This is a genomic window from Flavobacterium sp. DSR3-2, from assembly GCF_049896525.1.
Classification (GTDB): domain Bacteria; phylum Bacteroidota; class Bacteroidia; order Flavobacteriales; family Flavobacteriaceae; genus Flavobacterium.
In genome coordinates this window covers 1-57,671 of sequence record NZ_JAFCUM010000016.1, presented here as the reverse complement: position 1 = coordinate 57,671, position 57,671 = coordinate 1, and the positions used below count along the sequence as shown (strand labels likewise).

At 34.2% G+C, this 57,671-nt stretch carries 43 protein-coding genes and 1 tRNA gene (1 of these 44 running past the window's edge); 18 read left to right on the top strand and 26 right to left on the bottom strand.

Annotated features, from left to right (window positions below; translation table 11 throughout):
• Positions 1-587, top strand: partial view of a S8 family peptidase gene (locus tag ACP7AV_RS15730; RefSeq protein ID WP_426092755.1) — the end only. The gene continues 1,897 nt to the left of window position 1, outside the view; only the last 587 of its 2,484 coding nucleotides appear in the window; its start codon lies beyond the left edge, outside the window; its stop codon occupies positions 585-587.
• On the opposite strand, the gene ACP7AV_RS15725 is transcribed toward ACP7AV_RS15730, so the two are convergent.
• The 3 genes from ACP7AV_RS15725 to ACP7AV_RS15715 all read right to left on the bottom strand — a co-directional run bounded on the left by ACP7AV_RS15725 (position 584) and on the right by ACP7AV_RS15715 (position 4,796).
• Positions 584-1,609 carry an AAA family ATPase gene (locus tag ACP7AV_RS15725; protein WP_426092754.1) on the bottom strand — a complete coding sequence of 342 codons (1,026 nt, stop codon included), beginning with the start codon at positions 1,607-1,609 and terminating at the stop codon, positions 584-586. The genes ACP7AV_RS15730 and ACP7AV_RS15725 overlap by 4 nt on opposite strands.
• A gap of 338 nt (positions 1,610-1,947) precedes the next feature.
• Positions 1,948-3,000, bottom strand: a complete 1,053-nt coding sequence (locus tag ACP7AV_RS15720; protein ID WP_426092753.1) for a proline iminopeptidase-family hydrolase — start codon at positions 2,998-3,000, stop codon at positions 1,948-1,950.
• A 20-nt stretch (positions 3,001-3,020) separates the two neighbouring features.
• A complete protein-coding gene (locus tag ACP7AV_RS15715; protein ID WP_426092752.1) occupies positions 3,021-4,796 on the bottom strand; it encodes an AMP-dependent synthetase/ligase in 1,776 nt (591 codons plus the stop codon).
• 464 nt (positions 4,797-5,260) lie between these two features.
• On the opposite strand from ACP7AV_RS15715, the gene ACP7AV_RS15710 reads away from it, so the two are divergent.
• Positions 5,261-5,440 (top strand): hypothetical protein, encoded by a 180-nt coding sequence (locus ACP7AV_RS15710; protein ID WP_426092751.1) that lies wholly within the window; start codon positions 5,261-5,263, stop codon positions 5,438-5,440.
• A 242-nt stretch (positions 5,441-5,682) separates the two neighbouring features.
• Here ACP7AV_RS15710 and ACP7AV_RS15705 read toward each other — a convergent pair whose 3' ends face one another.
• The 3 genes from ACP7AV_RS15705 to ACP7AV_RS15695 form a co-directional block, all read right to left on the bottom strand.
• Positions 5,683-6,162, bottom strand: a complete 480-nt coding sequence (locus ACP7AV_RS15705) for a GNAT family N-acetyltransferase (protein WP_426092750.1) — start codon at positions 6,160-6,162, stop codon at positions 5,683-5,685.
• A 24-nt stretch (positions 6,163-6,186) separates the two neighbouring features.
• Positions 6,187-6,795, bottom strand: a complete 609-nt coding sequence (locus ACP7AV_RS15700; RefSeq protein WP_426092749.1) for an HD domain-containing protein — start codon at positions 6,793-6,795, stop codon at positions 6,187-6,189.
• A gap of 85 nt (positions 6,796-6,880) precedes the next feature.
• Positions 6,881-7,768: a YitT family protein gene (locus ACP7AV_RS15695; protein WP_426065280.1), complete on the bottom strand. Its 888-nt coding sequence runs from the start codon at positions 7,766-7,768 to the stop codon at positions 6,881-6,883.
• A 175-nt stretch (positions 7,769-7,943) separates the two neighbouring features.
• Between ACP7AV_RS15695 and ACP7AV_RS15690 the strand changes: the two genes are divergently transcribed.
• Positions 7,944-8,387 (top strand): hypothetical protein, encoded by a 444-nt coding sequence (locus ACP7AV_RS15690; RefSeq protein ID WP_426065281.1) that lies wholly within the window; start codon positions 7,944-7,946, stop codon positions 8,385-8,387.
• Positions 8,387-10,216: an adenylate/guanylate cyclase domain-containing protein gene (locus ACP7AV_RS15685; RefSeq protein ID WP_426092748.1), complete on the top strand. Its 1,830-nt coding sequence runs from the start codon at positions 8,387-8,389 to the stop codon at positions 10,214-10,216. The genes ACP7AV_RS15690 and ACP7AV_RS15685 overlap by 1 nt, the downstream gene beginning before the upstream one ends.
• Before the next feature lie 1,090 nt (positions 10,217-11,306).
• Here the strand turns inward: ACP7AV_RS15685 and purL are convergent.
• The 5 genes from purL to ACP7AV_RS15660 form a co-directional block, all read right to left on the bottom strand.
• A complete protein-coding gene (purL, locus tag ACP7AV_RS15680; RefSeq protein WP_426092747.1) occupies positions 11,307-14,960 on the bottom strand; it encodes a phosphoribosylformylglycinamidine synthase in 3,654 nt (1,217 codons plus the stop codon).
• A 233-nt stretch (positions 14,961-15,193) separates the two neighbouring features.
• Positions 15,194-15,805 carry a hypothetical protein gene (locus ACP7AV_RS15675; protein ID WP_426092746.1) on the bottom strand — a complete coding sequence of 204 codons (612 nt, stop codon included), beginning with the start codon at positions 15,803-15,805 and terminating at the stop codon, positions 15,194-15,196.
• A 439-nt stretch (positions 15,806-16,244) separates the two neighbouring features.
• Positions 16,245-17,846 (bottom strand): FAD-dependent oxidoreductase, encoded by a 1,602-nt coding sequence (locus ACP7AV_RS15670; RefSeq protein WP_426092745.1) that lies wholly within the window; start codon positions 17,844-17,846, stop codon positions 16,245-16,247.
• Between the two features lie 1,231 nt (positions 17,847-19,077).
• Positions 19,078-20,913 (bottom strand): endonuclease, encoded by a 1,836-nt coding sequence (locus ACP7AV_RS15665; RefSeq protein WP_426092744.1) that lies wholly within the window; start codon positions 20,911-20,913, stop codon positions 19,078-19,080.
• Between the two features lie 236 nt (positions 20,914-21,149).
• The gene (locus ACP7AV_RS15660) at positions 21,150-22,676 is read right to left on the bottom strand and encodes a hypothetical protein (protein WP_426092743.1); all 1,527 of its coding nucleotides are present in this window, start codon (positions 22,674-22,676) and stop codon (positions 21,150-21,152) included.
• Between the two features lie 115 nt (positions 22,677-22,791).
• Between ACP7AV_RS15660 and ACP7AV_RS15655 the strand changes: the two genes are divergently transcribed.
• The 5 genes from ACP7AV_RS15655 to ACP7AV_RS15635 all read left to right on the top strand — a co-directional run bounded on the left by ACP7AV_RS15655 (position 22,792) and on the right by ACP7AV_RS15635 (position 26,891).
• Entirely contained in the window at positions 22,792-23,229 is a 438-nt protein-coding gene (locus ACP7AV_RS15655) for a PaaI family thioesterase (protein ID WP_426065291.1), read from the top strand.
• 126 nt (positions 23,230-23,355) lie between these two features.
• Positions 23,356-24,426, top strand: a complete 1,071-nt coding sequence (locus ACP7AV_RS15650; RefSeq protein ID WP_426092742.1) for an isochorismate synthase — start codon at positions 23,356-23,358, stop codon at positions 24,424-24,426.
• Positions 24,427-24,523: 97 nt separating this feature from the next.
• On the top strand, positions 24,524-25,240 hold the full coding sequence (gene bshB1, locus ACP7AV_RS15645; protein ID WP_426092741.1) for a bacillithiol biosynthesis deacetylase BshB1: 717 nt from the start codon (positions 24,524-24,526) through the stop codon (positions 25,238-25,240).
• 74 nt (positions 25,241-25,314) lie between these two features.
• Positions 25,315-25,390, top strand: a tRNA-His gene (locus tag ACP7AV_RS15640).
• Positions 25,391-25,700: 310 nt separating this feature from the next.
• Complete coding sequence (locus tag ACP7AV_RS15635; RefSeq protein ID WP_426065295.1) at positions 25,701-26,891, top strand: PAS domain-containing sensor histidine kinase; 1,191 nt, start codon at positions 25,701-25,703, stop codon at positions 26,889-26,891.
• Positions 26,892-27,082: 191 nt separating this feature from the next.
• Here the strand turns inward: ACP7AV_RS15635 and ACP7AV_RS15630 are convergent, their stop codons facing one another.
• The 6 genes from ACP7AV_RS15630 to ACP7AV_RS15605 all read right to left on the bottom strand — a co-directional run bounded on the left by ACP7AV_RS15630 (position 27,083) and on the right by ACP7AV_RS15605 (position 33,674).
• Positions 27,083-28,114 (bottom strand): M28 family metallopeptidase, encoded by a 1,032-nt coding sequence (locus tag ACP7AV_RS15630; RefSeq protein ID WP_426092740.1) that lies wholly within the window; start codon positions 28,112-28,114, stop codon positions 27,083-27,085.
• A gap of 3 nt (positions 28,115-28,117) precedes the next feature.
• Complete coding sequence (locus ACP7AV_RS15625; RefSeq protein ID WP_426092739.1) at positions 28,118-29,131, bottom strand: DUF3667 domain-containing protein; 1,014 nt, start codon at positions 29,129-29,131, stop codon at positions 28,118-28,120.
• Positions 29,132-29,232: 101 nt separating this feature from the next.
• Positions 29,233-30,003, bottom strand: a complete 771-nt coding sequence (locus ACP7AV_RS15620) for a dienelactone hydrolase family protein (protein ID WP_426092738.1) — start codon at positions 30,001-30,003, stop codon at positions 29,233-29,235.
• 111 nt (positions 30,004-30,114) lie between these two features.
• Positions 30,115-32,316, bottom strand: coding sequence for a penicillin acylase family protein (locus ACP7AV_RS15615; protein WP_426092737.1), 2,202 nt, complete (start codon positions 32,314-32,316; stop codon positions 30,115-30,117).
• 1 nt (position 32,317) lies between these two features.
• Positions 32,318-33,181, bottom strand: coding sequence for a cyanophycinase (locus ACP7AV_RS15610; RefSeq protein ID WP_426092736.1), 864 nt, complete (start codon positions 33,179-33,181; stop codon positions 32,318-32,320).
• 40 nt (positions 33,182-33,221) lie between these two features.
• Positions 33,222-33,674 carry an Lrp/AsnC family transcriptional regulator gene (locus ACP7AV_RS15605; protein ID WP_426065303.1) on the bottom strand — a complete coding sequence of 151 codons (453 nt, stop codon included), beginning with the start codon at positions 33,672-33,674 and terminating at the stop codon, positions 33,222-33,224.
• A 228-nt stretch (positions 33,675-33,902) separates the two neighbouring features.
• Here ACP7AV_RS15605 and rocD point away from each other — a divergent pair, with 228 nt between their 5' ends.
• Both rocD and ACP7AV_RS15595 read left to right on the top strand, forming a co-directional pair.
• Positions 33,903-35,186, top strand: coding sequence for an ornithine--oxo-acid transaminase (gene rocD, locus ACP7AV_RS15600; RefSeq protein WP_426092735.1), 1,284 nt, complete (start codon positions 33,903-33,905; stop codon positions 35,184-35,186).
• On the top strand, positions 35,186-36,148 hold the full coding sequence (locus ACP7AV_RS15595; RefSeq protein WP_426092734.1) for an arginase: 963 nt from the start codon (positions 35,186-35,188) through the stop codon (positions 36,146-36,148). The genes rocD and ACP7AV_RS15595 overlap by 1 nt, the downstream gene beginning before the upstream one ends.
• Positions 36,149-36,501: 353 nt before the next feature.
• Here the strand turns inward: ACP7AV_RS15595 and ACP7AV_RS15590 are convergent, their stop codons facing one another.
• The 8 genes from ACP7AV_RS15590 to ACP7AV_RS15555 all read right to left on the bottom strand — a co-directional run bounded on the left by ACP7AV_RS15590 (position 36,502) and on the right by ACP7AV_RS15555 (position 44,324).
• Entirely contained in the window at positions 36,502-37,560 is a 1,059-nt protein-coding gene (locus tag ACP7AV_RS15590; protein ID WP_426092733.1) for an ArsO family NAD(P)H-dependent flavin-containing monooxygenase, read from the bottom strand.
• Between the two features lie 7 nt (positions 37,561-37,567).
• Entirely contained in the window at positions 37,568-38,623 is a 1,056-nt protein-coding gene (gene arsB, locus ACP7AV_RS15585; RefSeq protein ID WP_426092732.1) for an ACR3 family arsenite efflux transporter, read from the bottom strand.
• Complete coding sequence (locus tag ACP7AV_RS15580; protein ID WP_426092731.1) at positions 38,623-39,258, bottom strand: low molecular weight phosphatase family protein; 636 nt, start codon at positions 39,256-39,258, stop codon at positions 38,623-38,625. The genes arsB and ACP7AV_RS15580 overlap by 1 nt, the downstream gene beginning before the upstream one ends.
• Positions 39,259-39,273: 15 nt before the next feature.
• Complete coding sequence (locus tag ACP7AV_RS15575) at positions 39,274-39,744, bottom strand: DUF6428 family protein (RefSeq protein ID WP_426092730.1); 471 nt, start codon at positions 39,742-39,744, stop codon at positions 39,274-39,276.
• 19 nt (positions 39,745-39,763) lie between these two features.
• Positions 39,764-40,096, bottom strand: coding sequence for an ArsR/SmtB family transcription factor (locus ACP7AV_RS15570; RefSeq protein ID WP_104000459.1), 333 nt, complete (start codon positions 40,094-40,096; stop codon positions 39,764-39,766).
• 429 nt (positions 40,097-40,525) lie between these two features.
• On the bottom strand, positions 40,526-41,560 hold the full coding sequence (locus ACP7AV_RS15565) for a zinc-dependent alcohol dehydrogenase family protein (protein ID WP_426092729.1): 1,035 nt from the start codon (positions 41,558-41,560) through the stop codon (positions 40,526-40,528).
• A gap of 356 nt (positions 41,561-41,916) precedes the next feature.
• Entirely contained in the window at positions 41,917-42,300 is a 384-nt protein-coding gene (locus ACP7AV_RS15560) for a hypothetical protein (RefSeq protein ID WP_426092728.1), read from the bottom strand.
• 509 nt (positions 42,301-42,809) lie between these two features.
• Entirely contained in the window at positions 42,810-44,324 is a 1,515-nt protein-coding gene (locus ACP7AV_RS15555; protein ID WP_426092727.1) for a succinate CoA transferase, read from the bottom strand.
• 157 nt (positions 44,325-44,481) lie between these two features.
• Here ACP7AV_RS15555 and ACP7AV_RS15550 point away from each other — a divergent pair, with 157 nt between their 5' ends.
• The 6 genes from ACP7AV_RS15550 (at position 44,482) to ACP7AV_RS15525 (ending at position 50,741) form a co-directional block, all read left to right on the top strand.
• Positions 44,482-45,300, top strand: a complete 819-nt coding sequence (locus tag ACP7AV_RS15550; protein WP_426092726.1) for a helix-turn-helix domain-containing protein — start codon at positions 44,482-44,484, stop codon at positions 45,298-45,300.
• Positions 45,301-45,375: 75 nt separating this feature from the next.
• On the top strand, positions 45,376-46,812 hold the full coding sequence (locus ACP7AV_RS15545; protein ID WP_426092725.1) for a TolC family protein: 1,437 nt from the start codon (positions 45,376-45,378) through the stop codon (positions 46,810-46,812).
• A 36-nt stretch (positions 46,813-46,848) separates the two neighbouring features.
• A complete protein-coding gene (locus ACP7AV_RS15540) occupies positions 46,849-47,901 on the top strand; it encodes an HlyD family secretion protein (RefSeq protein ID WP_426092724.1) in 1,053 nt (350 codons plus the stop codon).
• 4 nt (positions 47,902-47,905) lie between these two features.
• Complete coding sequence (locus ACP7AV_RS15535; RefSeq protein ID WP_426092722.1) at positions 47,906-49,489, top strand: MFS transporter; 1,584 nt, start codon at positions 47,906-47,908, stop codon at positions 49,487-49,489.
• A 219-nt stretch (positions 49,490-49,708) separates the two neighbouring features.
• Entirely contained in the window at positions 49,709-50,074 is a 366-nt protein-coding gene (locus ACP7AV_RS15530) for a hypothetical protein (protein WP_426092720.1), read from the top strand.
• A 94-nt stretch (positions 50,075-50,168) separates the two neighbouring features.
• On the top strand, positions 50,169-50,741 hold the full coding sequence (locus ACP7AV_RS15525; RefSeq protein ID WP_426092719.1) for a DNA polymerase ligase N-terminal domain-containing protein: 573 nt from the start codon (positions 50,169-50,171) through the stop codon (positions 50,739-50,741).
• Positions 50,742-51,102: 361 nt separating this feature from the next.
• Here the strand turns inward: ACP7AV_RS15525 and ACP7AV_RS15520 are convergent, their stop codons facing one another.
• The gene (locus ACP7AV_RS15520) at positions 51,103-51,363 is read right to left on the bottom strand and encodes an RMD1 family protein (protein WP_426092766.1); all 261 of its coding nucleotides are present in this window, start codon (positions 51,361-51,363) and stop codon (positions 51,103-51,105) included.
• A gap of 805 nt (positions 51,364-52,168) precedes the next feature.
• On the opposite strand from ACP7AV_RS15520, the gene ACP7AV_RS15515 reads away from it, so the two are divergent.
• Positions 52,169-57,145 carry a LamG-like jellyroll fold domain-containing protein gene (locus tag ACP7AV_RS15515; protein ID WP_426092718.1) on the top strand — a complete coding sequence of 1,659 codons (4,977 nt, stop codon included), beginning with the start codon at positions 52,169-52,171 and terminating at the stop codon, positions 57,143-57,145.
• Positions 57,146-57,671: the final 526 nt, after the last annotated feature.

The window sequence follows — 57,671 nt, the reverse complement described above, 5'->3', positions numbered from 1 at the left end:
TAACATTTATTATTGAAGATAATATTAATGTGGGAGAGATTATGAAAATCCCGATTGAACTACCTAAATATCTTAAAAAAAGTGGTAATAAGTTACAGTTTGATATTTCTCTTTGTTTTAGTTTCATGCCAATTAAGGACAACCAGTTGGATTATCTTCCATTACACATTTCCTTTAATATAGTTCAAAATAAAGATATTGAGGATATTGCTTTCGGAGTCGCTAAAAAAAATGCTGATACACCACAAGAAAAGGTAGCTTATGGAATAAAGAATTTTCCTTGGAGCGAAGATCATTTTGGAATTGACACACGGCTTATTTCTAATGCTCAATTTATGACATATAAATTACAACCAAACGATTATGATAAAATTGATGACTCTTTAGCCATAGCAGTAAGATGTTTAGCAAAAAAAGAACATTTTGAAAAATTTAAAAATTCTAGTCATCCTTTTTCTATAGTGATTAAGATAACAGAAATTTTAAGTAATGAAAACGGGAGTAATTTATATTCAGAAATGCTTGAAATAAATAACTTCCTTGAAATAGATAGTAATTTAAATACAGAACTTGAAGCAGAAAATTAAATGCTCATTGATTTTTTCTCGATTTCAATTAAATTTTGCCAAACAGAAGTATTAATTTTTGCATTTAAAGTTAATTCAGGATTTTCTATTGCAAAAAGACTTCTTTTGATTGCAGTAACTAAAGTTTTTTGAATACTGTAATAAGAAAGCCCAAGTGATTTTTTTATTATAGTATTTGCTTTAGTCTTATTGTCAAAAGTAAAATTACCATTCTTTAATGTTAAAGAAATTAACTCCTTTATTTCTTTTTCTTTAGGTAAATTAAATCCAATTGAAAAGTCAAATCTTCTTAATAAAGCATCATCTAGCATTTCTTTTTGATTAGTCGCAGCAATTACAATACTGCTTTGAGGTAAATAATCAAACAATTGTAAAATTGTGTTTACAACTCTTTTCATTTCACCGTGATCCTGACTGTAGTCTCTAATTTTTCCTAAAGAGTCAAATTCATCAATAAAAATGATACAATCTTCAGATGCAGCTTTGCGGAATATTTTAGATAAATTTTTACTTGTTTCTCCTAGTTTAGATGAAACAATTGCACCGAGATTGACTACAACCATCATCTTATCAAGTTCTCCTGCAACTACGTATGAAGCTAATGTTTTTCCACAACCTGAAGGACCATGTAATAATAGTTTATTAGCTACAGGTAAACCAAATTTTCGTAAAACTTCTGATTTATGGTGTTCTTCAATGAAGTGGTTTAAGTTCTCAATGACATCTTTATCTGCTATAATATTATTTAGTCTATAATCGGATGTTAGTTTTTCTAAAATTAGATCTCCGACCTCTTTATCCTCTATTCTATTAAAATAAGAATCTGAACCAACTTTTGTTAAGTTATCATTCTTTTGTAATCGAATTGAATCTTTTAATATAGATTGAAGTTGAATAGCAAAGTTTAATTTTTTAGTATTTTTTGAATGTTCAATTAATTCATTAAGTACAGTCAATAATTTATCTTGGTCATTTTCAAGACCATACTTTGCAATATCTTTTATGTAATCAAATTGGCTCATATACTTGACAAATATAGTAATAATTATATGCTTTTGTAACTGATGATATGCTTAATTATTTGTTATTCAAACTAAAAATGAAAATTTATATATTTCTAAATTATTCTTTTTTTAACTGCTTTAAGGTGTTATTATAATTACTTAAATCCCAAAAAAAGATCAAGTTGGCAATCCTTAACCATTTTGCACAACTATTAAGTTGGACAAATAATTTCTAAACTGAATTAAATGCGGGTTTAAGATAGCAGGCAGATTAGCTACTGTTTTGACGTTTTCCTTTAAAAACCAAAAAAACCACGAAAATTAATTCGTGGTTTTTTTTATACTAAATATTTTTTCTAACCCTTCCTAAACTCCCCATTATCCACATCTTTCAAGAACTTAATCACGCCCGGAAAATAGGTTTTGGGGTCATCGTATTGTGATAGATGGCTTCCGTTAGGGCAAAATAAGAAACTTCCGTTTTGTACTTCTTTAGACATCCATTCCATGTGTTTGGGATCCATAGTGTCATATTTGGCGCCAATAACCAGAGTGGGAACGCTAATTGTTTTGAGTCTGGCGGTGACATCCCAATTCTTTAAAGAAGCATTTCCTGTAATTCCAAATTCACTTGGCCCTTGCATATAAACATACACATTTGGGTTGATGTGTTTGAAAGTTCTGTTTATGGATTCTGGCCATTGATCAACAGGCATTCTTAAAATGTGTTCCGTGTAATAATATTTAAAAAGCAGTTCGGTGTATTTTGGATTGGTGTAATCTTTGTTTTTTTCAAATGTTTTTATTTGATCAAAAACTGCTTTTGGAAGTTTTGGACCCAGTACTTCTTCTGCATATTTGTTGTAAGCAGGTGCGCTGGCCATCATATTCGAGATAATCAAGCCTTTCAGGTTTTTTTGATATTTCAAAGCGTATTCCATTGCTAGTATTCCACCCCAGGATTGTCCCATCAGATAAAAATTGGAACTGTCCAATCCTAACGCGATGCGTACTTGCTCGACTTCCTCAACAAAACGATCGTTAGTCCACAGACTGTTGTCATTGGGTTGGTCGCTGTAATAGGATCCTAACTGGTCGTAATAAATGTATTCGATACTTTCGTTGGGGAAATAACCGTCAAATGCCTCGTATAATTCATGTGTCAAACCGGGACCGCCGTGCAGCAACAACACTTTAATTTTAGGATTGTTGCCCACTCGTTTGGTCCAAACTTTAAACGTGCCTTTTGGCGTTTTTATCGGAATCATTTTGATGCCGCCAGTGAGTTGGTCGTCCCGTTTAGAAAAGTCTAAATAATTTGCTTTTACGGAATCTTCCTTTGATTTTTCCTGACAATTAGAAAAAATGAATACACTAATAACGGAGCAAATCAAGACTTTTAGTTTCATAACGATCGGTTTTATAACGGCTAGTTGTATATTTTATGGAATAAATCAATGTATTTTTCCATTACTATTTTTCGTTTCAGTTTCAATGTAGGCGTTAACTGTCCGCCTTCCACAGACCATAAATCTGGTGTGAGCTCAAAACGTTTTATCTTTTCCCAATTTCCGAATTTTTCATTCAGGTTGTCAATTTCCACCTGAATTCTTTCGATTACTTTTTCGTTGGCTATTATTTCTTCATTGCTTTTTCCAATGTCGATTCCGTGAATAATGGCCCATTCTTTAATAAAGTCAAAACTTGGCTGAATAAAGGCTGCCGGCATTTTTTGTCCGTCGCCAATAACCATGATTTGTTCAATGAAACGCGATTGTTTCATTGTATTTTCGATTAATTGTGGTGCTATATATTTTCCTCCGGAGGTTTTAAACATTTCTTTCTTTCTATCGGTGATTTTCAAGAATCCGTCTTCGTCAAAAATCCCAATATCTCCCGTGTGGAAAAACCCGTTTGTAATTACTTCGTTTGTTAATTTTTCGTCTTTGTAATAACCCAGCATTACGTTAGGTCCTTTGCAAAGGATTTCACCGTCCTCGGCAATAATAACTTGCACATTGTCGATTACTTTACCTACAGTTCCCACTCTAAAACCACCATTTCTAATGTCATTTACGGAGATTACCGGAGAGGTTTCAGTCAATCCATATCCTTCCATAACCGGGATTTCAGCAGCGGCAAAAATTCGGGCTAATCGCGGTTGCAAAGCAGCGCTTCCAGAAACCATTAAATCTAAATTTCCACCCAAACCTTCTTTCCATTTGCTGAAAATCAGTTTGCGGGCAATTTTAAGTTGGAACTCATACCAAAATCCATTTTTGCCATACGGCTCATAAATTAAACCTAAGTCAATTGCCCAAAAGAATAATTTCTTTTTGATGCCGGTTAATTCTGTTCCTTTGGCGTAGATTTTATCATATACTTTCTCCAGAAGTCGCGGAACGGCTGTGATTACAGTTGGTTTAACTTCCTTAATGTTATCACTGATTTTTTCAATGGATTCTCCAAAATAAATCGAAACACCATAATATTGGTATAAATACAAAATCATTCTCTCAAAAATATGACAGATAGGTAGGAAACTTAAAGCACGGCTTTTTCCTGCTAGAAAAGGAATTCTCGGAGCGCTGTCCAATACATTCGATACAATGTTTTTGTGCGAAAGCATAACGCCTTTTGGTCTACCTGTTGTTCCGGAAGTATAAATAATAGTTGCTAAATCTTCGGTTTTTACGTTGTTTTTACGTTGTTCCACCTCATCTTGGTTTCCGGTGTCTACACCAAGAACCAATAAATCATTCCAGTTGGTGCAGCCTTCTATTTCGTTGAAAGAGTATACTTCTTTTAGCGTAGTGACTTTGTGTTTGATTAGGTTTACTTTTCGAAGTACTTCGGCATCCGAAACGAAACAATAAATGGAACCGGAATGGTTCAGGATATATTCGTAATCTTCTTCGGAAATAGTTGGGTAAATGGGAACAGTCTGTGCTCCGGTTTGCAGTATACCGATGTCCATAACATTCCATTCGGTTCTATTATTAGACGAAATGATGGCAATTTTATCGTCTTTTTGAATACCCAATCGAAGTAATGCTCTAGATATGGCGTTCGCTTTGGCTATATATTCTTGGGTCGATGTTTTTATCCAGACACCGTTCTGTTTGCTTACTAAAGCATCCGGAATGGAATTGTATTTTTCTTGCTGATAATAGGGAAAATCAAAGAGGCGGGTGATATTTATCATTATGGAAATATTGGATTTGCTCGCAAATTAAAAAAAAATTAGCGATAAATTTTGTTTTTCAAAAATTAATTGTAAAAATTAAGCGGTTTGCCGAAATCGATTTCTTTAAACAGGGTTTTCGACTAAAATTTATTAATAAAAAACAACAATAGAAGGCACCCACAGTAATTTCTTATCATGATAATTCCTGTTTTTTTTAAAAATAATTTCTCAATCATTTTATCAGATAGTATTGTAATTTATTTAAATAAAATTAACTTTTTATATAATTCATTATCAATAATTTAAATTTAAAGCAGTATTAACGTAAAACAGTATTAAAAATGAAAAAAGCATTACTAATTGTGGTGGTTGTTTTTACTTTCATCACTTACGAGCAAAAAAAAGCGAATGGCACTATTAATATGTTTTCAGTTCAAAAGAGCTAGAATTTAGATGAGACGAAAGCTAACGATAAAAAATTAATGGCGCAATTTGATATCACAAGTATTGATGTGGTTGGCTACCCTGATTATTTAAACTATAAAATGGAAGATCAAAAAGTAGTACAATCGTGGTGGAATTTAAATATGGAAAGAAAATCGGATAGTAAAAAAATAGTAATGCCGATACTTTTTATTAACATTTTCAATGATCAGGATTGATTGTTGATGAAACTGCCTACTTCAGTGAAAACTTATGGAAAAATAATGGCTACATATTAAAAACTCATTCTTAATAAATCACAAAGCCGAAACAGTTTGTTTCGGCTTTTGATTTTGTTGTTACTACCGGAAGTAAATTTTCCAGCTAACTAAATTATTCCAAATGGCTTTTATATCGATTTTATAAGATAGGCGTTGTCTTTTTTTTATGACTAAACAACGAGTTTTGACACAACTTTTCATTATTTTGATCGTTTGTGTACTGTCAGTGCAGTGCTACGGGCCAGCGCTTCGGCACCTAAATCCCCTTCTTTACTGAAGGTCCACACAAATAACGCTTTTAAAGGATGGTCTTTTCCTATGCTTTCAATTGCTTGTAATGTCAATTGCTTTGCAATTCCTTTTCTTCTGTATTCTTGTAAAACCAAAGCGGAACAAAGATATAGTGCTTCGTATTTTGTAGCTAATGGTGTCTGATCGAAGAGTTCTTTTTCCGATATCGTATCATCCAGGAACTGTTGCATTATTTCCAGCGTGGTAGGAATTAGTAAAACCCAAGCTACAGGACCATTCCCATAATTATATTCTTGAACTGTCGCGGGATGTATTCTCATTAATCGCTCGAGCACTTCCTGATTTATATCAAGTTGGGCTGGATCATTTTTAACAGCAAAAACTTCATCAGCCAGTTGTAACATCCGTTCAAAATTGCTTTTAGCCATGTTTTAAAATAGGTTAACTAAAAATCAGCTTGATTTTTGTCTTGATATACTTTTTTGTCGCTCAATCAAACCCTTCAAATTCTTTTCTTTTACTTCGGCTCTATTTTGAATGCAAAAGGCGGTGTGATAAAAGTGCGATTGAAGAAAATTAATTTGCATCGTGTTCCATTCCTCCGAGCTGAGATTTGGATTATAATGCTTCAATTCTAAATAGAGTTTATTCCCTAAATGCTCAAATTGATCAGTCCCCAGATATTCAAGATCAGCGTCCACAAGAATGCACTCTAATTTAGTTTTTGGTTTTTGAGTTATTATTGTGGCTCTGATTATACCAACAATGATTTCAATTTCTTTTTTGGTGTATCCAAATTGCGGTAATTTGTTTTTTGCAAAACGAATGCTTTCTTCTTCGTGTCTCTCACTGCGAGTATTGATAAATCCCCCATCGTGAAACAGTGCGGCAGTTTTTATAAGCAGTATATTATCCTCATTTATTTGCTCTTGCAATGCAATATATTCTGCCATTTTTACCACATACTGTGTATGTTTCCAGTCATGATAAATAAGAAAGGGAGACAATCGCGATTTCAAACAATCCATTACATTATTGTACAATAGATTCCAGTTTTTCATTTGTAGAAGCTTTTAAATTTAGAAATATTTTACTGCGATGAGAGGTTTCTTCGGTAGTGAATCTCTATCATAGCTGTTTTATAAATTAATGTTTCTGTTTGTTTCTTAAAATTCCGCCGCTCGCTTCTTTGATATACTGGATAAACATAAAAGCATGCGGATCTAATTTTCTTATTTCATCTTTTATCCGAAGTAATTCGAGCCGTGTAACTATAGTTACAATGATATCGCAGTCGGTTTTAATATCGAAAGTATGCGGTAAATAACCCCGTTCTCCTTTAATTATTGTAATTCCTTTTCCAAATTTTTTTACTATTAAAGTTTTAATGGCTTCACTTTTGGATGAAATGATATTTAATGAAGTGTATTGTTCTAAACCGTGAGCGATATAATCGAGTGATTTTATGGCAGAGAAATACGTAACTATTGAATATAATGCAGTCACGATACCAAAAGACCAAGCAGCCGCCAGAAACAATAAGGTATTCATCGCAAAGATTACTTCTGATACATTAAGCCCGATTTTTCGGGTAGTCAGTAAAGCCAGAATTTCAACACCGTCAGCCGTTGAACCGCTTCGAATGCACAATCCCATCCCGATCCCAATCAGACAACCACCAAATAAGGCAATTAAAAGGCGATCCGTAGTGACGGCATCGATATTAATAAAAGTCATACTTGCTGCAATCAATAAAAAAGTGATCAAACTTTGTATCGCAAACGTTTTTCCCAACAGTGTTTTCCCTAAGAACAAGAAGGGTATATTTAGGCCTAACACAAGAATTCCAAATGGCATTTGTGTGATTTCATGAATTAATATTGAAATACCTATAATCCCTCCATCCAAAAATTTATTGGGTATCATAAATCCCTTAAGTGCCAATGTAATAAATGCAACACCCACTAAATTTAAAACAATATTTTTGGGATGAAATATTTCCTTCCAGTCTATTGGTTGTTGGTCAATATTCATAATCATGAATTTGAATTATAATCCTTTAAATATACTACTTAATTTTAGAGAATATATTATTATATTTGTCTAATAATTAGATAGTTACCGCATTTTTTATTCTTTGGTTTCCCCAACCATTTTTAAACCGATAGTTTTTTAAAATAGAATTTCCTAACCTTTAAATATAGCAATCATGGCAAAGCCTGTAGTTATCACATTGACGGTGCAAACCGCTAATCTTTTTGGAATGAATGCTCCATCGAAAAATCAAGTTGACAGCTGTTGCGCATTATCGGATGATAATTCTGGAAAATCTTCAAATGGAACTTTAGAAGATTTTAAATCATTTGTGTTTATCGATTATAACGTAAGGTGGGTTGCTGTTTCAAATGATCGTGCCTATTCAGTGGCAATCGACAGTATTGTTTACAAATCGGAGATCAGTGATGTAAATTTCTTCGATAATACTACCATTAGTGGAACAGGTGGAAGATCCGGAAACGCATCCGCCAATGTCAAAAATAATACTAATTTGAGGGGCCAGTTAGATATTTACACAATCAATTTTAGTGTTTATAATTCCGGTAATTCGTTAAAAAGTTTTAGTATTGATCCAAAATTAGCCATAAATCCATAATGGAATTACACTTTTTAAAATATTCTTTTAGAATTTCTCTTTTTGTGTTTTTTTTTCAGGTGAGTATTTTAGCACAAGAGCAAAAAGTCGCGGATAGCCTTGTGAAAATTTATCAGAAAGGGAATCTTTCAAATTATGAAAAATTAGAATTACTTCGGAATTTGTCTTTTAATGAAGTCAACAACCTCAAATTGTCTTTAAAATATGCGGAAGAACTTATCACACTTTCAAAATTAGAAAAAAACTATTTATACCTGCATAGGGGTTATTTTCAAAAGGGGAATAAACTCAGACTAACAGGAGAGTTGAATAAATCGTTGGACGCTTTTTTTAAAAGTGAAGAAGCAGCAACTAAGGTCCAATACGTTATTGGCCAAGGAACCGCATATTCTTCTATTGCAGATGTATATTCAGTGATGGGAAATTCTACAAATGCCCAAAAGTATTACGGTGAAGCAATCAAGTTATTAAGAAAAGCGGATAATCCTGTTGGCTTAGCAACGGCGTTACTCAACGCAGGAGACGAATTTTCAAAAAACAAGAAATATGATTTAGCATTGCGCTATTTTAAAGAGTCAGGTGGGATTTTTAAAAAAGCTAATTACTTGAGCGGTACTGCCTACAATTTAGGAAATATAGGGATGGTGTATGCGGAGCAGGGAAGGGATGCTTTAGCAAAGAAGTATATTAGTGAAGCCATAAAAATGCTTGAAGAACTCAAAGATTACTATGCGATTTCAGATTACCTGACCTACATGTCTGATATTTATTTAAAACAAAATGACTGGACTACTGCACTCAACTATGCCCGCAGAAGTCTGGAATTAGCCCAAAGATATGGGCTGAAAGACCAAATCAGTAATTCCAATCTTAAACTTTCAAAACTGTATCAAAAAGCAGGAAATACGGCTGAATCTTTTAAATATTATAAGAATCACATTGCATACAGGGATAGTGTCACTAACCTCAAATCAGTTCAACAAATGGCTGATTTGCGAACAGATTATGAAGTTTCTCAGAAACAATCGGAAGTCGACTTGCTAAACCAAGGAAAAAAAATGAGTCAGATTATGGCGATTTCTTCTGCTGTTTCAGCGGCACTCGTTTTTTTACTTGCTTTTGGAATGTACAGACGCTATAAATTTATAAAGAAAACCAATGTTATTATTAAAGAGGAAAAGAATCGATCAGATCACCTACTTCTTAATATTCTACCTGAAGAAACAGCTAATGAATTAAAACAAAACGGAAAAGTACAAGCCAAAAAATTTGAATCGGTTACCGTATTATTTACAGATTTCGAAGGATTTACAAATTATGCAGAAAAGCTATCGCCAGAAAGATTAGTAGAAAGTGTAGATTACTATTTTTCGAAATTTGATGAAATTATGGAAAAATATAAATTAGAAAAAATCAAAACAGTTGGTGATTGTTACATGTGCGCGTCAGGATTACCGTTTCCAACAGCAGATCATGCATGTAAAATGGTGCATGCCGCATTTGAAATTGCCGAATTTGTTGCGGATTCTAAAAAGAATAATCCTCTGAATGATACCCGTTATGAAATTCGTATCGGAATTAATTCCGGTCCGGTCGTGGCGGGAGTAGTTGGAACTAAGAAATTTGCGTACGATATTTGGGGAGACACGGTGAACATAGCGTCGCGCATGGAATCTAATTCACAGCCAGGGAAAATTAATATATCTGAGAATACCTATAAGTTGATCAAAGATGCCTTTGATTGTAATTATAGAGGAGAAATTGAAGTAAAAAATAGAGGAATAATGAAAATGTACTTCGTAGATGATTGTAAGCGTGAAACAATCTAAAGTAATTTAAAAATAATTCTCTTGTCAAGTTTTTTTACCAGCTGTGAATTTAGCAAATTAATTAAAAAACTATAAAACAGCCACAAGTTGTGTATTTGGTATTTTTGTTTTTATTAATTCTTAAATTTTGGCATTGATGGAGGAAAAGGAATTGCTCCGCTCAACTTTTAGTTGTTTAAAAGTTAAGCGAATGCAATAGGCATCTGTCTTCATCGTTAGTGTTCTACTATTTGTTTACTAATTCAAAATATAAGAAAAGCAAAATAATACAGTGCAAATTTTAAGCACGTTAAGACATACAGCAATTCCGTCAACAATTTTTTTTAACCCACTCATTAAATACTTAATTATTCTTTTGTTCAGCTGAGCGATTGTTTTAATTAACTAATTACAAAAGTGGTATTTTTTTTTCATAAGTTTTTATTAATGTTTGTAATGATTTACATTAAATAAATTTATGTTGTTTTACATGGCGTATTTGTAATTCTGCTGTAAGCAAATAAATCATGGAGCATGGTAAACCAGATAGCACAATTGGATTTAAGCAATTGTTTTTCAATTAAAATAGTGCAAGTGTTAAATAGGTGAAGCTTGGCAATGAATTTATTTAATCATATCCGGAACAGCTATTGGTAATTTGAATGCTGTAAAATATAAGTTCACTTATACAGTGTAAGTTCCAAAACTGATGTATACAAGCTTACATTAGTACTTAGAGCCGAAGTTTTGTATTTATGGCTTATACAATATTATTTCCTTTGACGCTCGTATGCAAAGAGTTCTGTCCTATTCGTATAAACTAGGCGCAACTTTTTCGATCTTTTCGTATTTTTTTGAATAGTCTTAAAATTTATTATTAGCAATCTACGTTGCAAAGTACTTAATCAAGCCTCTGATTTAAATGGATGTTTTCGTTGAAAATGAGAAGTGTAGAAGGTGATTTAAAAAAAAATAAAATTATAATTTAAAGTTCGTGAACGCATTGTTGCTGTGCAATGCAGTTTTTTCCTTTATATCAAATTTTAAGATTGTTTGGTAATAAAAAAGCGCTCCTTATCCAGGAACGCTTTTGAGAAATCTATTTTTCCACTTATTTTTTGTCCATCCATTTTCTGGCATTAACAAAAGCTTCATGCCAAGGTGAAACTTCATCATTTCTATTTTTTGGGTAATGTGCCCAGTTCCATTGGAACGTAGAACGCTCAATGTGCGGCATCATAACCAAATGACGCCCTGTTTTGTCGCAAAGCATGGCAACATGAAAATGAGAGCCGTTTGGATCAGCAGGGTAGCCTTCATAGGCATATTTAGAAACAATATTATAGTTTTCTTCGCCCATCGGCAAATTGAATTTACCCTCACCATGCGAAACCCAAACTCCAAGCGTGGTTCCTGCTAATGAAGAAAGCATCACCGAATTGTTTTCCTGCACTGTTACCGATGTAAAAATACTTTCGTGTTTATTACTTTCGTTGTGCAACATTTTTCCGTGAATTTCATGCTCCGGATTAATTACCTCCAATTCCATGAACAATTGGCAACCATTACAGATTCCAACAGATAAAGTGTCGTCTCTTTTAAAGAAATTATCTAAAGCTGTTTTTGCTTTTTCATTGTATAAAAATGCTCCGGCCCAACCTTTGGCAGAACCTAAAACATCAGAATTAGAGAATCCACCAACAGCTCCAATAAACTGAATGTCTTCCAAAGTTTCACGACCTGAAATCAAATCGGTCATGTGAACATCTTTCACATCAAAACCGGCTAAGTACATCGCGTTGGCCATTTCGCGTTCCGAATTACTTCCTTTTTCACGGATAATAGCTGCTTTAGGACGCGGTTTAGAATTGTCGATAACTGGTTTTTTTCCTGTAAAATGTGTTGGAAAAGTATACTGTAACGCTTGGTTTTTGTAATTGTCAAAACGTGCCTGTGCCATTCCGTTTTTCGATTGTTTTTGGTCTAATAAGAACGAAGTTTTGTACCAAACATCTCTGTATTTAGCGATGTCTAATGTATAAGGACCAAAATCTAAAGTCGCTTCACTTGTAGCTGTTCCTAATTTGTAATAAGAAACGTTATTGGCGTTTAATTTAGATTCCACTTCAGCATCCGATTTTGCTTGGAAAACAATTCCGATATTTTCAGCAAAAAGGTATTTGATGATGTCTTTTTCTTCGAAAACAGAGAAGTCTATTGTAGCTCCCAAATTAACATCGGCAAAACACATTTCCAATAAAGTAGTAATCAATCCACCACTTCCAATGTCGTGTCCTGCAAGAATATTGTTGTCTAAAATTAATTCTTGTATTGTATTGAACGCTCTTTTGAAAAATGCAGCGTCTTTAATCGTTGGTACTTCTTTTCCAATAGTATTCAACGTTTGCGCAAACGAAGAACCACCTACTTTAAAATCATCTTGTGACAAATTGATATAATAAATAGAACCGCCGTCTCTTTGTAAAACAGGTTCTACCACTTTTCTAATATCGGTACAATTTCCACCTGCTGAAATAATTACCGTTCCCGGTGCGATTACTTCTTCATTTGGATATTTCTGTTTCATTGAAAGTGAATCTTTTCCTGTTGGAATATTGATTCCCAATTCGATTGCAAAATATGAACAACCTTGAACTGCTGCATATAAACGCGCGTCTTCCCCTTCGTTTTTACAAGCCCACATCCAGTTGGCAGATAATGAAAGTCCATCTAAACCATCTTTTATTGGAGCCCAAACGATGTTAGACAATGCTTCTGCAATCGCAGTTCTGCTCCCGGCAACGGGATCAATCAATGCTGCAATAGGAGAGTGACCTATTGAAGTGGCAACTCCCTCTATTCCCTGGTAATCCAAGGCCATAACACCACAATTGTTCAATGGCAATTGTAAAGGTCCGGCGCATTGCTGTTTAGCCACTTTACCACCTACACAACGGTCCACTTTATTGGTCAACCAGTCTTTACAAGCCACTGCTTCCAGCTGAAGGACTTGCTCTAGATACGTCAAGATGTTTTTCTTGTCGTACACTAAATCTGTATAGTTTCTTTCGATTGTTTTGTCCGTCATGACCACTTTTGGAGAACTTCCAAAAAAGTCTTCCAAGGCAAAATCCATTGGTTTGGCACCAGTTGATTTTGATTGGAAAGTAAAACGGTGATCTCCAGTTACGTCTCCCACTTGATACATCGGAGAACGTTCTCGGTCGGCAATTTTTTGCAATAAATCAATGTTTTCTTTGCCAATAACTAATCCCATTCTTTCCTGAGATTCGTTACCAATGATTTCTTTTGCCGAAAGGGTAGGATCTCCCACAGGCAATTTGTCTAAATCAATTAATCCACCAGTATCTTCCACTAATTCTGAAAGACAGTTTAAATGTCCGCCAGCGCCGTGATCGTGAATAGAAACAATTGGATTGATATCGCTTTCTACCAAACCACGAATGGCATTGGCAGCACGTTTTTGCATTTCTGGGTTCGAACGTTGGATCGCGTTCAATTCAATTCCTGAACTGAAAGCGCCCGTATCTGCTGAAGAAACGGCAGCTCCACCCATCCCAATTCTATAATTTTCCCCACCAAGAATAACAATTTTATCCCCTGTTTGGGGTTTTTTCTTAATTGCTTGGTCTAATTTTCCGTAACCAATTCCACCCGCTTGCATAATTACTTTGTCGAAACCTAGTTTGCGAGCGTCTTCTTCGTGTTCGAAAGTCAGGATAGAACCTGTAATTAACGGTTGTCCAAATTTATTTCCAAAATCAGAAGCTCCGTTGGAAGCTTTGATCAAAATATCCATTGGGGTTTGATACAACCATTTTCTTTCGGTCATACCGTTTTCCCACGGTCTGTTTTCTTCTAAACGAGAATATGATGTCATGTAAACTGCTGTTCCCGCCATCGGTAAAGAACCTTGTCCACCTGCTAAACGATCCCGAATTTCTCCTCCAGAACCCGTTGCAGCTCCGTTGAAAGGCTCAACGGTTGTCGGGAAATTATGTGTCTCTGCTTTTAATGAAATAACCGAATCAAATTCTTTTATTTCGTAAAAATCAGGTTTATCAGCGCTTTTTGGAGCAAATTGTTGTACCCGAGGCCCTTTTACAAAAGCAACGTTGTCTTTGTAAGCCGAAACAATATTATTCGGATTTTCCTGTGATGTTTTTTTGATTAATTTGAATAAAGACGACTCTTTTTCTTCACCATCAATGATGAATTTTCCGTTGAATATTTTATGACGACAGTGCTCTGAATTGGCTTGTGAGAAACCAAAAATTTCTGAATCCGTTAATTTCCGTCCTAATTTAATTGCTAAATTATCCAAATATGCTACTTCTTCCGGACTTAAAGACAATCCTTCTTTTTTGTTGTAAGCAGCAATATCGTCGATATCCAAAATGGCTTCCGGAAGTACGTTAATAGTGAAAATATCTTGATTTAACTCAGCGTATTTTTGCGAAAGCATTGGATCAAAATCAGAAAAATCAGCTGTTGCTTTATGAAATTCTTCGATTCTAATAATACCGGAAATTCCCATGTTTTGGGTAATTTCCACAGCATTAGTGCTCCAGGGCGTTATCATTGTGGCGCGAGGACCAACAAAAAAATCCGTCAATACGGATTTTTCTATTTTATTTGAATCGGCAAAAAGCCAGTTAAGTTTTGAAATGTCTTGAGCCGAAATTTCGTTTTGCGTTTGTACTGCAAAAACAGTTTTGCTTTGGTTTTCAAAGAAATGGATCATTGTTGTGTAGTTTGTTGTATTGCGGTGCAAATTTAGTCAATTAAGATTAAATTTTGGGTATAAAAAAAGCGGCAAATTTGTCGCTTTCCCAATTATTTAATTATTGATTTCTTTATGACCGAATGCGCACCGATGCTAACTCGAACCAAGTACGTTCGTTTTACACTATTTGGTAAAGTAATTCCTAATTTGGTACTGTGTTCTACGCTGAAAATTTTCTGACCAATTATAGATTAAATTTCGAAAGCATATATTTTATTCGAATTGTTGATAGAGAAATTTCCATTGGATGGATTTGGATATAGGGCGATATCATTTATATTTAAAGCAATATTGGTTTTTGGCACGTTTTCGGCCATGCGACGTCCTAAATTGTTACACGTGTCAGAAGTGTAAGAATCCCACTGCGTTGTTTTATTAAAAGTAGTAGTTGGAGAAGTAACGGTAGATTTCGTTCTGATGGTTTGATCTGCTGCGAAGTTTGCCGTTCCGCCGTTAAAAGTTCCTGTGATATCAATTAAATCTCCGTTTTTGCGTAAACCTACAGCATCATTTCCATTAAAAGTCATTGCAGTTTCAGCTGTAAAAAGGTTTGCAGAGGATAAAGGATAATAAATGGAGGCCATTAAACTATTTACAATAGTGAATTTACTCCCGTTATTCAAAGTTCCTGTTAAATATAACCCTGGAATCCGATCGGAGGAATCGTTCGTTTGTTTTTGGATGCTATAAATTGATAAGTCGATCGCTGGGCCAGTTGCATTCGAAATTCCCAACGCTTTATCGTTTATGGAACCTTCAATAAATTCAGAAAACAACAAATCCGTTACAGTTGAACCGCCCACTGCAGAAGTTGTTAAATTTACTGTGTTACTTTCTAGAGGGATAGTTCCGGCGACAACTTTAGCTTTTATAATAAAAGAGAAGGAAGTACCCGTTGGGTGTAATTATTGAAAATTTCAATTAACTGTAAATAAAAAAATTGAACCACATAGAAACATAGAAAAAAGAGTTGGACAGCCCAATTTTTGGATTCGCATAGCAATGATTTTCTCTAAAAAAGTGAAACGCCTTAGATAATTTTAAAATCTATTTTTCTATGTGGTTAAAAAATTAAACAAATTTAATTACACTCAACGGTAAGGTGGTAGAACCAGTTAGTAAATTGATAGTTGTTGATGGAGTGATTACAGTTGTTTTTAAAGCACTGTTTACGTACACATAGTCTCCACTTACTCCAGTATTATCAATGGAGTCTTTCTAACGAATCGTAAATTATAATTTTTAGATTTTAGGCTCATTATGTGTAATTTTTTTTAAATCTGATGATGCCGGTCCATTTATCACATTACCTAATTTTGTGAAACGGGAGCCGTGCATTGGACAATCAAATGTTTTTTCATCGGCATTCCATTGCAGTATAGCACCTAAATGAGGACATACTGCAGAACAGGTATGAAGATTATTTTGTTCATCACGATAGGCCGTTATTTTTTTTAACCCTACTGAAATTATTCCTCCTTCTCCTGGTTTTAAATCGGTTACTTCCTTTATATCTTCCGGAACAATCCAGTCAGCAAATTGCGCAACCATGTTTCCAACCTCATGCAGGTAATCACCAGTTTTTTTTAGGCTAATGCGAGAGGGGCTATATATTTCAATCCAAGGATTTTCTTTTCCGGTAATTATATCGTTAATAATTATTCCCCCAAGTGTTCCATGCGTCATACCGTTACCGGAATCGCCCGTGATAATGTAAATGTTATCTTCCCCAGTATTTTTGCCAATGTATGCCAATGAATCAAGAGGTTCCATCACCTGACCTGACCATTTGAATTCAACAACTCCAGTTACAGGAAAATGTTTTTTTGTCCATTTTTCCAATTTCGCATAACGGTCTTCTTCGTTAATATTTTCGTCATCTGCCTGCCCCGTGCGATGGTCTTCACCACCGGCAATCAACAAGTCATAATGTTCGTCATATTCTTCTAAACGGACATAATGGTACGGTTTTACGATCCATTTTGAACTCATATCGCCAGTGTCCCACCATAATGCGTAAGGGAGTTTTCCTTTCAGAATTTTGATACCTATAACATAAGACCGATAAGGCCATTGTTTAGTATGCATCGTTATCCAGTCGTTAATTGGCGTGTTGGTTGCAACTACAATGTGATTTGCTTTTACTGTAAAACCGTTTGCAGTAGCGCCCTGATCCGTAATGTTTTCTGCTTTTGTTTGTGTATATATTTTTCCTCCTAAGCTTATCAAAGCTTCCGCCAAACCGGTAAGATAAAGCAGTATGTGGAATTGTGCTTGATTAGAAAATTTAATACACAAATTGCTATTTTCCGAAACTACAGATGGGATATAATTTAACATCTCTGTAGTTAGTCCTGCACGTTTTGTTGCTTCATATTCTTTTTCCAAAGTTTCTACTGTGTCAGAAGAACTTAAAAACAAATAACCATCCACTCTTTTAAAATGACAATCAATATTATGATCCTCTACAGTATTGGCTATCCATTCGATTGCAGCCATATGACTATTAGCTATTAATTTTGCAGATTTTACATCGAAATTTTCTTCCAATTCATAATACCGATCGTCAAGCGCACAAGTAAGATGAGCGGTAGTTCTTCCAGTTTCACCGCTTCCTATATATCCGTCTTCCACTAAAATTACTTTACGTCCCGACTTTGCAAGACAGTATGCAGTAGTAAGTCCTGCAATGCCGCCTCCTATCACTAAAATATCTGTATCAGTATTTTGGTTTAATTTCTCAAAAGTTAGCGTCTTTATATTGGAAGAAAACCAATATGAAAGATTAGTTCCAGAAGTTACAGTTCCATCTTCGAACTCGGATGTATGATTAGACGTTTCCATTTGTATTTATTTCGTTAAATTTTTACATTAAACAAAGATATTAATAACTGATAGTTAGAGTGTTATATAATTTAATAAATAAATTATAATATTCAAAATTTTGTTATAATTTAAATTATTTGGAGCGGTCGTGATAATTACTTATCGTTTGATTTATATTTAAAGTATCGAAAAATGCGTAGAAAAATGTATTTTAAAATTCACCAAAAAGTTTAAACCAAATTTTAATTGTTTAGAATATTTGGCATAAATAAAGTCGAAAAAAGGTTTACATGTGTAAAATGCAATCGCACAAAATTTACTGTTCTTTTGAAGAATTTTGCCAGAGAACGTAACGCGTGCCATTATATTGAAAGTCCAATTGGAAATACTATTTTTCACAGATTTCGATTTGGTTTATGAAAAGCATTTACAATTGTTTTTGAGAGGAGTGCAACCACAAAAGGTTTCTCGACGAAACAAACGAAAAAACAATTAAAAATCAGTAACACTTCGGCTACTAATTTCATTAAAAAAGTTACAATTAGTAAAGTAAGTAGTGTTCCACAGCCAATGATTTATCAGGTTTTTATCTATGAATTTGTTTTGGGTGGAAAAGAAGAGCGCAAGCAATAAAGAAGTAATGATTCAAAAAAAAGTTGTTGATAATTGCCGTTGAAACAAATCATACTGGCGAAATCAAAAAAACATATTTTAACCTACTTGAAGATTATTCATGCAAAGAATTACATAAAATATTTGATAAATATATTTCTAAATCCGCGACAATAAAAAGAGACAAATAGACTGGAAATAATCCGTTAAAAAAAGGGTTTATTTTGAAACAGATAATAAGTGACAAATAAAATCTTCAAAAGAATTAAATACTATAATTCATCAAGTAAAAATCTTGGTTGAGAAGTACTTTTTCTTGGGCTTATAAAAAGTATATTTAGACGGGTTTACTTACCGAATTGACAGGTCAATTTACAATTAAAACAGATGTGAATTACACATTAACAGAATGAAGAATACTCAAAAAGTTTTAGATCAATATATTACAATAAGTAAGTAAATGAACACTTTAAAACATTTTAAATACTGTATTCATAGTCTTATTTTAGATTATGATAAAAGAAAAGAAACCTAAAAGCGATTTTGAAATACAGAGTCAAGGCATCTTTTTTTTAAAATAAAAACAAATTTTTTTATAAATAGAACAAAAAAAAGCGGCAATTTGCCGCTTTTTGAATTAGTTGATTATTAATTTCTTAATGACTGAATTTGAATCCACAGTAACCCGAACTAAGTACGTTCCTTTCGCACTATTGGGCAGTGTAATTTCTGCTTTAGTGCTGTTTTTTTCTTCGAAAATCTTCTGACCGGTTATCGAATAAACTTCGATGGAGTATATTTTATTCGAATTGTTTATAGAAAAATTTCCATTGGATGGATTTGGATAGAGGGCGATATCATTTATATCCAAAGCAATACTGGTTTTTGGCGCGTTTTCGGCCATGCGGCTTCCTAAATTGTTACAGGTATCAGAAGTGTAAGAATCCCATTGGGTCGTTTTGTTGAAAGTAGTCGTTGGTGCTGTAACGGTAGATTTTCTTCGGATGGTTTGATCCGCAGCAAAGTTTGCCGTTCCACCGTTAAAAGTTCCAATGATATCAATTAAAATTCCGTTTTTGAATAAACCTAAAGCATCATTTCCATTAAAAGTCATTTCAGTTGCCGCTGTAGAAAGGTTTGCAGATGAGGTAGCATAACAACTGGACGCCATTAAATTATTTACAATAGTGAATTTACTTCCGTTATTCAAAGTTCCTGTTAGACTTAACCCTGTACTCCAGGCACCGGCACCGTTTGTTTGTTTTTTGACGGTATAAATCGATAAGTTGATCGCTGCGCCAGTTGCATTCGAAATTTCCAACGCTTTGTTGTTTGAGGAACCTTCAATATATTCTGAAAATAATAAATCGGTTGCAGTTGCACTGCTTGCTGCAGCAGTTGTCACATTTACCGTGTTACTTGCGCCAGAGATATTTCCTGCGGCATCTTTAGCTTTTACAAAGAAAGAGAAGGCAGTAGAAGCGGTTAGTCCAGTGATAGTTGTTGTTGTACTGGTTGCAGTTGTTTTTAAAGCACTGTTCATGTATATATTATAGCCACTCACTCCTGTATTATCAGTGGAAGCTGTCCAGCTTAATGTAACTGAATTTGATGTTGTTCCGCTAGCTACTAAATTTGCTGGAGTTGTAGGAACTTGTGCATCAGCGGTTGGGTTCCAAATGGATTGTACATATTCCGGATGGTCAATATATGGATTTCTATTGTTTTGGGAACTATATATAGCGTTATTGCGGGCAATTTCTCTTGTGCTAACCGGATCTTGATTGTGCCAAGTGATCAATAAGTTTAAAAATGAAGTGGTAAAAACTTGATTGCTAGTGCCATTGAACATCGCGTAAGAATAACCAGCAACAGTATTCTCATATCGTGTGGCAAAATAAAAGTACATTCGGGCAATATCACCTTTAAATTCATTGATAGGTTCGAAAATAGGTCCGGAATAACCAGCAGTTGTGCTGGATCCAAGTTTACTGCCGTTTCTGGAGGTCCACGTTGGAGAAGTCACTGGTCCGTGTGGGTAATTAGAACGTTGACCGTTTACTTTACCGTCTGTTGGTGTGATAAAATGGGCATCTGAAACCATCGGAGCCGCTGAACCAAAAATAGACTGCGGAATAATGTGTTCTCTATTATAGCAATCGCCTTCTACGCTGTAGGTGCCGCATCTTTGAGTGGTGCCGGCGGAATAATTGTAAGGATCTGTTCCTGATGGATTTTCAGAATACATGTCTAATATCGTAGCATCATTTTCATAGTAATAATCTCTGTCTGAGGTTTGATAAATAGTGTATAATCCTGAATACCCATTGTCTGTATGGCCTTTGATGATGTTGTACAATTGTGTTTTTAAGGTGTAACTAGTTCCGGTAGCGGTCGTGTAATAGCCACTTGGTATCTGGGCTATACTAACTGTAACGATGAGGAATAATAAGACTGAGTAGATTTTTTTCATAAATTAAAACTGTTTTAGGTTATTGGGGTTAGTTTCCGATTGTAAAACTTGATTTTCAAATTTTAAAATAGTGAAGACATGCAAATTTATAACTTTTTAAGTGGTTTATGTTAAGGAATTATCAAGATACTTGTGAATTTTTTAACATAATTAGTACCATTTTGTGCGGTCGTAATTCAATTTTTAGTTTTGCAATAAACTGTTTACTGACGTGACATATCGGCATTCAAAGTGATTTATTTTGGAAAAGCTTTGTTTTGGTACGCACCTAAATCCGGCGGGAAAGTTCTCGTTTTTCCTATAATATCCAAAGAAATTAAATACGCCGAATTCCCTTTTGCGAAAGCGGCAGAAGTTTCGTCAATATTAAATTTGTTTCTTGAAATATTGAAGAATTTGGGATCCTTGTTCAAAAGTATCGCATTGTAATGCGCCGTATCCGTATTGAATTGATAATCGGGATTTGTCGTGAATTGGTTGGCAACATTATCAAATTTAATCAGGCAATTGTTGAATTGGTATTCAAAAGCGGCTCCGGTTTTCTTGTTTAAACTCATTTCGTTTGAATAAGAACCATAAATAATGCAATTGTTAAATGTGGCTGCGGTTAAATTTTTCACTTCTGGAATTGCTCCCAAAATATAATTGCTCACTAAAACCGCCACTTGTTGCGAGCTGTTCCAGTTATTATTAAAGGTAGAATGTATAAATGAATAATTTCCTCCGTAAGTGCAGGCTAAACTGGCTAATCCTGCATTATTGATGACTATATTTTCTCCATTTATTTTTGCGGTCTGCGCCAAAATTCCGTAGTTGCTGCTGTTGTAAATTTGGGTATTTTTGACAGAAACTGTTGTGCCGTCATTGTTTTGAATCAATAAACCAATGGTAGCATTTTTAATGGTGAGATGATTAAAAGTATTATTGGTACTGCCATCAGTAAGCCAAATGGTTCCCCATTGTCCTGGCACATCCGAAAAATCCGGTTCTAAACGGTCGCCTTCAAATATAACTTCGTTTTCTAGTTTATCCGTTGTTGACAGAGTTCCATTAATATTTATGGAAGCATTATTGGCTACAATGAGTCCGGAATTTGCATGGAAATGAACTCGGGTTCCAGCTTCAAAAGTAGCTGTTTTGTTAGAAGGAACCGCTGCATAACCATAAATCACATACGGTTTATCATTGGTAAACTGCAATTCATTTCCATTTACAGGATCATTTTCATCAAGGTAAAATCCCTCAATTTTTTCGGTATCTAGTGGGAGTGTTTCAGTCGTTCCATCGGCAAAACGTTTTGGATACAAGAAAACAGCATCTTGAATCAGCGTGACCAATTCTACATTTTGAAGATTTTCGCCACTGTCAAACTGAATTTTATCGGTGTATAAAAAATCGTTTGGGTTAGCATCGGCGATATTAGCGGTAGTTTCAATGAAAATATATAAACTGTCTTTGGCTAAAAGATCCACATTATTGAAAATTTTGCCATTTGTCCCTTGCAATCCATCAACGGTAATTCTGTATTTTGAGTTTAATCCTTTTCCTAATTTTATACTTGGAATAGTGATGTCATTCTTGCTATTGTTGTACACTTTAAGTCGGTACGTGCTGGAACCAATATTAGAGAAAACGGTATCTAAATAAATAGTGTCTTTCGAAAATTTCAAATCGCCAGTACTTGTTACAGTCTCAAAATCGGAACGACAGGAAAAAATTGAAAGCATTATTCCAATAAAAAGTAGTAATGGGATAGGACGCATTTCGTTAGATTTTTTGTAAAAATAGGAAAAATCTATTTCGGAATTAGAATAACAATTGTAATTACTATTTTGTAACTTATCTTTTATTTAATTTTACATTTTAAAAGCCAATAACATGACATTCGACAAAGAAAAAATACTTCAATATTGCAATCACGTTTCTAAAAATACCTTAATGCAAACATTGAATATTGAATATACTGATGCAGGAGAAGATTTTTTAGTTGCCACAATGCCCGTGAATTCGTCCGTGCATCAACCAATGGGATTGTTGCATGGCGGGGCTTCAGTGGCTTTAGCAGAGAGTGTAGGCAGTGCCGCCTCAATGCTATATGTTAATTCCGAGCTAAGTGAAATTCGCGGCATCGAAATTTCAGCCAATCATTTGAAAGCAAAACGGGACGGAATTGTAACGGCAACCGCTACGATTGTTCACAAGGGACGAAGCATTCATCTTTGGGAAATACGAATTACTGATGAAAACAATAATTTAATCTCACTTTGTAAGTTGACAAACATGGTCTTGCCAAAAAGAAAAAACGGAGATAAGTAATGAAAGCAAATGAAGCTAAACCCAAAAAACAGTTTTGGGAAAATTTGACTACTGTAATTTTCTAAAAAATCAAGCAAATAATAACACTTAAAGTTTTAATGAAATTTATATTTTAATAAATTAAAGATGATTGATTTTTTTATAAAAGTAAAGCAACAAAAAGCTCAGAATTTACCTTTTGTATTGTACAGAAAACCAAATGATATTAAACTAGTAGGTTTTTTTCAGAACAATGACCATTTATATTTTGCTGAAAATTTTGAAGAAACAGGTTTTGTTTTTGCTCCTTTTGAAGGCAGTCAAAGAATACTAATGCCTAAAAATCAATCTGTAAAATGGGAAGAATTGATTACTTTTTTGGAAGAAAATCAAGACTCAAATTTTACAGATTCAGAAGATAGTCAAGCTAAAGAAAATTTTGAAAACCTTGTTCAAAAAGGGATTGATGCAATCGCAGAAGGAACTCTAAAAAAGGTGGTTGTATCAAGGAAAGAAACAGTTGATTTGTTAAATTTTGATTTAGTTTTAATTTTCGAAAAATTAATTCAAAGCTATCCAACTGCTTTTTGCTATTGTTGGTTTCATCCTAAAATAGGATTATGGATGGGCGCTACGCCAGAGCGATTATTGAAGTCCAATAATAATAATTTCGAAACAATGTCATTGGCTGGAACCCAAAAAATTCAAGGTGCGAAAGAAGTAGTTTGGGAGAAAAAGGAAGTGGAGGAACAACAGTTTGTAAGCGATTTTATTTTAAATAATCTTAAAGCTTTAACTTCAGAAGTTTCCGTTTCAAGCCCATACACAGCACAAGCGGGAACTTTAGCGCACATTAAAACAGATATTGAAGGGGTGATAAATGAGAATTCAAGTTTGAAACAAGTCGTTTCCGTTTTGCATCCAACGCCTGCCGTATGCGGATTGCCAAAAGAGTCTGCCAAAGATTTTATTATTGAAAATGAAGGCTACGATAGAGAATATTACACCGGTTTTTTAGGGGAATTAAACAAGCAAGGATATAATAATAAAGAATTAAAATCCGATTTGTTTGTCAATTTGCGATGCATGCAGATTAAAGACAATCAAGCACATTTGTATATGGGCTGTGGTATTACAAAGGACAGTATTCCTGAAAAAGAGTGGAAAGAAAGTGTCAATAAATCTGTCACAATGAAAAAAATATTGAATTTGGATTAATTAATCTTTGTTGCAGAAGCGACAAAATAAAGAGTTAAAGGTTGCCGTTTATGTGCGCCTTTAACCACTAAGTAAAAAAACATTAAATAAATTTTAGATGAAATTAGATATACTTGCTTTTGGTGCGCATCCTGATGATGTTGAATTGGGTTGTGCAGGAACCATTTTGAAAGAAATCTCTTTAGGAAAAACGGTTGGAATTATTGATTTGACCCGTGGAGAATTAGGAACTCGCGGTTCAGCTGAAATAAGAGATCAGGAAGCAAATGCTGCTGCAAAAATCCTTGGTGTTTCAGCGCGTGAAAATTTAGAAATGCGCGATGGTTTTTTTGTCAATGACGAAAAACACCAATTGGAAATTATAAAAATGATTCGCAAGTATCAACCGGAAATTGTTTTGTGCAATGCGATAGATGATCGTCATATCGATCATGCAAAGGGAAGCAAATTAGTTTCGAATGCCTGCTTCTTGTCTGGATTAATAAAGATTGAAACTTCATTGGAAGGAGAGCAGCAAAAGGCCTGGCGACCAAAATTAGTGTATCATTACATACAATGGAAAAACATAGAACCAGATTTCGTGGTTGATATTACTGGTTTCACCGATAAAAAAATTGAGTCGATTTTGGCTTACGGTTCACAGTTTTATGATGCAAATTCTAATGAACCGGAGTCACCAATTTCGAGTAAAAACTTCCTGGAAAGCCTGAATTACCGATCCAGAGATTTAGGAAGGCTCACCGGAGTAGATCATGCGGAAGGATTTACTGTAGAAAGATATTTGGCAGTCAATAGCTTAGGAGATTTAATGTAAATTTCATGTAATTTTACAAAAAAAATATTTGCAGAAGTAAACTTATGTCGTATATTTGCCACCGCTAAGCAAATGGTGGTTGTAGCTCAGTTGGTTAGAGCATCGGTTTGTGGTACCGAGGGTCGCGGGTTCGAGCCCCGTCTTCCACCCAGAAAGCAAAAGCTTCGAAGAAATTCGGGGCTTTTTTTGTGGGATAAAGTTTCGTGAAAGTATAGCAATTATTTTATTGGCGTGAATATTGTAAAAGGGATTGAAGACGGCATTGCACTTAAATATACTACTTACGATTTCACCAGTAACCCCGGTGCCGTTGTAGTTTTCCGGGCAGACATTCTTGTTTCGGGTCATAATAGTTGTTTTACATAAAACGTGTTTTCTTTTGTGTATCTTTGGGCACATTACGTAGTTAAATCAAACGAATATATACTTTCAAAATTTTAAATATTATTTACATAATTTAATGAAAAACGAGAAAATCAATACTAAAATTCTTAAAACCAATTACGTTCCGACTGCCGAATTTTATAGCCAAATAATAGATAGTTTACATGATTACTCGATTTTTACTCTTGACAATGACTTTATAATTAATAGCTGGAGTTCCGGTTCAACCAAAATATTTGGTTATGAGCCAGACCAAGTTATAGGACAGCATTTTGATATTATTTTTACTGATGAAGATATAAAAAATGGTATTCCGCAAACAGAAATTAAAGCGGCATTAATAGAGGGAAGAGCTACTGATAACAGGTGGCATATATGTAAGGACAGAAGTGAATTTTATGCTAATGGTTTGGTTTTTCCGCTTATTGGAATCGATGGTGAGATGTTAGGTTACGTAAAAATCCTGCGGGATTTGACTGAGAGAAAGAAATCTGAGGATGCCATAAAAAAATATATAAAAGAACTGGAAGATCTTAACTCGCACAAAGAGAACGTTCTTGCAATTGTTTCCCATGATTTAAGAAGTCCGTTGTCTGGAATTATTGGAACGGCAGAATATTTGAAAACAAACCTGGACCGATTAGAAACCACCAAGGCAAAAGAAATGCTTAATTTGCTTCACAAAACCGCGGTAGATGAATTAAACATGCTAGACAATCTAGTGGAATGGGCCAGAATAAAATATGCCTCGGAAGTATTTTCTCCGTCAAAAATTAATCTCTTTGATTATGTTCAAAAAGTTTTTAAATCTTTGAAGGAATCGGCATCTTTAAACAATATACATCTTATTAATGAAATTGAAGCTAATACCACTGTTTTTGCAGATGGGAAAATGCTTTTTTCTGTTTTTCAAAATATTGTTTCTAATGCTATTAAGCATTCGTTACCTGACGGGGAAATTATCATTTTGGCGAAAATTGAGGCTGAAATTGCCATAATTCAAATAAAAGATTCCGGAACGGGAATGTCTAAAGAGGTGCAAGAGAAACTTTTTACTCCCCAAATGAGTACGCTATCTAAAGCAAGGAAAGATAACAAAGGTGCCGGAATTGGACTTTTATTGGTCAAGGGATTTTTAGAGCGAAATGACGGTAAAATATGGGTTGAAAGCGTTGAAGGAAACGGGACTTCATTTTATTTTACATTGCCTATTGAGGAATCTTTGTATAAAATTGACAGCGCGGATAAAATAGAATTTGACGCGTAAGTTTAGTTTTATTAGTTTATAAAAAAAGAGCTTTGAATCACTTCAAAGCTCTTTTTTTATGGGTTATGCACAAGGGATAGCAGTGGAAATCCTTTATTGTCTCGTTTTTTAACGAGACAATAAAGATTGTAACGTATAGCCCGACCACGCTGTAACGTTAGTGAAAGCGCAGATGTGCCCAAATATTCAATCTATTTTTTGTCCACAATAGGTCTTTCGGCACGGTTTGCCAATTCCCAGGCGGTTACAAACGCAAATTGAGCTCTTTTAGTTAACGCATCGTACTCAATTTTGTCCGCGCTGTCCGTTGGTTTGTGGTAATCAGCATGAACTCCGTTGAAAAGGAATACAGATGGAACACCATTTTTAGCAAAGTTGTAGTGGTCCGAACGCTCATAAAAATGGTTTGGATCTTTAGGATCGTTGTATTTATAATCTAAATTAAGTTGCGTGTATTTAGTGTTTGCGATGGTGCAAATGTTGTGTAAATCAGTTGATAATCGGTTTGCGCCAATTACATAAACATAATTATTGCTGTCGGCGTGGGCTTCATCACGACGGCCTATCATATCAATATTGATGTCAGTAATGGTGTTTGCTAACGGAAACAACGGATTTTCAGAATAGTAACGGGAACCATGTAACCCGTGTTCCTCGCCGGTAACATGAAGAAAAAGGATAGAACGTTTTGGACCATGTCCTGCTTTTTTAGCCATTTGGAAGGCTTGCGCAATTTCTAACAATGCAACAGTCCCAGAACCATCATCATCGGCACCGTTATAAATTTCTCCGTTTTTTGTACCCACGTGATCGTAATGGGCTGAAACTACCACGACTTCATTTGGTTTTTCAGAACCTTCAATGTAAGCCCAAACGTTTTCTGAATCCGGTAAATTTTCATTGCGCTTAGCGTTCAGAAAAGCAGCCGGAATTTTTTGGTAGAAGTCAGAAGCTCCGGTAGGGAAGCTGATATCGTTTTTTTTATATTGATTGACAAGGTAAACGCCCGCTTTTTTCTGACCTGCTGAACCAGTTTCGCGGCCTTCCATTTCGTCTGAAGCTACGATGTACAGGTGTGTTTTTAGTTCTTCAGCGGTAATTGTATTCATGTAATTTGTTGGATCGACATGAGTGGTACTTACTTTTTGAGTAATACTTATTTTTTGAGTAGTACAGCTTATGGTTAATGCGACCATGAAAGCTAATAAAGGGATTTTTTTCATTTTTTAATGTAAATTAATAAAGGTGTAAATAACAAAGATTGATAATATGATAATAATCAGCACGAAGTTAATAAAAAATAACAAACTGCTTTTTAAGAAAGATATTAAGCGGGTTTCACCATAAAAACGATGATGCGCGGGATAGAAATAATATATCATCCATCCGATACCAATAAAATTAACCAGAAACTGAATTAGAGAAATGAAACTCGATTCTGAAATTGGTGTCAGTCCTTTGTTAATGAGGAACAGTAACAAAAAAATTAGTAGTAAAAAGGAAAAGTAATGTAAGGTAAAAATACCGTGATCAAAGTAATACCAGCGTTTTTTATTATGGAAAAGCCAAAGAAAAAAAGCAAATATTGGCATGAATACAAACAGAACTTTGGGTAAATTATGGGTGAAGGTGCGAACGAATTTTTCAATAATTTCGCTTTGTGTGTTTTTCTCTTTAACTAATTGGAATTTTTTAATTATCCAATAACTGAAATCAGATAGCTTTTCTGATTCCGGAGCATTTTTTTGGATAGAGTCCAGTTGTTCCACGGAGGCGTATCCAAAATTAAATAAGTGATCTTCTTCTTCTGAATCCGTTTGGTTCTTTTTAATGGAATCATTTTTAGATAACGTATCTTGAAATGATTTATTTTTAGTGGTAATGCTAGATTCCTTTTCGGCCGTATTATCGGGGGAATTGATCTCACTTGGGAAAATGGTAATCAATAAAAAAGTGATAAAGCTTATAAAGATATACAATCGAACTGGAGCCAAATAAGACAATCGTTTTCCCGAAAGGTATTCTTTAGTTAGTGCGGCAGGTTTGAATAAAAGATTTTTTATGGTGCGCCAAAAAGCGTTTTCATAATGTGTTAAATCCTCAAAAAAGTGAATAAAGAGATGGTAAAACGTCTTTCGGGTATCAGTGTTTTCTTGTCCACAATTTGGACAGAATTTATTTTCTACTACGTATCTGCAGTTAAGGCAGGTTTTGTCGTTTCGGATTTTACTTTTAGACATAAACAAACAGTATAAATTCCAGATTTTTTGTTACATTTTAATTTATAAATCTAACAAAAAAACCGAACTTATACTGTTTTTAAAAGCTTATATTTTCTGCATTATTTTAAAACTTCTTTTAGGAAAGAATTCATACGCTCCCACGAACGTTTAGCAGCTTTTTCGTTATAAGCGGCACCTTTTGAATTATCGTTTCCAGCTTCTATTTCAGTAAAGGCATGTACTGAATTCGCGTAATAAATCATTTCCCAATCTGCTTTACTATCTCTCATTTCTTTTTGAAATGCGGCTACTTCTGCAGCTGGAACATACGTGTCATCTGCGCCGTGTAATACTAAAATCTCTGCAGTTATTGGATTGTTTATTCGGGAAGTATCACGACCTAAACCTCCGTGAAAAGAAACTGCACCTTGAATTTTCATTCCTGCTCTCGCTGCTTCAAGTGCTCCTGTTCCCCCAAAACAGTATCCAATCACTACAATATTGTCTGGGTTAGCACCCGATTTCACTAACTGATCCAAAGCCAATTGTATGCGTAGTTGATAATTCGTTATATTACTTTTGTAAAAACCAGCTTGTTTGGCAGCCTCTTGTGTGTTAGTAGGGTAGTTTCCTTCACCATAGATATCTGCCACAAACGCATAGTAGCCCATTTTTGACAGTTTTTCTGCTGATTGTTTGGAATGCGTATCGATTCCTTTCCAAGCGGGAATGATTAAAATTCCGGGTTTGGTTTTGCTTCCTTTTTTGGGACCAATTGAAAGTCCATTTAATTTTTGATTTCCATCCGTGTATTTTACGGCTTTTAATTGTGCAAATGCACTACTGGAAAATAATAATAACCCTAAAAAGGTAAAGAAAATATTTTTCATATTGTATTTTTTATTTTTACAAATGTCTCAATTAATTTGTCCTAAAATTAAGACTTTGATTTTTTTATCTTATGACAGTATTTTTAATTCTTATTATCAAGAGTATAGCAATTATTCTCCCGGATGGTAGGTCTTTTCGGCATTTTTTTGCACGTCTTCTTTATAGAATAATATGTTTTTAAATTGTCCTTTTTGGTACATTTCAGCCTGATCGTAAAAATGTTTTGATTTTAAATCACCGCTGTTTCCGCCTGCCAGTAAAGACTTAGCTTTTATTTTAGATCCAAATTCGACTGCGCACACAAAACTGTTGCCGTTAGTTCCGTAGCGTTTTTTAGTATTTTTTTGATAGTTGCTTTTAAAAGCGGGTAAACTTCCCCAAAGCGCCGGTCCGTATCCGATAGGTAAACTTTCCAAAGCATCGTCATAAACCATTGTTATTTCACCGGAAGTTCTCTGGAAACGGTTGATTTCTCCCCAAGGAATTTGCCAAGTTCCAAATTTAATTTTTAATTCGTTTACCACCATTTGCAGTTGTGGAATCAATTGATTTGGAAAAGCATTTTTCGCAAAATTACGGGTGTTCTCTACTTGGTCCAATTCTCCTTCATTAGTATATACTTTTTGAATAATTGGATCTAATTTATAAGCCCATTCCACAGCTAAGGTTGTTGCGACAGAATTTTCCCTGCTGTAATAATCCCAATTTTTCAAAAGGGTTATCGGTTCTAATAGTGCTGCGTAAAGCGGATCTGCGGCAGTGATATTTTTCTCAAAACTGGAAATCAACGATGGAATTAAAAATTCGAAAGCCGTCAGTTTCGTGTCGTAACCATCAGTAATTACTTTGTCTAACGTATACTGATTGCCTTTACTCAATAATCGAACAGCATTTAGTCCTCTAAAACTTTCTCCGTCCGGGGCCATGTACGGTAAGTAGTTTTCTTCTTTTGGACTGTTATCACCCGCCACGGTATATGGTGTAGAGTTGCAGTTTTGCAGCCAGCCGTTTATGGGATTGTAGGAATGAACCGTTTCTGAAACTTCGTGTAAGCCTTTCCATTGTGTTGCTGGTGTTGTGCCGTCCATCACTTTTGACCAATTAAGTTTTTTGTCCCGAATTGGGACAAAATTCCCATGCCAGTATGCAATATTTCCTTCTTTATCGGCATAAACGGTGTTGTTTGAGGTATTGGCTTTCAAATCCATTGCCTTTTTGTAATCTTCAAAACTTTGCGATTTAGTTCTCACCCAACTTTGTTCGAGTCCTTTCATCGAACGATTATTCGATTTTAAGCTTATCCATTTTCCGCCTCTTTTGGCCATGATTGGACCGTGATTGGTATAATAGGTATTGAATGTTTTGGGAATGAGTTTCCCGTTTTCCAGATACTTGATAATTATTTTTTTTTCGATAACTGGAACTAATTTGTTGTCGTATTCGTAAAATAGTTTGTTGTTATTAGTCACTATTTTCTCAGCATACATATCCGCAACATCCACATTTGACGAGGTATGCATCCAACCGCAATTTTCGTTAAATCCTTGGTAAATGAAAAATTGCCCCCAAGTCACTGCTCCGTAGGCGTTCAATCCCTCTTCGCTACTCATTTGTATTTCTGGTCTAAAATAAAAAGTGGTATGCGGATTAATGTATAAAATTGCATTTCCAGACGCCGTTTTTGATGGAGCAATCGCAAATCCGTTAGAACCTGTTTGCACATCTTTTTCACGTTCTATGTACGACACTTTATCGGTGTTTCCAGAATAAAAAGCTTTCAATTCACCGGTAGAAAGATCAGCGGTGCTGATGGCTCCAATACTTCCATCGGTCCAAAGTAACGGAAACCAAGGTTCAAAATGAGTCAATAAAGCGGGTTTTACTTCGGGGTGATTGTGTAGGTAAAAGTTGATTCCGTCCGCGTAACTGTTTAATAATTTTTTCAACCAAGGAGCTGCTTTTTTATAATCGGCTTTGGCTTCTTCGGTGTCAATCAAAAGTTTTATTTCCAAATCATTATATAAAACCGACTGTCCTTTGATTTCTGAAAGGCGTCCCAGTTTTTCGATATAATTCATTTCTACCCGTTTGAAATCATCTTCACATTGCGCGTACAGCATTCCAAAAACTGCATCTGCATCGGTTTTGCCATATACATGCGCAATTCCCCAGTTGTCTCTGATAATTGTTACTTTTTGCGATAGTTTTTTTAGTCTTTCTATTTCTTGATTTGATATCTTTTGTGCAAACATGGAAAAACTAAAACAAATAACTAAAATTGTTAATGGCAAATCATTCTTGTAATATTTCATTTTATTGAATTTTAAATTTTTGACCTTCAGTGTAAACAGCCATTTCAAGGCTTTTGATACTTACTAAATTTTCTTTTTTAGATTTGGCGATTCCTTTTGGTTTTTTAACGACAATAACTTCGCTTGAGCCAACAATTTCGATTTCTTTATTACGAACAATCAAGGCGGTACTTTCGTCAACGCCAATTCCGATATGAGTTGGAAATTCAACTAAAGCAGACAGTAAGCGATTATATCGGCTTCTTTTTAGAAAATGCTGATCGATAATTACGTTTTTGACAAGTCCCAAGCCTGTAGTTGTTTCCAAATTGTCATATCGAATATTGTTAAAAGTTTCGCTATATTTGGATTCTAATTTTTGATTTCCTGTAATCATGTGTTCACACATAACTGCTGCTCCTGCACTTGTTCCGGCAATTGTACTTCCATTTTCGTACGCGCGGTGAATTGCTATATATATAGGAGTGTTTTTCACTACGTTCATGAAGCGAGATTGATCGCCTCCGCTGATGAAAATTAGTTTGGCATTTTGCAACGAATCGTTCAATACTTTATTTGTAGCTGTTGTTTTGTCGAAATTCAGCATAATAATTGGATTCGTGGTCAGTTTTTCGAATTGTTTTTTGAAATAAATGTAAGCACTGTCCGGTTCCTCGCTCGACATTGGTAACACGACAATATAATCGTTTTTTTGCAATTCAGATAGGTTTACTAATTGTGTCATCATTGCATCAGAACGTTGTCCTCCTCCAATGATGAATAATTTTCCCTTCAATTTTTGAGCTTGCAAAGTTCCAAAAGATAGAAATAAAAGCGTGCCAATAACAAATTTAAAATAGAGTAGGGAGTGAGTCGGTTCCTTCATGAATTATTTTTTGGAGATTAAGTCGGCATTTGAATAATAATTAGAGAGAAACGTTTCTTTTAAAAGCGCAGCCCAATTCAATTATGGAATCGGTTTTGGCAATACCGGGAATATTGTCTATTTTTTCGTACAGGACTTTTCGCATGTGTTCGTGATCTTTGGCTATGATTTTTATGTAAAGGGTAAAAGATCCGGTAATATAGTAACATTCTGTTATTTCCGGAATTTTTTTCAGTTCTTCAATAATTCTATCAGAGTCCTGATCTTTATTTAACGTAATTCCCGTAAAAGATCCCCAATCATACCCCACTTTTTTTTCATTGATTACTGGTTTTATCCCTGTAAGTATTCCTTGTTCCATCAATCTGTGGATGCGTTGATGCACCATGGTATTTGATATTTTTAGATTGGCTGCAATGGCTGAATATGCCATTCTTCCATCTTTTTCTAATTCTTTAATAATATTGATATCAAATTCGTCTACTATGTCCATGTTGGTTTAATTATAAATAATGCTCTTGTGTTTGTATAAAAGTACTTATTTTTATTTAATTCGGAATATGTCTTTAAATTGGTTCTAGAATTCTTAAATGACTTATTTTAATCTAAATTAAATAAATATTTTTACATAAGATCTTTTTAAAAGTCAAAATATTTATTTTATTGGTAAATTAAAAAAAAACAGTAATTTTGTTTTTTCAAATAGTAAATTCGAAATATCATGACACATACAGAGCAAAACCTGTCTTCAAAATCTGAAGCGTTGATAGCAAAAGAGAATCAATACGGTGCGCACAATTACCATCCATTACCTGTGGTTTTAGAAAAAGGCGAAGGCGTTTATGTCTGGGATGTCGATGGAAAGAAATATTTTGATTTTCTATCAGCATATTCTGCCGTTAATCAAGGGCATTGTCATCCGAAAATTGTTGGTGCTATGATAAAACAAGCACAAACATTGACCTTGACTTCACGTGCTTTTCATAATGATCAATTAGGACCTTTTGAAGAATATGTAACCAAGTATTTTGATTTTGATAAAGTATTGCCAATGAATACTGGTGCAGAAGCTGTGGAAACCGCTTTGAAATTATGTCGAAAATGGGCGTATGAGGTAAAAGGAATTCCTGAAAATCAAGCACAAATTATCGTTTGTGAAAACAATTTCCACGGAAGAACAACTACTATCATTTCATTTTCGAATGATGAAAATGCACGTAAAAGCTTTGGACCATTCACAGAAGGATTTATTAAAATCCCATACGATGATGTTGAAGCATTGGAGGACGTATTGAAATCAACTTCAAATATTGCAGGATTTTTAGTCGAGCCTATTCAAGGTGAAGCTGGAGTTTATGTTCCTTCTGAAGGATATTTAGCAAAAACGAAAGCGCTTTGTGAGGCACATAATGTTTTATTTATTGCAGATGAAGTACAAACGGGAATCGCGAGAACCGGAAGATTATTGGCAACTTGTGGAAATTGTGAATGCAAAAAAGGTTGTGAAAACAATCCGGAAGTAAAACCGGATATTCTTATTTTAGGTAAAGCTATTTCAGGTGGTGTTTACCCAGTTTCAGCAGTTTTAGCGAATGATCATATTATGAACGTAATTAAGCCGGGACAACACGGATCTACTTTTGGAGGAAATCCTATTGCTGCTGCTGTTGCCATTGCAGCGCTTGAAGTGGTAAAAGAGGAAAATTTGGCGCAAAATGCCGCTTACTTAGGTGAAGTTTTAAGAACTGGACTTAACGAGATCGCTTCCAGAAATCCTTTAATTACATTGGTTAGAGGAAAAGGCTTATTGAATGCCATCGTTATCAACAGTGATGAAGAATCCGATTTAGCTTGGGATATTTGTATGAAATTTAGAGATTATGGGTTATTGGCAAAGCCAACACACGGAAACAAAATTAGATTTGCTCCGCCATTAGTAATTACGGAATCTCAAATACACGAATGTTTGGCTATTATTGAAAGAGCTTTAAACGATTTCAGATAATGGGAAAAACGATAAAATTAATAAAGAACCGATCTGATATTGGTGCAGGTACACGAGGATCTGATTTAGGGATTGATGCTATCGAGATTGCAGCAATTAATAAAAACAGTGATTATTTTAATCAATTTGAGTTTGAAGATGTCAAAACGCACAACGAATCAATATATGATAAAAATCGAAGTTCTTCAGCTAAAAGAATTGAGCACGTTGTAGAGCAATGCACCAGAGTTTGTAATGCGGTAAAGAAAAATATTGAAGGGAATTATTTTCCAATTGTATTATCGGGAGATCATTCTTCGGCATTAGGAACGTTAAGCGGAATCAAAGCGGCGTATCCTGAGCAAAATATTGGCGTATTTTGGATTGATGCGCATGCCGATTTGCATTCGCCTTACACTTCACCATCTGGAAATGTTCATGGAATGCCATTGTCTGCTGCCCTTGGCGATGATAATTTGAGTTGTCAGAATAACGAAGTTCCCTCTGAAACACAACAGCATTGGGAGGATATGAAAAATATTGGCTTTAAAGGACCAAAAGTTTTGGCTGAAAATCTGATTTATTTTGGTGTGCGTGATACTGAAGAAGAGGAGGACAAGCAAATTGAAAAATTGCATATCAAAAATTATAAAGTTGATGAATTAAGGTATCGAGGTTTGCAGAAATGTGTCGCTGAAGCGTTGTCTAAATTATCGCACTGTGAGGTATTATATATTTCTTTTGATGTGGATTCCATGGATTGTGATATGATTTCTTGTGGAACAGGAACGCCGGTTCCTAAAGGTTTTGATCAATATGAAATTATAGCAATCATCAATCAGATTATCCAAACCAAAAAAGTGGTTTGTATCGAATTTGTGGAGGTTAATCCATTATTGGACACCAAAGGAAATAAAATGGCAGAAACTGCATTTGAAGTTTTAGAGGCCATAACTTCAGAACTTGTTAATCCTGTTGAATAGTTTTTTTAGAATACTGGATAAAACGATGAGTGAGAAAGATTTGATTATTTTCTAGCTTCAAAGTCAAATTACTTCTTTAAAATTTGATAACAATGCTATTTTGAATGATACATAAATACTGTTTCCTGAATTGAAAATATTGCTACTGCGAATCATGTCTTTAATGAAGATAAGAATACTAAAAAAGTGATTACTGTAGTACTTTATGAAAGTAAAAAAGATCTAAATACCACCGAAAAACAAAAGTTGACTGCATGGCTCAAAAATAAATTCAAAACGGAGGTTGTTGAAATGTATTATAGGCAATAAAGAGATTAAATCTCGGTATTGATTTTATTTTCAAATAAACAGATTTAGTTTTTCTGTAAATATTCAGTAATTTCTTTACAGGTTTGTTTGGCATTTCTATTTATTCCAATAAGTGTTGCGGATGCATAACCAGTCCAACTGCCGTAACCCGCAAGCCACAATCCGGGAAGTTCAGTTGCTTTGCTTTCTTCGGTTTTTATGATGCCTCTTTCATCTGTTGAAACGATATTTTTCAAGAAAGAGGTCGCATAACCAAAACCGGTACACCAGATTATCGCATCAAAATCCTCTTTAGATCCGTCAGACCAAATCACACCGTTTTCATAAACGTTTTCAAAACTGCCACTTGAAATAAGAACTCCTCTGGATCGAGCTTCCTGAACTGGTGGGACCATTACAATATTTCCCAAATCATAATTGGCCGCATTGAATGGTTTCCCTTCTTTTTCAGCGTTGTATTTGGCGGTTGCCACGTTGAAAAGATAAAACCCGTCCACTTCATCCGGTAAATAGTGTGGTGGTTTTCTGGTTGACCATTTCACGGAGGTGACTTTAGAAATTTCGGCTACAATTTGCGCTCCTGAATTTCCTTCGCCAATTACCAGTACCTTTAAATTCCTAAACTGCTCTGCATTTTTGTAATGGGCGGAATGGATTTGAATTCCTTTGAAAGTATCTATTCCTTTAATCTTTGGAATAAAAGGATTGTTCCAAGTTCCCGCCGCAGCAATAATTGCTTTTGAAAAATAGATTCCTTTATTGGTGTAAATTTTAAATACTTTATTTTCAGAAGTTACATTTTCTACAGTAACGGAGCGCTCTATTGGCAGTTCGTAACGCTTTTCGTATTGGCATAAATAATCAATTACTTCTTGTTTTGAAGGAAACAGATTTTCAGATTTTGGCATCAACCAACCCGGTAAAGAACTGTGTTCAGCAGGAGAAAAAAGTGTCAAACTGTCCCAAGCATGAAGCCAAGCACCACCACATTTTTCTTCTTTATCCAAGATTAGAAAGTTGAGTTTATGGCGTCGTAAATAATACCCGCAAGCCAATCCGCTTTGTCCGCTACCAATAACAATAACATCCAGTATTTCTTGCATAATAACGTTACTTTACGTTTGTTGTAGCGTAATATTTTTTTCTTAACCAAAAAGAAACATTAACCAGAATTATCAAGGCGGGAACTTCTACAAGCGGTCCAATAACTCCGGCAAACGCTTGTCCGCTGTTAATTCCAAAAACACCAATGGAAACTGCAATTGCTAACTCAAAATTATTTCCGGATGCCGTGAATGAAAGCGCAACGGCGTCTCTATAATTTGCTCCAATTTTTTTGGAAACAAAGAACATCAGGAAAAACATAATGGTAAAAAAAATGACAAGTGGAATGGCAATTCTAATCACATCTAGTGGCAAGTCGACTATCATTTCACCTTTTAAACTGAACATAATGATGATCGTAAAAAGCAACGCAATCAACGTAATTGGAGAAACAAAAGGAATAAATTTTTGATTGAACCATTTGTCTCCAATGAATTTCTTTATGGAATAACGGCTAATTACTGCTAATGCAAATGGAATTCCTAAATAAATTCCGACTGTTGTAGCAATTTGAGCAATCGTAATATTTAATTCTAACCCTTTTATTCCAATTAATGGCAGCATGATTTCCAAATAGAAATAGGCATACAAACTAAAAAAGAACACTTGAAGCAAACTGTTAATTCCGATTAATCCAGCGGTTAATTCTCTGTTTCCTTCGGCTAATTCATTCCAAACAATTACCATTGCAATGCAAGGCGCAATCCCAATTATAATTAAACCCATCATGTATTCCGGATAATCTTTCAAAAAGAATGTTGCCAATGAGAACATTAAAAATGGACCAACAATCCAGGTTATAAAAAAAGAAGCAGTCAGTAATTTTGGTTTTTCAAGCATCAAAGGAATTTTTGAAAAATCAATTTTAGTCAATGGGGGATACATCATTAATATTAATCCAATTGCCAGTGGAATATTCGTTGTTCCGCTGGAAAAGGAATTGATGAAACCACTGCTGGAAGGTATAAAGTATCCAATGGAAACTCCTATTGCCATTGCCAAAAATATCCAAAGTGTCAAGTAACTGTCGAGAAAGTTTAATCTTTTTTTATGTACTTTCATTAGTATGATTTTATTTGTGAAAACACATAAAACATTTCGGTTGCAATTTGTAAACTGCGTTCCTTATATTTTTCTGCTTGTTGTGGCGTATTGTCAAATGCTTTTGGATCTTCAAAAGTCATTGGAATACGCTTTTCGGCACCTGCAATAAATGGGCAACCACCATCCGCTTGTGAACAAGTCAATATCGCTGCAAATTCTCTTTGTGGATTAAAATCGTCATCATACGTTTTGGAAAAACCAATAATTGGATGTTCATTTTCTCCATATTTTATGGCATAAATCGGATTATTCCCTGCTGCGATGGTTTTAATTTTAAATCCCGATTGTTCCAATGTTTTGGTAACCACAGGAAATAAAGCCGTTGCTTCGGTGCCACCAGAATAACAAAATACATTTTTTATATTGAAATGTGCCGCTGCGGTTTGTGCCCAAACCTGAGACAAATGACTTCTTCTAGAATTGTGGGTGCAGATTAAGTTCAGCCGAATTTCTTGTTTGTTCGTTACTTTATCTTGAATAAAATCAATAAGCGGTTGCAAAACGATTTTACGTGCTGCTGTTATTGTTTCAAAATCCAAAGTACCGATTACTTTTTCTATTTCTGGAAATAGGATGGTTTTGGTTTGTTCCATTTTACCGTTTTAAAATTAACAACAACCTCCACCTGGAGTGCAGCTGTTGGTTTGACTAACGATTTCGCATAACTTCACTTTTTGTTTTTCGACTGGAATGCCACATTGATCCTGGGCCAAACAAGCTGTTTGTTTGTTTAACAAAGTGAATGCTGTTCCGTTGAAACCAATATCGTATTTACCAATAGTTTCTGCTTGAAATTCTACTTCTACTTCATAATCTTCGATACCTAAAATTTTTTCAGATAATTCAATTATATCCAATAATTTTTGCGGTTTTAAGCGGTGTTCGAAATCATTGGCGTCCCATAATTGAAAGTTAGCAACGGTTTCTTTTCGAATTTTTCCACCACAATCAATAAAGTTTTTGGTGATTAAACCCACTTCAGTTACATGAAAATGTTCTGGAACATAAGTTCCGTTCGGCAATACAAAAGCAACGTTGTCCAACGTGCTCAATTGTTTTTTAATTTCTGATAATTTCATGATTCTTGTAATTTAAAAATTAACAACATTGATTTTTCTTGTTTTCTAAATAGTCATTGATGTTTTTAAAAAATCCTTTGATTTTCTCGAAGCCTTCTTCATTTAGGCAGTAGCAAATGGAAGCCCCTTCAAAATTGCCTTTTATGAGTCCGGCATTTTTTAGTTCTTTCAAATGCTGCGAAACTGTAGGTTGGGCTAGTGGCAGCTCGTTTACAATATCACCGCACACACAACTGTTTACTTTTATTAGATGTTGGATTATGGCAATACGTGCAGGATGACCAATAGCTTTCGCCAATGTTGCCAATTCGTTTTGCTCGTCTGTGAAATGCTCTGATTTAGTAATTCCCATCGTTATATATTTATATTGCAATATTACGATAATAAAAATCAGCAACAAATTTTTTGACGTTAATTTAAAATTAAAAAGCAATGCAATCGAGTAGGAGTGACTAAAATTCGACCGCAATTGCATTACCTTTTAGTTTTTGAATGATTTTAAAATTAAGGTGCGATTTGCTCACATAATATATAATGATGAACCCTTTGGGCGTAATTCAATTTGTTTAATTTTTTAACCACATAGAAACATAGATTTTAAAATTATGTAAGGCGTTTTACTTTTTAGTTAAAATCATAGCTATGTGAAGCCAAAAATTGGGCTGTCTAACTCTTTTTTTATATGTTTCTATGTGATTCAATTTTTTTATTTAAGATTAATTGAAATTTTCATTAATTACACCCAACGGGTTAATGATAAATACAAAGTCACAATCAGATTTTAGGGTTCAATAATTACCTTCATCGCTTTTTCTTTCGCGGCGTTTCCAAAAACTTCATAGGCTTTTAGGATTTCGTCTAATTTAAAATGATGGGTAATTAGTTTGGCGGGTTCCAATTTTCCAGAGGAAACTGTTTTCAGTAGCATTGGAGTAGTATTTGTATTTACCAACCCCATTGTTATTGTAATATTTTGAATCCACAAATCTTGAATTTGCAGTTCTACCGGTTTTCCATGTACTCCAATATTTGCAATGTGACCACCGGGGCGAACAATTTTTTGGCATATATCGAAAGTAGCTGGAATTCCAACTGCTTCAATAGCTACATCAACGCCATCTTTAGTTTCGGCTAATATTCTTTTTAAGACATCTTCTTTTGCTGAATTGATCGTATCTGTGGCGCCAAATTTTTTGGCCATTTTTAAACGATTTTCATCCATATCAATCATGTAAATTTTGGAAGGCGAATAAAACTGGGCAGTAAGCAACGCTGACATTCCTATAGGTCCAGATCCTACAATTGCAATGGTATCTCCGGGTTTTACACCGCCGTTAATCACGCCGATTTCATGTCCTGTAGGTAAAATATCGCTTAGCATTACCAAAGCTTCTTCGTCAGCGCCTTTTGGTATAAGATGGAGACTGTTATCTGCATGAGGAATACGAACATATTCTGCCTGAGTACCGTTTATTAGGTGTCCTAATATCCAGCCACCATCCTCGCAATGAGCGTACAGCTGTTTTTTGCAATATTCGCAGGATCCATCAGAAGTGATGCAGGAGATAATTACATGGTCTCCTTTTTTAAAATTCCTAACGGAAGTTCCAATTTCTTCAATTACTCCAACTCCTTCGTGTCCCAATGTTGTTCCTGGTTTTACCGATGGGGTTTTTCCATGTAAAATTCCCAAGTCTGTTCCGCAAATCGTGGTTTTAAGTATTTTTACCAATACATCGGTCGCTTTTTCGATTTTAGGTAGTGGGACGTCTTTTAATTGTATTTTTCCAGGACCGTCATAAACTAGAGCTTTCATTGTTTTAGTCTTAACCATTTTACTTTTATTTGAGAGTTGTTTATCCATTATTGGACAGGCTTTAAGTATATTAAATCTTGTTATCTAAAAAAAGATTAGAATTAATTATAACTATTTTGTGTTAATAAATAATTTCTTAATCAAGAAAATTACTGTCGAAAGTTCGTTTGCTTCCTCGTTAAATTCTATGATATAAATCATTTTTTTAAATAAATATTTCGATCTATTTATATTGGTATTTTTCGTCGAAAGCTCATATTTTAATGTAGTACATCCAATAATAAAAATCTTTTAAGAAAGAGAGTTCAACCTTTTTTTTGAAAAAATATGGTTCTAATTTCCGTAAATTATCTCGCTTACATCCATTTTGATAAAAAATCAATCAATTCTTCTCTTAAATCTTTAAATAGTTTTTCAAAAGTTGCAATACTTTCTCTGTGGTTTTTATGATCTGAAAATTTATCATGATCAACCGCATTAGGGTTATCATTTACTGCTGACTCTAGGTACAATTCGTGACTTTTAATATCATGGCTTAAGATATCAATTTGTTCCTTTTGAATAATCAGCTGATTGTTAAAATGATCCGTTAAAGAACGAACCTCTTTTGAAGTATTCTTTTCCGCCACTTCCTTAATTCGCTTAGACATAATTACAAGCTCATCCTTATAAAACAAAAGTTTGTTTAGCCAAGTTTTATGTTCTTCATGTAACTGATAAATTGATTTTTTAGTGTCCATTTTTTATACGTTTTTAAATAGTTTGAGATTAATTTAACCCGTTGGGTGTAATTCAATTTGTTTAATTTTTTAACCAAATAGAAACATAGATTTTAAAATTATGTAAGACGTTTCGCTTTTTTAGAGAAAACCATAGCTATGTGAACCCAAGAATTAGGCTGTTCTACTCTTTTTTTCTATGTTTCTATGTGGTTCAAATTTTTCATTAATGATTAATTAAAATTTTTATTAATTACACCCAACGATTTAATTTAATATCGGTTTCACGATTTAAAAATGTTTCCGGAATTACAATCTCTTTTATTCCGCCATTTTTTATTTTATAAATTAAAAATATAGTTTTTTGTATAAAAAAGAAAAAACATTAAGTCCCTTAAAGTTAGTCATTTATGTTGTAATAAATAGAAATATAGGCAGATTTTAAGCTATAAAAAATGGATTGATTAAAAAAAACATCCCCGAACAATCAAGTGTGTTTGGGGATGTTAGAAAAGATGTGAGTGCTAGTGCTAGAGTAATTCAACTAAACAGTTTTGTTTCATGCTGCCAGTTTCAATGTATCTGGAATGAAGTTTAAAAGCTTCTTCTAAAATATGCGGTGTGTGGCCACCGCGCAAACAAGCACGATCAAAATAATCTGATAATTCTTCTCTGTATTCCGGATGCGTGCAATTTTTAATGATAATTTTGGCGCGTTCTCTGGGAGCAAGCCCTCTTAAATCGGCAATTCCCTGTTCGGTGATTAAAATATCAACATCATGTTCGGTATGATCAACATGGGACACCATTGGTAAAACATGCGAAATGGCATTAAATTCTTTTGAAGATGATTGGGTGACAAAAATACTTAAATAGGCATTCCGGGCAAAATCACCCGACCCGCCAATGCCATTCATCATACTAGTCCCTGAAATATGGGTAGAATTTACATTCCCATAAATATCAAATTCGATGGCTGTATTTATGGCTATAACTCCCAATCTTCGTATCACTTCCGCTGAATTGCTGATATTTTGCGGACGAAGGAGAATTTTGTCTTTGTACTTTTCAAAATTATCAAGAATGTTTTTATAGCAATTTTCAGAAACGGTTATGGAGGAAGCGGAAGCAAAATTTAATTTTCCGCTGTCAAGGAGTTCAAACGTGCTGTCCTGCAAGACCTCAGAATACATCACTAAATTTTCAAAATTTCCTTTGGCAAAGCCAGACATGACCGCATTTGCCACTTTTCCAATTCCAGCCTGCAATGGCATTAATGAATTGGTTAAACGACCTTCTTTGATTTCATTTTCAAAAAAAGCCAATAAATGATTGGCAATGGCAGCCGTTTTCGGGTCTATTGAAGTTACTTGTGCCGGACTATCGGGAATTTCTGTAAAAACAATTCCAATGACCTTTTTAGGATCGATAGTGATATAATTAGTTCCAATTCGGTCATCCGTAGCCGTAATGTTTAAAACGTCTCGATTGGGATAACTTTTTGAAATATAAATGTCATGAATTCCGGCGAATTCAAGAGGCATGGAAATATTTATTTCGATGATAATTTTATCGGCAGTATGCCCAAAAGTAGCTGAATTTCCCACTGAGGTTGTTGGAATTACATTTCCATTCTCATCGATATACGTGCCTTCAATAACCGCAATATCAATTTTCGAAAGGTGTTTGTTCTCTAAAAGTTCGACAGTTTCACTTAAATGTTGGTCAATAAAAAGTACTTTTCCTTCGTTTATTTTTTTTCGTAAGGTGGCGTCAACCTGAAATGGCATTCTCTTGTATAAAGCGTTATTGTTAGCCAAATCAGCATCAGTGGTATGACCTAAAGAAGCACCGGTAATCAATGTGATTCCAATATTTTCTGATTTTGCTCTTTCGGCAAAAGCAGGTAAAACGGCTTTACTGTCACCAGCTTTTGTAAATCCACTGGTTCCGATAGTCATTTTGTCTTTGAAAAATAAAGCGGCTTCTTGCGCAGAAATAACTTTGTCTTTGTAACTTTGAAATCTAATTCTGTCCAACTGCATAATTGTGCGTTTTTAATAAAAAAATAACAAAAAATTGATGTTTTGATAATGATTTAAAACAATAATTATATTTTAGTTTAAATCATATACAATTTTAGTAAAATTAAGAATTGGACAAATATCCTGATAAGTCATAAAAATATTCATTTCAGTCACAATGGGTCCATCTAAAGCTTTAGAAGAAAAATATTACATTAAAGAGGTCGATACCGAAAAAAAAAGTATTTATTGCCACCATGATTTAATGGGCGAATTAATGATTCCAACCCATAAGCATGAAAAAGCACAAATGCTTTACTCTGAAGGTGGTATTGTTCACGTTACTACGGAAACCAAAACTTATTTTCTTCCGGCACGTCATTTTATTTGGATTCCGGGAGGCGTAAAACATAGTATTCAACCGAACTCTGAGGATGTTATGATGCGCAATCTGTATTTCCCAATAGGTTTAGATGAAGACTCTTTTTATGAAAAAGAAGGTATTTATCCCATTAATGATTTGTTGTTGCAAATGATGCTTTTCACAAATCGATGGAATGGAAACCTGAAAAAGGGAACTAGAAATTTTACTATTGCCAACGCGATAAAAGCCATTCTGCCTGAAATATGTCTTACGAATTTACCATTATCGTTGCCTTTGCCAAAGGATATTCGTCTCCATAAAATCATTATCTATTTAGATAAAAATTTGGGAGAAACTATTATGTTTTCTGATTTGGCCAACCGATTTGGGTTTAGTGAGCGCTCTTTGTATCGCTTGTTCCAAAAAGATTTAGGCATGTCCTTTATTCAATATTTTACCATTCGAAGAATTTTAAAAGCAATTGAATTGTTACTTGAAAAAAAATTATCTGTTAATGAAGTTGCGCAGGCAGTAGGTTACAATAGTGTTCCAACCTTTAGTAATACATTTTTTAAGATTTTAGGACAACGCCCTTCTGATTATTTAAAAGGGATCGAAATATTAAAAAAGTAATTTTTTTTAACCTTCATTTTCTGCAATCGTTCTAATAATTTCATAGACTTTTATTTGTCTGAAATGGATAAATAGTTGGCTATAGTTGATTTTGAGGCATGGATTAAATTAGGGAACTTTGCAACCTATTCCTTTATCTATATTATGTTTCTTAAAAAAAGGGTTCTTTGGAGCCAAACAAAAATTAATTTTTCAAAAAATGCCTTGTTGTTATTCCTCTTCTTTCAAGGAATAATGTCAGTGCAAGCGCAATCAACTACTGCTATTTCTTTAAATGATGCTTTAAAAATCGCTAAAGAAAATAATAAGACCATTCAGAAATCTCATATAGAACAGCGTATTTCAGAACAAGAAATTGCCGTAACAAAAGATCTTCGTTTACCGGAACTTAATTTTAATGCAATGTATTCCCGATTATCAGATCTGACGGAATACGAAGGCAGTTTTTTCTCGGATAAACATACCTATACTCCACAACCTGGAACTGTAATATATGATGCGGTCACAAATTTTGATATGCCGATTTATGCAGGTAACAGAATCAATAATGCGATTAAAAAGTCGAAAGAGGAAAATGAAATTGCCAAAATCAAGGAAGAGAAAACACAAAATGACATTCAGTTGCAAGTTACCGCTACTTTTTTGGGCATTTATAAAATGATGGAACTCCAGAAAATCATTAACGAAAGTATAAAAGAAGAACTGGAACGATTAAAAGAAGTGAAGGCTTTTAAAACCTTTGGAACCGTTACTAAAAATGAAGTGTTGCGTTCTGAACTGCAATTGTCTGACAGAGAACTCAATTCATTAACCAATAAAAAAAATATTAGCATTGCACTTCAAGATTTAAAAACTCTTTTACAGTTACCAGAAGAGGCTGAAATTACTATCGATACAACAGGATTACTCGATACAGCTCCATTGAAAGACTATGATTTCTATTTTGAAGAAACCCTTCAAAACGAAGAAATGCGTATTTCTAGTAGAAAAGTAGACGTAAAAAAAACAGAGTTGAAAATGGTGAAAGGTAATTTTTATCCTAAGGTGAGTTTCTTTGGAAATTATAATCTGAAATATCCCGACTATATGTTATTTACTTTGAATCGTCCCTATCTCTACACCATTGGACAAATTGGAGTGGAAGCTACTTATAATTTATCTGGTTTGTATAAAAATAAAGCGAGAGTTCAGGTTGCCAATTTAAAAGTGGAATTGCAAGAAAATGATTTAGAGCTTGTTAAAAATGAAATGGTAGATAAAGTATTTAAAAATCATACTCAATATCAGGAAATACTGGATAAGCTGCCGGTTACGGACAAAGCATTGGATTTAGCCAATGAAAATTATCGCATTGTAAAAGTAAAATACCTGAACCAATTGGTCTTGATTACGGAAATGGTCGACGCTGATAACGCGCTGCTTCAGGCAAAATTCAACAAAATTTCCACTAGAATAGATGCTGCTATGAAACATTATGAATTGCTCCATACGGCAGGATTACTTAATAAATAATAATTTCAATTTAATATAATTTAGTTTCCAATTTACATGGTAAAAGTACAGAATTCGTCAAGAGCTCATCAATCATTTCATAGATTAATCACCTTGATTGCCAGTATTTTGGTTGTTGGCGGAATTGTTTTAGGAATTTGGTTTTATATTTTTAATAAAAATCACGAAGAAACTAATGATGCTCAGGTAGATCAATTTGTAACACCAATTATGGCCCGAATTACGGGTTTTATTAAAGAAGTGCGCTATAATGAAAACCAATTTGTTCATAAAGGTGATACGCTGCTGGTAATTGACAACAGGGAATACAAAGCGCATTTAGACATGGCACTGGCAGATGTTGAAAACGCAAAAAGCAATAGCATGGTGATCGAAAAAAATGTTGCAACAACTTCTAATACAATTTCAGTTAGACAGGCTCAGTTGCAAGCTGCAAAAACGGAAGTTTGGAAAACAAAATTGGAATACAATCGCTACAAAGGATTAGTAAGCCAGGACGCGGCTACAGATCAACAGTTTGAAAAAGTAAAAGCGGATTATGAATTGGCACAGGCGCATTATCAGGAAATAGCAAACACCATTCAATCGGCGGCATTAAATACTGCTGAAGCTTCCGCTAAAATCCCAGCTGCTCAGACGGTAATTCAGTCCAAACAAGCGGTTGCTGACAATGCCACTTTGTTTCTTTCTTACACCATAATTACCGCTCCGTATGATGGATGGGTGGGAAAAAAAATGATTCAGCCGGGACAAATGATAAAAGAAGGACAGACCTTAGTTTCTATCGTTAGCAAGGAAAAGTGGATTACAGCTAATTTTAAGGAAACGCAGCTGCAGTATTTATCTGTTGGAAAAGAAGTTACAATGAAAGCAGATGCAATTAGTGGAAGAAAATTTACCGGCATCATTGAGTCATTATCTCCTGCCAGTGGTGCACGTTTTTCGCTCTTACCTCCTGATAATGCTACGGGTAATTTTATAAAAATAGAACAAAGAATCCCGGTTAGAATAAAATTAAAAGTAAGTGATGCACAAACGGACTTTCTTAGAGCCGGTATGAATGTTACGGTTATAGCCGAACACAAATAATCAGATGTCAGAAGTAAGTATTTTTAAATCCTGGGTTCCAAATTGGGCTATTATTGCCATTATATTTTTCTGCATGCTGCATTCCATGGTTTTATTGGGAGTATATACTTCTAATGTAACGTATGCAGCGAGTTTTTTGGATGTGGAAGTCGAAGATTTGCAGTTTTCGATGTGTGTTACTTACGGGACTTTTCTGGCTACATTACTCATTGAAAGTAGGTTTTTTAAGTTTTTTCCAACCAAAAAATATTTCCTAGTCATTTACGGTCTGGCAGCCTTTACATTTATTTTGACAGCTTACACGGAAAATTTTTCTTTGTTTATTATCCTAAGAGTGGTCGAAGGGATTTTGATGGCGTTGCCTGTTTTGCCTTTGCGATTATTTTTGATTTCAAGATTTAAGTCAAAAAATGCCGTGATTATTGGTTTTTCCCTTAATTATGGAGCTTTGATGCTGGCTTCACCTTTTATAATGAATATTGCGGTTTGGTTGCTTGAAAATTACGATTGGAAATATATGGCTTTAGGTTCGGCTTTTTTTCAAATTTTGTGCGTGGCTTTGGTTATGATTACGTTCAATAACAATCGATATTATAAAAAAATTCCGTTGTATCAAATAGATTGGGCCAGTTTTATTCTTGTGCTTACCGCCATCATATGTGGGAGTTATTTTGTGGTTTATGGTCAAAAAAAATATTGGTTTGAATCATCCCAAATTATAGTTGCGCTTATTGTCGCCTTAATCACAGGAGGTTTTTTTATCGCCCGACAAATGCTGGTTACTCGTCCTACTTTTGACATGAAAGTTTTTCAGTATGCAAATTTGCGAACCGGATTGTTATTGTCTGTGGTCTTTTATATTGTCAGATCGACTTTAAATATTTGTCACAGCACGATGTATGTGGTTTGGAACTGGGAGCCTTCCAGAGTAGCACATGTTCAGTATCTGAATATGATAGGAGTTGTAACTGGAATGATTCTTACGGGAATATTTCTGGCAAAATCTGTAGCTTCGCGATATATTTTTATATTGGGATTTTCACTCTTTGCCGTTTTTCATTTCTGGTTTACCTTTCTTTTTGTGCCTGATGCCTCGCTGGCAGATATCGCTATTCCTTACATGTTGCAGGGAGTCGCGGTCGGGGTACTATTTGTTCCGTTAGTATTGTTCACCGTATCGGCTGTTCCTAAACATTATGCTCCTTTTGCTGGAATTGTAGGAGTTGCAGGCCGTTTTTGGGGAAGTATAATGGGATTCGCGATTATTCAAAACGCAGGATGGTTTTTGCAAAGTACGCATTTTACAAAATTCCGACAGTTTGTTCTTCCCGAAAGTCCGGAGACACAAAGGCGTGTCGAACAACTCACCAAAAATTTTGTAGCTAAAGGATATACGTTTGATGATTCCAATAAATTAGCGATGAAACAAATTATTAGTTCGGTTTCAAAACAATCGATATTATTGTCCAATATGGAAATTTTTACCGCTATGGGTTACTTTATGTTTATTGTCGTTATTTTTCTGCTGCTTAATCAGCATTTAAGACAAACACTTGACGTTTTCAAAAATAGAATTTGGGGTAATTAAAAAGTTTGGTGTGGTTTGTTAAAATCTTTTAACAACCAAATTTTCAACATTAAATTACTGATTTTTTGTCGTTTTTTATAATTCAATAAGGTTTTCAAAATCTCTTTTCTTACTGTAAAATCCTTTTACAATTTAATGATTTTTACTATTTATAAAAGGCGTTTTTGTTTAAAAATGATTAACTTAGTGTATTGTAAATCAATTAAATAAAATAGTAAAATGGAAAAAAGTAACGACAAATTAGGTTCTGCTAAAGAAAAATCGGACAAGGAAGATAAAAATAAAGTGCCGGATTTTCTTTTGTATCCGCCAAGCGAGGATATTTATAACCAATTTAAAAAGGAATCGGATATAGATCCTGAAGATATATCTAAAAATAAAGTGCCCGTTGAAATCGATAATGTCAGTAAACTGAATGAAAAAGATTTTGAAGAAGATGTTTCGGGTGGTGATTTAGATATTCCGGGCTCTGAATTAGATGATGCTCTTGAGGATGTAGGAAGTGAGGATGAAGAAAACAACCATTACGGGATTGGAGGGGATAATCATAGTAATCTGGATGAGAATGATGGAAAAAAAAGTTAAAACTTTTTAAAAGCTAATTTTTTAAAATGTCGCTTTTATAAATTTTTACAGGACACGAGTCGCATAAATTTCTCATTCAATTCAATCATATATTATGTCTTTGCATAAATATAACCTAAAGCGCAATTTTGATTCTACAACGGAACCTGAAGAGAAAATTGAAAAATCTAAAAAGGAACTTGTTTTTGTGGTACAAAAACATGCAGCTTCCCATTTGCATTATGATTTTCGATTGGAAATGAATGGTGTGTTAAAAAGTTGGGCGATACCCAAAGGGCCTTCTATGAATCCAGCTGATAAAAGGCTTGCGATTATGGTAGAAGATCATCCCCATAGTTACAAGGATTTTGAAGGTACTATTCCAGAGGGGAATTATGGAGCAGGGAAGGTAATCGTTTGGGATAACGGAACGTATACTTTGGCTGAAGAACAAAATGAACATAAAATTGAAACTATTTTAAAATCTGATTTACAAAAGGGACACCTTAGTTTTATCCTTAGAGGGAAAAAATTAAAAGGGGAATTTGCGTTGGTAAAATTAAAAACCAAACAGGAAAATACCTGGCTGTTGATAAAGAAAAAGGATGATTTTGCTATTGAAAGCGATATTTTAAATGAAAATAAATCGGTGATTTCTAATTTGCCTTTGGAGGCTTTTGATAAATAATTTCTAAGATGATAGTTCAATTTTAACCCGTTGGGTGTAATTCAAGTTCTTTTTTTTTAACGCATAGAAACATATTTTTTATGTATTTCTATTAAGACGTTTCACTCTATTATAGTAAAACATAGCTTCGTTACCAAAGAATTGGGCTGTCCTGTTCTTTTTTTCTATGAATTTATGTGTTTATTTTTAAATTCTTTTCGGAGTTCTTAATTTTAAATAATTGTACCCAACGAGTTCAATTTTAATGAAAAAACAAGGCAATTGCAATCTTCAGGACAATTAATAATCACAACCCATACCAGACGATAACTTTCCCGCACATTTACCACATCCGTAAAAAGGGTAAGATTATTTCTACGATTTATAGACGGTTATCCAAGTCTTTAAACCTGGTAACACTATCAAAATTGAGGTTCAGATGTCGTTTAAAGAGATTCAATTCCTCGCTCTCCCTCACTAAATTGGGGAGATCCAGAATGTATAAATTTTCTTCTATACTATTTTTTACATTTAGAACTTTACCAATGTATTTAAGTAAATTGGTTTTTGAAATACCAAGTTTTCCGTGTCGTTCCAATTTTAGAATATAATGTTTTGACGATGTAATTAGTGTATTAGTCAGAACTTCGTATTAATATAATGCTACAGATTGACCAATATTGCGCATCACAATAGGTAATACAGATAGAGTCAATTTGGGAAATAATCATATAATTATTTTTTACAATCTATCATCAGTGTCAATTTGGTATTCTTCGAATAAATATAAATTCACCCAATTCTTCGCGTAATTTTTATAAACGTATCAATTCACTCTTGGCAGCCGAATCATAGTTAGGTAAAACCAGTACACCACAGTCAAAAACATACAAATAATGCTTGGAATTTTCCATTGCATAAAATTCTGTGGAAAAAGATCCCGAATATATTTAAGCAATAAGGTACCAGCGAAATTTCTTAATATTAAAAGATTCTTTAATTTGAAAAGCACTAATTCAAATTGTCATTATCAAACTTCTTCATACCAATTTGATGAAATTTTAGAGCGATGTAACTAGAATTGATTGATTTACAAAGCTGTTTACTGTTCTCTTTTGACATCTTTTATATGTTAAAATCAATCCCAGTGAATATTAAAAGAAATTGACTTAAATTTTTCCAAATCATATAAAAAACAGCGTAAATACAGAGGATAAAAATTTTATTTCACGTAAATGCCTGATAACTAAACTATCAACCGAATGTAAACTTGTAAATAAATAGTTATAATATTTAATTTTCAACTTAAAAACTCCAAATTATTGTACTTAATCGATAAATATTGCCGATGGTCGATTTAATTTTGTTTTTATTTTTGTTTTTTGTATTAAAATTTTTAATTTAGGACCCAAAATAGTTGATAATTATACAAATAAATAAATACCAGAGTGAGAAAAAATTACCTTAAAAATTTATTAGTTGCATTTGCACTTTTTTCGTCTCTGTTACTTTTTTCTCAAGGGAATCAAGTAATTAAAGTAAGTTATGGAAATCCACCTATAAATATTGTTAATGCAGCAACTGTAAATTTCGGTGCTTCAACTGAAATTGCATTTTCGATCACTAACGTTCCTGATGGGAGCGGAAATCCATCATTGGTATTGTCAAACCCCGAAGTCACATTAAGCAATGCCAATTTTGTAATTTCATCTCCAGTTTCTCAATTCAATATTAAAAAAGGTGAAAAAAGCGTATTTAAAATAAGAAAAAATAATTTTGCCTGTAATACTTCACCACAATCTACTGTGGTTACTATAAACTCTAATGCCAAAAATTTTCCAGCCTTTTCTTTTACAATAACTTACACGAATGCTCCTTCCATTTCTGTTTTGGGAGGCACGCCAACACAACCCATTCTTAATGGACAAACTGTTCCCACATCGTCTAATGGTACTTTGTTTGGCACAGTAACCGTTGGTGCAAACACTACACGAAATTTTTTAATTACTAATACTGGTACTTGTCCATTAACACTTGACCCATTAACATGTTTTGGGTATAATCCTGCAATAGGATTGCCTTCCACTGATTTTATGATAATAGTTCAACCAACACCTTATCCTTCGGCTGTTGGTACGGCTGCTTCTAATGTTATTATGCCTGGTGGAGCATCATATTTTGTGGTGCTTTTTCAGCCGCAATCTCCAGGAATTAAATCGGCTATAATTTCAATTCCTAGTAATGATGCTACAAAAACTCCTTATACTTTTGTCATAAGTGGCGAAGGATTTAATCCAAGCGTAACCGGGCCAGGAGGAGGAAATCCAGACTTTAGGTTGTGGCTTAAATCTACCAGAGGAATTACTTTGCCTATAGGTTTGAGTACTAATTACAGTGTTCCACTATGGAGAGATTTGGGATCAATGGGGAAAGATGCTGCACAAACTACCGTTGCTAATCAACCGACTTATGTTGATGCGGAAAGTGCTAACATTAATTTTAATCCTGTTGTAAAGTTCGAAAATACCGCATCACGCAATCAATTTATGTATAACACAGACAACGGATATTATACTCATGAAACTTTTATAGTCATGGAACCGGATGTTGCTGTCGACGGAACAACTTTGCCAATGACTATTATTTCTGGTACTTCTGCTTCAAATCCTACTTATCCAATTATTGCAAACGAGCACACGGGGATTGGTTTTGGTGATTTTACAACACGTTTTGCAAATGAAAGATTATGGTTCAGTCAATGGCAAAATAATAGTGGAAGTTTCTATAGTGTAGCAGACAATGTTGGAAATTATTCTAAAGCAGGGATTATTAATACACGAAATAAATCGACTACAGCTTCAGATGGTGTTGATTTATTGTTTAATACTAATGCTATAGGATCTGTAACAAGCAGTTTGTCCTATTCTAATTTGGGTTACAACGATACGAGCGTAACACCTAATATTTGGAAAGGAACTCCTTATAATATTGGAAAAAATATAAATAGCGGCACTGTTAATGGAACCCTTAACGGCCGAGTGGCGGAGATAATATCATACGCTTCACGTGTGCTTGATGCCAATCGTCCTAAGATTGAAACCTACCTTGCCATAAAATATGGTATCACTTTAGGAGTAAACGGAACCAGTAAAAATTATCTCGATTCAGGGGGAACTATTATTTGGGACGTTAATGCTAATAGCGGTTACAACTATAACATTACCGGAATTGGTAAGGATGTTGCTTCTGATTTGTATCAAAAGCAGTCTAAAAGCAGTAATGATCCCAATGAAGTAACTATAGGTTTAGGAGTTATTGCGACAACTAACAATGCTAATATAAATGAGTTTAAAAAAGATCGCGATTTTTTAGCTTGGGGGTCTGATGGAGGTGCTTATACAGCAGTGGCATTTCCCAATGTAACAACATTAGCAGCAGAACTAACTACCTCGACAACTCGAATCAATAAAAAATGGAAAATTGTTGAAACTAAAAGTGACGTTAACGGCGATGTTGAAAATGTATTTATAAGTATTCCGGGTAATGCATTTAGTAGTTTTGGTGCATTTCCAAGACTTGTAACTGAAGAATATGCTTTAATTGTAAGTGATAATCCTCTTTTTAGAGATGGTGATATCATTGATATAATTCCCTTAAAAAGGAATGAGACTGCAGCTGGAGTTGCAATATTAAACAAAGAGGGAAGCGAAACGTATCAAACATGGTATGATTTTGATGGTATTAAGTATTTTACTTTTGGGAAGGCACTTAAAAAGGAAGCTAAACAATTAGTAAACAGCACTGCCAATACAATTGATAAAGATTTTTTGGTGGGAGAATATGCATTAAACCTTAACAGCGGTTCATTTACAATAGGTTGTTGGTTAAGAAATGATGGGAGCAGTACTGCTAATAGGACTATAATTAGCAAAGGTGTTAATTTAGAATTACGTTTAAATGCACAACATAAAGTAGAAGCATATTGGGATGGCGTTTTAAGATTTGAATCAAATACTGCGATTGCTGATGGAAAATGGCATAACATTGTTGCAGTGTATTATGCAGGAGCAGCAGACTTTTACATAGATGGTGTGATAGAATTTTCTAAATTTAACCTTCAAAATCCATCACCTAATTTTTCCAGATTTTCCGTTGGTTCACTTTATATTGATAAGAATAATATAATTAATCCATTTAGGGGAGAAATAGACGAAATCAACATATGGGATATGGCATTATCGGCCAATCAGATAAATTATTTAATGAATCAGGAAATTGAAAAATTTGGTCTTAACGCCAATGGAAAAGTATTGCCTCAAAATATATCTAGCAATGAAATAAAAGCAATCACTTGGAAGACACTAAAAGCATACTATGATTTTAATGCTTTCTATGGTACAACTGTTGAGGGATTGACAGATGAGCGCAATTTTCTTCGAATTAAATATTTAAATAAAAACAAGCAGCTTTTAAATGCCCAAACAGCACCGTTGCCTTACGAAACTGTTGCTGACGGAGAGTGGAATGGAACTAATTCAGCAATGTGGAAAAATGGTGCTATTCAAACTATTCCCAATGCTGTTTCTATAGTTCCTGGTGATTTGACAGTAAATGGAAATATCGTTAAAATTAAAAACAATGTGACTTCAATAGGAAACAAAACTGTTTTAGGATTATTTGTAGAAGGTACTGATGCCACAACTTATAAAACGCTATCAGCAAATAATGATACTAAGGTTCAAGTTTCACATTATTTAAAATTAGATGGTTTACTTGATTTAAAAGGACGTTCTCAATTAGTGCAGACGCTCAATAGTGAACTGGATGCTACCAGTAAAGGTTTTATAAAAAGAGACCAACAAGGTACTGTTAATAAATATAATTATAATTATTGGTCATCTCCCGTAGGGCCAATAAATGCCACTACTAACAACAATGCATATACCGTAAATGCTGTGTTTAAAGATGGGTCTACAACAACTCCTGCAAATATTAATTGGGTAAGTGGATATGATGGAAGTACCGCACCTTTAAGCCTGGCGAGATATTGGTTGTATAAATTTCAAAATGGTACACAATATTCCGATTGGGTACATTTTGATGAAAGCACCGCTACAATTCTACCTTCTCAAGGATTTACTTTAAAAGGAGCAGGAGCTGTAAATGCCAATAGTTCTTTAACTCAAAATTATACATTTATAGGAAAACCCTACAACGGCCTTATTATAGGTAATTCTGTTTTGGCGGATAACTTATTTTTGGTAGGTAATCCTTATCCGTCGGCTTTAGACGCCTATAAATTTATAAATGATAATATTAACACTATTGATGGCCCGATCGATGGCATTATTTCTGGAGAACTTTATTTTTGGCAACATTCTCCGGACAACAATACTCACGTAGTCGGAGGATATACTGGTGGTTATGCTACATTGACTTTAACCGGAGGAACGCCTCCAGTTTTTCCAGCAGGAATTGCAGGTGTAGGGGTAAGTACTAAATTATCATACCAACATATCCCGGTTGGTCAAGGATTTTTTGTAGCAGGAAAACTAGGGATTGTTGGAGCTATACCAATTATTTTTAATAATAATCAACGGGCTTTTGTAAAGGAAAATGATGTTGACGATTTGTCTCTGCCAATTTCCAATACATTATTTAAAATGGTGCCAAAAAAGAAAGATAAAACAGCTATAATTGACCACTTTAAAGACAATAGTAATGATGTAATTTATAATAACTATAATACAAAAATCAGGTTAGGTTTTAACACAGCAAATAATTATCACAGACAGTTATTAATCGGATTCATGAATGATCTGGCGACTGATGGAGTGGATAGAGGTTATGATGGTTATCAGATTGACACACAAAAAAATGATTTATATTTTTTGATTAATAATGCCGAATATACTATTCAAGGTGTTGGTTCATTCGATGTTACTAAATCGTATCCACTAGGAGTAAAAACAGATATAACAGGTAATGTTCAATTTGTCATTGATACTGCGGAATTTTTACCCGCAAATCAAAATGTATATATTCACGATAAGGAAACTTCAATTTACTATGATATTACCAAAGAACCTGCAGCTGTTAATTTATCCGCAGGAACATATAATTCTCGTTTTGAATTAACTTTTCAAACAGATAAAGCACTTGGAACAAGCGAAAATGAATTGCCGGAATCGCTGATAATTGTTTACAATAGTGAAATAAAAAAGAAATTAGTTATTAGTAAAAATCAATCAGTAGATATTATAGAAGTTTCAATTTACAATATCGTCGGTCAACAGCTAAGTACTCTTAAAAAGGTGCCAAATGGTAATACAGTGGAAATTCCTTTCAATGTACAAAGTGGTGTTTACATAGTAAAAATATTTACTGATAAAGGTGTAATCAGTAAAAAAATAATAAAGCAATAGTGGCTTTCACGATGATATTCTATAGAGTAAAAAAATAGTTGATGATAAGGATTTAAAGAGATATATTCGACTATTTTTTTAAGATTAAGATTGATTGCCACGAACGCCATTAGTTTTAAAATTACTTCCACACGATATATTATGTTACCCTATATATAGGACTAAAAAAGTAATAGCACAATATAATGTATGGGACAAAACCCTTTGTTAGTTTAATTTTGTGCTTGAATAATAGCACTGAAGTAACATCTGATGAAGCAAAGCGTAGTGATGAGCTACAAATAATGCAATAATGTTTAAATTCATCAAGATTTGCTGAACCAAGAAATGCTATTGAAGGTAATCTTTCATTAGTGGAATAGGGAATTTTGACAAGAAAACGAGTTTAAGGTGTATTTGATTGTAGTTTTGTTTAAAAAACTTGTTCTTTCAAAAAACATGATATCAGTTAGTTAAAGATAAAGTTAAGAAAAGGTCAAAAAAAAGTGTTTAAAAAGCTTGAATAACCCAATAAAGGGTGTAGTTT

Bases quoted from the DNA above. Each gene is read 5' to 3' on its own strand.
- ACP7AV_RS15725 (WP_426092754.1), bottom strand. From the start codon at position 1,609: ATGAGCCAATTTGATTACATAAAAGATATTGCAAAGTATGGTCTTGAA.
- ACP7AV_RS15720 (WP_426092753.1), bottom strand. From the start codon at position 3,000: ATGAAACTAAAAGTCTTGATTTGCTCCGTTATTAGTGTATTCATTTTT.
- ACP7AV_RS15715 (WP_426092752.1), bottom strand. From the start codon at position 4,796: ATGATAAATATCACCCGCCTCTTTGATTTTCCCTATTATCAGCAAGAA.
- ACP7AV_RS15710 (WP_426092751.1), top strand. From the start codon at position 5,261: ATGGCGCAATTTGATATCACAAGTATTGATGTGGTTGGCTACCCTGAT.
- ACP7AV_RS15705 (WP_426092750.1), bottom strand. From the start codon at position 6,162: ATGGCTAAAAGCAATTTTGAACGGATGTTACAACTGGCTGATGAAGTT.
- ACP7AV_RS15700 (WP_426092749.1), bottom strand. From the start codon at position 6,795: ATGAAAAACTGGAATCTATTGTACAATAATGTAATGGATTGTTTGAAA.
- ACP7AV_RS15695 (WP_426065280.1), bottom strand. From the start codon at position 7,768: ATGAATATTGACCAACAACCAATAGACTGGAAGGAAATATTTCATCCC.
- ACP7AV_RS15690 (WP_426065281.1), top strand. From the start codon at position 7,944: ATGGCAAAGCCTGTAGTTATCACATTGACGGTGCAAACCGCTAATCTT.
- ACP7AV_RS15685 (WP_426092748.1), top strand. From the start codon at position 8,387: ATGGAATTACACTTTTTAAAATATTCTTTTAGAATTTCTCTTTTTGTG.
- purL (WP_426092747.1), bottom strand. From the start codon at position 14,960: ATGATCCATTTCTTTGAAAACCAAAGCAAAACTGTTTTTGCAGTACAA.
- ACP7AV_RS15670 (WP_426092745.1), bottom strand. From the start codon at position 17,846: ATGGAAACGTCTAATCATACATCCGAGTTCGAAGATGGAACTGTAACT.
- ACP7AV_RS15665 (WP_426092744.1), bottom strand. From the start codon at position 20,913: ATGAAAAAAATCTACTCAGTCTTATTATTCCTCATCGTTACAGTTAGT.
- ACP7AV_RS15660 (WP_426092743.1), bottom strand. From the start codon at position 22,676: ATGCGTCCTATCCCATTACTACTTTTTATTGGAATAATGCTTTCAATT.
- ACP7AV_RS15655 (WP_426065291.1), top strand. From the start codon at position 22,792: ATGACATTCGACAAAGAAAAAATACTTCAATATTGCAATCACGTTTCT.
- ACP7AV_RS15650 (WP_426092742.1), top strand. From the start codon at position 23,356: ATGATTGATTTTTTTATAAAAGTAAAGCAACAAAAAGCTCAGAATTTA.
- bshB1 (WP_426092741.1), top strand. From the start codon at position 24,524: ATGAAATTAGATATACTTGCTTTTGGTGCGCATCCTGATGATGTTGAA.
- ACP7AV_RS15635 (WP_426065295.1), top strand. From the start codon at position 25,701: ATGAAAAACGAGAAAATCAATACTAAAATTCTTAAAACCAATTACGTT.
- ACP7AV_RS15630 (WP_426092740.1), bottom strand. From the start codon at position 28,114: ATGAAAAAAATCCCTTTATTAGCTTTCATGGTCGCATTAACCATAAGC.
- ACP7AV_RS15625 (WP_426092739.1), bottom strand. From the start codon at position 29,131: ATGTCTAAAAGTAAAATCCGAAACGACAAAACCTGCCTTAACTGCAGA.
- ACP7AV_RS15620 (WP_426092738.1), bottom strand. From the start codon at position 30,003: ATGAAAAATATTTTCTTTACCTTTTTAGGGTTATTATTATTTTCCAGT.
- ACP7AV_RS15615 (WP_426092737.1), bottom strand. From the start codon at position 32,316: ATGAAATATTACAAGAATGATTTGCCATTAACAATTTTAGTTATTTGT.
- ACP7AV_RS15610 (WP_426092736.1), bottom strand. From the start codon at position 33,181: ATGAAGGAACCGACTCACTCCCTACTCTATTTTAAATTTGTTATTGGC.
- ACP7AV_RS15605 (WP_426065303.1), bottom strand. From the start codon at position 33,674: ATGGACATAGTAGACGAATTTGATATCAATATTATTAAAGAATTAGAA.
- rocD (WP_426092735.1), top strand. From the start codon at position 33,903: ATGACACATACAGAGCAAAACCTGTCTTCAAAATCTGAAGCGTTGATA.
- ACP7AV_RS15595 (WP_426092734.1), top strand. From the start codon at position 35,186: ATGGGAAAAACGATAAAATTAATAAAGAACCGATCTGATATTGGTGCA.
- ACP7AV_RS15590 (WP_426092733.1), bottom strand. From the start codon at position 37,560: ATGCAAGAAATACTGGATGTTATTGTTATTGGTAGCGGACAAAGCGGA.
- arsB (WP_426092732.1), bottom strand. From the start codon at position 38,623: ATGAAAGTACATAAAAAAAGATTAAACTTTCTCGACAGTTACTTGACA.
- ACP7AV_RS15580 (WP_426092731.1), bottom strand. From the start codon at position 39,258: ATGGAACAAACCAAAACCATCCTATTTCCAGAAATAGAAAAAGTAATC.
- ACP7AV_RS15575 (WP_426092730.1), bottom strand. From the start codon at position 39,744: ATGAAATTATCAGAAATTAAAAAACAATTGAGCACGTTGGACAACGTT.
- ACP7AV_RS15570 (WP_104000459.1), bottom strand. From the start codon at position 40,096: ATGGGAATTACTAAATCAGAGCATTTCACAGACGAGCAAAACGAATTG.
- ACP7AV_RS15565 (WP_426092729.1), bottom strand. From the start codon at position 41,560: ATGAAAGCTCTAGTTTATGACGGTCCTGGAAAAATACAATTAAAAGAC.
- ACP7AV_RS15560 (WP_426092728.1), bottom strand. From the start codon at position 42,300: ATGGACACTAAAAAATCAATTTATCAGTTACATGAAGAACATAAAACT.
- ACP7AV_RS15555 (WP_426092727.1), bottom strand. From the start codon at position 44,324: ATGCAGTTGGACAGAATTAGATTTCAAAGTTACAAAGACAAAGTTATT.
- ACP7AV_RS15550 (WP_426092726.1), top strand. From the start codon at position 44,482: ATGGGTCCATCTAAAGCTTTAGAAGAAAAATATTACATTAAAGAGGTC.
- ACP7AV_RS15540 (WP_426092724.1), top strand. From the start codon at position 46,849: ATGGTAAAAGTACAGAATTCGTCAAGAGCTCATCAATCATTTCATAGA.
- ACP7AV_RS15535 (WP_426092722.1), top strand. From the start codon at position 47,906: ATGTCAGAAGTAAGTATTTTTAAATCCTGGGTTCCAAATTGGGCTATT.
- ACP7AV_RS15530 (WP_426092720.1), top strand. From the start codon at position 49,709: ATGGAAAAAAGTAACGACAAATTAGGTTCTGCTAAAGAAAAATCGGAC.
- ACP7AV_RS15525 (WP_426092719.1), top strand. From the start codon at position 50,169: ATGTCTTTGCATAAATATAACCTAAAGCGCAATTTTGATTCTACAACG.